We start from the raw sequence: 42,277 nt of genomic DNA, 5'->3' as shown, positions 1-42,277 counted from the left end.
GCTGGATGCTATCGCGCACCGGCTGAACACACGCCCACGTGCAGTGTTGAAATTCAAGATGCCGATCGAGGTGTTTGCCGAACATCTGGATGCCGTGATTGAATCGCGACAAGCAGAGAAACATTAACCCTGTTGCACTTGGTTATTGAGGCCGCCATGTGATAGCCCGGGAAGGTGGGGCACCAGTCCTTCAGTACACTCTGGAGGCGCCCTGCGGCAATGTGTTCCTGCGCCATGTCCTCCGGTAGCAGGGCAAGGCCGAACCCTGCCAGCGAGGCGCGCAGTCTAGGCGCGCTGCTGTTGAATACCAGTTGGCCATCAACGCGCACGTTCAGTGCATGGCCATTCTTCTCGAATTCCCATACCAGCAGCCCGCCATAGGTTGGCAGCCTCAGATTGATACAGTCGTGCAGGGTGAGGTCATGTGGTGTCATGGGCAGTGGCCGTCTGGCGAAGTAGGACGGCGAGCCGACCACGGCGATGCGTATGTCTGGCGCAATCCGGACCGCGATCATGTCCTTGGCTACTTGGTCGCCCAAGCGGATGCCGGCATCAAATCGCTGCGCGACGATGTCGGTCAGCCCGTAGTCGGTGAAAATCTCCACCTTGATGTCCGGGTATTCCGGCAGAAATTTCTCCAACTTGGGCCATAACACCGTATCGGCGGCGTGCTCCGCGGTGGTGATGCGGATGGTGCCGGAGGGCTTGTCCTTGGCCCAGGCATCGACCGCCAGGATGCGATCAAACTGATCCGTTCGGCCTTCGAGCATGGCGTCACTTTCTTCGACACTGCGGAGGCTTATGGTCCGTTCACCAACGAGGAGCTGGTGGGTGAGGCGTTGGCCCCATTTCGCGATCGGGTGGTGATTGCCACTAAGTTCGGTTTTCGGTCCGGTGATGCCAACGCGGGCCTGGAAAGCCGGCCGGAGCATATCAGGGAGGTCGCGGAGGCGTCATCAAACGGCTTAAGACCGACCGTATCGACCTTTTCTACCAGCACCGTGTCGACCCGAACGTGCCGATCGAGGAGGTGGCCGGCACGGTGAAGGACTTGATCCGCGAAGGCAAGGTCAAGCACTTTGGCTTGTCGGAGGCCGGCGCAGAGACGATCCGCCGCGCCCATGCAGTTCAGCCAGTCACTGCGCTGCAGAGCGAATATTCCCTATGGTGGCGCGAGCCCGAGAAGGATATCCTGCCCACGCTCGAGGAGCTCGGGATCGGCTTCGTGCCCTTTAGCCCCTTGGGTAAAGGCTTCCTTACTGGTGCGATCAACGAGCGCACTACATTCGACAGTACCGATTTTCGCAATACCGTTCCCCGCTTCACGCCCGAGGCGCGCAAGGCGAACCAAGCCTTGGTCGATCTGCTCGGCACCATTGCAGCCCGCAAGCAGGCGACCCCCGCTCAGATTGCGCTTGCCGGGTTGCTGGCCCGGAAGCCTTGGATTGTACCGATCCCCGGCACGACCAAATTGCATCGCCTGGGTGAGAATATTGGTGCGGCTGCCGTCGAACTGACGCCGGGCGATCTTAGCGATATTGAAAGCGCCGTCTCCAAGATTCAGGTACTGGGTGACCGGTACTCGGCAGAGCGGCAGAAGCTGGTCGGTCGTTGAGCCGCACGTCTTCTTGACGCATATGAGCGTGTGTCTTGACGGGCGCACGCTCATGCCAGAAGGCAAGTCAAAAGCAGAAACTCAGGTCGAGAACTCGCTTTCGGTTGGTCTGTTGTATAGCATTAGGGGGCAGCGCACCACAGTTTCACATGCAACTGCAGTTGTCCTTACGCCATATGGAGCTATCCGAATCAGCTTGAGCGGGGGCCGCATCGATTTCAGGCGCTGCCAGAAGAAGTCGCGGACCTCGGCTGGGTTGTGCCCGGGCGCAGATTGGCAATCTCGCATTTACCCAAGCAGGCCCAGATTGCCTCGGTAGGGTTCGTCACATAAGCAATGACAGCTCATGCATCATGACTGCTTCTCATCAGGACTAGTCATCCTCGGCGATGCCAAATTCGCTGAGGTAGTCATCGATGGCACTACCCACGGTAGGATGGAAGCTATCACTGCCAATGAGCTCCATCAGATCGAAACGTTTGAGCTTGTCACGGACTGGATCCTTCATCTCGGCAAAATGCAACGCGATGCCACGATCGCTTAGAGTCCGACTCAGCTCTCGCAGCATATCGGCAGAGGTGACGTCTACGCTGGTCACGGGTTCGGCGGCCACCACGACCCTACGCACAGGTGTTGGCGACTCCTCGATAACTTCCAGCAAACGTTCCTGAAACAGCTCGGCATTGGCAAAAAATAGGGGGGCATCCCAACGAAACAACAGTAGCCCGGGGATCCGTTTGGCATCCGGGTAGCGTTCTATGTCATGAAATCCACGCAAACCATCTACGCGACCGAGAACGGCGAAATGAGGTCGCCAGCCGTCCCACAGAAATTCGATGATGGCGATCACCACTGCCAGGCAGATGCCAGGAATCGCACCGAAAACCGCGACAGAGGCAAAGCATCCGAGCGAGAGCCAGAACTCCCACTGCTGGATGCGATATATACGCTTCAGGTCGGCAATCTCGAACAGACCAATGGCTGCGGCAATGACTACCGCAGCCAATGCGCTGTTGGGCAGGTATTGCATCAGATTAGGCGCCACCATTAGCAGCATCGCCACAGCCAACGCGCCTACGACGCCAGTCAATTGCGTCCGGGCGCCTGCTGCCTCGGCCACCGGCGTGCGCGACGCACTGCTGCTAATCGGGAAGCCCTGAAAGAAGCCCGCCGCCAGGTTGGCGACACCCAGCCCCACCATTTCCTGGTTAGGGTCGACACGACTACGGAAACGTGCCGCGAAGGTTCGGGATAGCACACTGGTGTCCGCGAAAGCTATCAGCGCTACGGCAGAGCCACCGAGCAATATCCTGACCAAGTCCGCATCGCTGGCCCATGGTATCGAGAACACTGGCAAACCTTGGGGAATTCTGCCCAGTACTTTCACGCCAATGCTATCCAGATTGAACACGCTAACGCACAGCGTCGCCAGGACAACCGCGATAAGAATGCCAGGTAACCTCTCGAAACGCTTGAGGAACAGTATCAGCGCAAGACTCCCCGCACCTACCGCGAAGCTGTACCAGTTGGTTTCCCCTGCAGCGATGGCTTTGGCAAGGCTCAGCAGGTTCCGCAGCGGTCCTTTCTCATCAATGGAGATAGCGAAGATCTTCGGAAGTTGGCTAATCAACACGGTAAGCGCAATGCCATTCATATAGCCATATCGAATGGGCTTCGACAGCAGTTCAGTAATAAACCCCAAGCGCAATAGTCCCATGATGATGCACAAGACGCCGGCGATGATAGCCATCATGCTGGCCACGCCAATGGCACGCGATGGATCGCCACCGGAGATTTGTACGACGGTGGCCAGAATCGGTGCTGCAAGGGCGGAGTCCGGCCCCAGGACAAGAATTCGGCTGGGACCGAAAAATGCATACGCCAACAGCGGAATCATCGTGGCATAGAGGCCATATACACCGGAGACGCCAGATGCTTCGGCATAGGCAATACCGACTGGCACCAGCATGGTGGTTAATACCAGCCCGGCGGCCAGATCATGTGCCAGCCAACCGGCCTGATACTCCTTGAGCATCGCCAAGCCTGGGAGCCACCGCAACCATCCTTGTTCCCTGTTCTTGGCATGCTCGCTTCGGGAAATGGGTTTATCCGATTGCATTGGTCGAATGTTCGTAGTCGAAAACGTCGCCACGAGGATAGTGGGACGAGGAAGGTATAAAAGTAGGATAGGTCAGATAAGCCAACCGCCATAGAGCATGATCAGATCATCCGGAACGCCGCATCGTTCTAAGAGCCTGTTTACGATCTCGCGAACGAAGGGTCAGCCAAGGCGAAATGGTGCGAAAAAGCGGAATGTACTTATCGAGTAGATCAGCATGTTGAGCGCCATTTCAACGCAGGATCACCCAAATCCTAGAAGATAGAACGCAGCAGATCGTGAACAGGTTCTAAAGCAATCAACAAACCCTGACCGGCGTTGTGGTGCAGTCTTGCCGTACTACATGACTGTGCGCCGGGTAGGACCTGTTTCGCTGAGTGTGGTTAGCCACTCTCAGGTAACCAGCGGCCATCTTCACAAACCACTGACAGGAGTCACAAGCATGGGCAACAACATCGAAGGCAAGGTCGTCGTCATTACCGGTGCGAGTAGCGGGCTGGACGAGGCGACCGCCCGCTTGCTGTCGTCGCAAGGTGCGATCTTGGTCTTGGGGGGGGCGGAGCATTGAGCGGCTACAGGCACTGGTTGACGAGTTGACCGCCTTGGGCGGCAAGGCTCTGGCCGTATCGACCGACGTCACCCAGTGTGACCAGGTTAAGCGGTTGGTCGATGCCGCCGTGCAAACCTATGGCCGCATCGCCGTGATGGTCAACAACGCCGGACTGATCATGCCGCGCCGTTTCCAAGCGGACTGTCGTGCTGGCGATCATCCTCGTCAGCTACCTGATGACGATACTCGATGTTTCGATCGTCATCACTGCGCTGCCGAAGATCGAGCGGAGCCCCAGCTTTTGGGCTACAAAGCTCACTTGGGTGCAGAGTGCCTATCCGCTCACTTTCGGTGGGGTTGTTGCACGGCGCTCGGGCCGGCGACATTGTTGGCCGACGCCGCATGTTCGTGACCGTGCTGATGATTTTCACCGTCTCTTCGCTGAAGCGTCTTGATAACTTCAAATTGTTCGCGGCTGATGTCGCTTGGGTAGCTTTTTCTTACCCCCAGAGTTTCTCACATTCAACAGAGCGCAGAGCCTTTGAACAGGCTCTTAGAGGCAGTCCAGTGAGTTATGCCGTACAGAGGATGGGAGGTCTCAGAGACGCCCCATCGTTACATTGGCTGTGCTCAGAGTTTGAGCAATGGTGTCTTTCAGCTCAATTGATCCAGCGCTGGCTGATGTTCTGGAGCTCGCCGCTGGCCTTCAGCAGGTGTAGCCACTGATCGACATAGGCCTTGGTCACAACGTCGCCACGGGGCAGTAGCAGCGCATTCTCGCTGTACTGTAGCGGCTTGTCCGGGTTCACTGCGCATAGTCCCGGGCGTAGATGTTGCTGCACCCGCGCTTCGGCCGACTCGGTGACGAATACATCGGCCCGGCCGGCGAGTAGCTCCTCGAAGATCGTCAGGTTTTCAGGATGTATCGTCAGCGTGGCATGGGTGAAATGGGCCCGGGCGTAGCGCTCGTTGCTGCCGCCTGGATTGGTGATGACTCGCACCCCTGGCTTATCGATGTCAGCCAGTGTCTGGTAGTGCTTTACATCGGCGCAGCGCACCAGCGGAACCTTGCCGTTGACCATGTACGGCGCGCTGAACCAGGCCTTGCGCTGCCGGTCGAGCGACACCGAGATGCCGCCAGCGGCGATGTCGCACTTGCTGGCGGTAAAGTCGTCCATCAGTTTCGGCCAACTAGTCGCCACGAACTGGACCTTCGCGCCGAGCGAGTCGGCCAGTGATCGCACGAGATCGACGTCCAGCCCTTCATAGGTGCCGGGGGAGTGGGTGTAGCTGAACGGTTTGTAGTCACCTGGGGTACAGACGCGCAGCACGCCACTGTGAATCACGTCATCAACGGTGGCTGCCTGGCTGGAGCAGGCAAGGGTGGCACAGAACAGAGCCTGTAGTAGTAAGAGGCGCTTGAGCATGGGATTCCTTTGGCATCAAGAGGTTTTTGTTAGCAGCAGCAAGAACGGAGTGAAATTACAAATCTTTGACCTAAATCAATGTGCCGTAGTGAATTTTACATTTTGATTGAACATCAAATAGGCCAATTAAATATGCTTTAAGCATTTATCCATGAGAGCTGATTTGAATGTGCTGGTACTCTTTGAATGCCCGAAACACCATGATGTCATTCAGCAGGCCTTGATATCCGCCGCTAATGTGGCTTGTGTCTCCCTGGCCTCTGCAGAGGCATTGGAGCGTTCGATGAAGGGGGGGCGCTGGGATGCTGTCGTTCTCTGTTATGAAACTGCCCCGACAACGCTGAAACAACATCTGTCGACCATTCGACGGTACCAACCGGAAGCAACCGTGACGGTTATCGTCGCCACCTTAGATGGCCCCCTGTCTGCCGAGTGGGCTCATTTGGGGATCAATGATCTTATTTCCTTTGGTGATCTCTCGGTATTGTGGCCAACGCTGCAGCGTCGGGTGAAGGAGGGACAAGAAAAACGGGCTTGGCGCGTGACCGAAAAATGTCTATGTGAAAGCGAAGCTCGTTTCCGCGAGTTGTTCGAGTCCTTGCCTGTAGCCTACCAAACCCTGGATGAGCAGGGACGGTATCTCGAGGCAAATGATGCGTTGTGCAAGTTACTAACCTTTCAGCTTGTAGCGTCATTTTGACCAGCTTTACAACGTGTACAAAATCAGCATGTTACAAAACACTGGAAGTGACATTACTAGTGAAAACCTTAGTACTTGGCTGCCAACGCCAGGCGTTGATTGGACGTGCATTCAATGAATTCTGGTCTGCAACCACCTTGGGGCAATTTCGCACGGTATCAGACTGCTTTCAACCAACGGAACAAACCTGTTGCTGCGAACTGGAGTTACAACCAGAAACGGGGAGCTTGATAACAGTTCTATTAGAGGGCTACATTCAGCAGGATACAAAGGGTCGCTTCGTCCGCGCACATTTCCTAATGCATGATATTAGTGCCCGTAAGCAAGCCGAAAAACGATTACGCTTGGGTGCTAGCGTATTCGCCAACTCCCGCGAGGGAATTTTGATTACGGATGCCCATCGACGCATTGTCGATGTCAACCCGGCCTTTACGAAGATAACCGGTTACAGCCGTGCCGAAGCACTAGGAAAAAATCCCAAATTTCTCAGCGCGGGCTATAAACATTCTGGGATGGCGGTAGGCATGTGGCGGGACCTGGATGAACATGGATTCTGGCAGGGGCAGTTGTTGAATCGCACCAAGGGGGGCAAGGTCTATTCCGAGTTACTGTCCATATCCGTTATAAAAGACGCAGCACAGAACACCAGTCATTACATGGGAGTGTTCAGCGCTAGTACTAATAGCTACGATGCGCTAACGGGGCTGCCGAATCGCAATGTGTTTCATGACCGGCTGTTGCAAGAAATCAAGCATGCCCAACGAACTCATGAAAAAGTTGCCGTGATTTGCCTCGGTCTTGATCGGTTCAAGGAAACCAATGAAGTCCTCGGCCACGGTACAGGGGATCAGTTGATCCAGGAGGTCGTGCACCGCTTACAAAGTAGTATACGGGAAGTGGATACACTGCTGCGATTAGGAGGAGATGAATTTGCGATTATTCTTGGTAGGCTGCATGACCACACGATAGTTGAGAGAGGTGTTCAGGCGATTCAGGCGCGCTTCAGCGAAACTTTCCATCTTGGCAATGATGTGGTGTCCCTTTCCTCCAGCATCGGCATTACCTTTTATCCCGATGATGCCTGTGCGACCGATGAACTCCTCAAACATGCTGCACAAGCCATGTACATAGCCAAGGAGATGGGGGGAAATCATGTTCGCTATTACACCGCTGCGATGCAGGACGCGGCCATGGTCCGTAAACGTCTCATCGATGATTTGCGTAATGCCGTTGTTCAGAAGCAGTTCGTTCTACATTATCAGCCCATCGTCTCCCTTAAGACTGGTGCCATCTATAAGGCAGAGTCATTGATTCGGTGGCTGCATCCCAGTCAAGGTTTTATTAGCCCAGCAGTCTTTGTTCCAATAGCGGAAAAGACCGGATTGATTATTCAGATTGGAGATTGGGTCTTTAAGGAGGCAGCCCGTCAGATCAAGCATTGGCGTGAAAAATATCATTCTTCCTTTCAGCTGAGCATCAATATTTCACCAATTCAGTTCCAGAACGACGACATGAATCATGTCGGCTGGCTAAACTATCTGAGAAACCTTGGGGTGCCTGCCCATAGTATCGTTCTGGAAATTACAGAGGGGCTATTGCTCGACAAGAGTGTCGTTGTCAGCGAAAAATTTATCGACTTCCATGGGGAAGGGATGCAGGTTGCCATTGATGATTTTGGTACGGGGTACTCTTCTCTGTCCTACCTCAAGACTTTCGAGATTGATTATCTCAAGATCGACCAATCTTTTGTTCGCAATTTGACCCACGATTCGCACGACATGATAGTTTGCGAAGCCATCGTCGGCATGGCCCATAAGCTGGGCATGAAGGTCATTGCTGAAGGAATAGAAACGCCAGAACAGCGTGACCTACTAGCGGCCGCCGGGTGTGATTATGGCCAAGGCTATCTCTTTGCCAGACCATTACCCGCGATGGAGTTTGAGCAGTTTCTTGTTGGATCGCTACAACCGGGCTGTTTTTCCAAGAATAATATCTAAAAATGCAGAGGGGCAGGGGGATGCGTAAGAATTTGCCAGTGATGGAACATGAAACGCTATTGCCTGAAGGAGAGTTCATTTACTCCAGGACAGACCTGCAAGGCACAATTATAGAAGCGAATGATGCCTTTGCCAGAATCAGCGGTTTTCAGCGCGAAGAAATGCTAGGGCAGCCGCATAACATTGTGCGCCACCCCGATATGCCAGAGGCAGCCTTTGTGGATATGTGGCGCGACCTGAAGGCAGGACGGCCATGGCGGGGAGTTGTGAAGAACCGTCGTAAGGATGGCGGTTTTTATTGGGTAATTGCCAATGCATCTCCGGTTCGTGTGCACGGACAGATAGTCGGATTCCAATCCATACGCACCCGACCGACGAGAGATGAAGTGGGGGCAGCTGACATTGCCTACAAGCGTATTCGCGAGGGAGATTGCACCTTACAAGTTGAACATGGACGCGTACGAAAAGTGCGTAGCGCTTGGCGCCAATGCCTGACTCCCGAGGCATTGGCATATTGTATGGGAATAGCAGGGCTGTTGCTGGTTGCTTCATTGCTGCTAGAAGAAACGACAGGTATTCATTACGCGCATACACTGAGCCTTGCCCTGGGGGGAACCGTGGGTATCCTGGCCGCAGGTTTTGTATTCCTATTCCTACCCCGCTTGCTCAAAGAGCAGAAAGTCTTATCGGACCATATTGAGTATGTGCTGGTATCCGGCGATCTCACTCATCGCATGGCATTGGATAGCCATACTCCGCGCGGTGTGATCTCTCGCAAGTTTGACATCTTTGTTTCATCGGTGCAGGCCACCATGCAAAGCATTGCCAATGCTGCTCAGCAGGTCAGTCAATCGACCCTGGAGGTGGCCACTAGCGTCGACCGGATTAACCAGTCGGCTTTGATACAGAGCCAAGCCACGGCAGCAGCAGCGGCGGCCGTGGAACAAATCACGGTAGCCATTGGCGAAGTGGCCAATCATGCTGGGGCAACGCGGGAAGTCTCGCAGCGTTCAGGTGAGACCGCCCATGCAGGAGCACAACAGTCTGCAGTGGCGAGTCATACAGTTCATGCGTTAGCGGTAACGGTGAAGGCCTCGGCTGAACGTGTGGAAGAATTGGGTGCGCGGTCATCCGAAATCAGTCGGATAACAGAGGTCATTCAGGATATTGCCGATCAGACGAATCTCTTGGCCCTCAATGCCGCCATTGAGGCGGCCCGGGCTGGTGAGTCTGGCCGGGGATTTGCTGTGGTGGCGGATGCAGTACGAAAGCTGGCAGAGCGTACGCGTGAAGCTACTCAGGAAATCCGCACCATGACCGTATCTATTCATGAGGAAACCGAGCGCGCCGTTCTCGGCATGCAATCCGGTGCCGAACATGTGGAATCCAGTGTCGCGTTAGTGGTGGCGGCCAAGGAAGCATTGGATTTGATCAACACCGAAATGGCACATACCACTCATATGGTGTCGGGCATTTCCGATGCTACGGTGGAACAGCAGAATGCCATGGGCGAACTGTCAAATAGTATCAACCAAGTGGCAGAAATGACCACGCAGAATCTGTCCGTGGTAACACAGACGGGGCAATTGACCCAACGGTTGGATGGCACTGTGGATCGCATGTTAAAGACGGTGGGGCAATATGCCGTCTAGCCAGAAACAATGTGAACACTGAAGTAAAGCACTTTTGATGGAAATGGCAAGTAGGGTCAGCGATTGAAATGAACTGACCAGCCATTCATGATGGCTCGTATTAGCGGCACTAGGGGGAATTAGGAAGGTAATTGGGATTGGCGCCGATGAATTCAGTAGGACTTGCAGATAAGGGACTTTTCGATCTGTGATTATTCTGAATGGGTAGATTATCTTGTTGCCTAATGAAGATTATCTAAGATTTGTGTCCTTTCTTCGTAAAATAACAGTTAGTGATAAAACTGCAAACCATGCTTACTACTAAAATTATCTGGCAACGACTGCTTGGTCTGCTCCCAGGAGAGGTCACTCTCAACGAAACCCGTTGGTTGATACGGCCATGCCTGCACATGCCGTTGATGGAACAGCGCCGCGTACGAATGATTGTTAACCGAGTACGTCTCTTCGCTACGCTGTTTGCCGCATTGACGCCACTTTGGATCATCGTGGACGTACTGACCCTACCTTTTCCGCTATGGTTGCAACTGGCAATATTGCGGCTCCTAGCCACAATTGCCTTTGGTACCTTGGTCATGTGGCATCCGCAGGATGGTCGACTGGCCACGGCATATCAAGGCATGGCCACCCTGTTTGCCATTCCTACCCTGTTTTATTTAATCTCACATCTGCTGTTGTCCCATCATCAGCTGCAGGGCATCTCTGCCGCGATTGGCACCGGCTACGCCTTTTTGCCGTTTGTCCTCTTGGCGGGCTTTGCCATTTTCCCACTGACGTTGTTTGAAACTCTCACTTTTTCCGCTCCAGTGCTCTGTGCATACGCACTAGCCTTGATGTTCAATTGGGAGGAGGTCTCTTGGCCGTCATTTGGTGGCCAGTTCTGGCTGCTATTCTTACTGACTGGCGTAGCCAGCCTAGCCAGCATGAGCCAGTTGGCATTTATTATTGCACTGGTCAATCAAGCTATTCACGATCCCCTGACTGGCACGTTTTCCCGACGAAGCGGCGAGGAGATGCTTAACCTGCACCTCAGCTTTGCCCGCCGCAACAACTCCCCCTTCACAGTGGCCTTTCTTGATATCGATCACTTCAAAAGCATCAATGACCGGTTTGGACATGAATTCGGCGACCGTGTTCTGCAACAGCTCACTCAGACAGTCACGCACTGTCTGCGTCGCGGTGATATCGTGGTCCGCTGGGGAGGTGAAGAGTTTCTGCTGCTACTGAACAATACTGATCTCCACCAAGCCGCCCATGCACTGGAACGATTGCGTCAACACGGTTTGGGTATGCACCCTGATGGCAGGCAGATCACGGCCAGCATTGGGATTGCAGAAAGAATCGCCGATGGGACAGACGATTGGAAAGTATTGGTGGAAAAAGCGGATACTCGGATGTATCTGGCCAAACAGGGAGGGCGTGATCGTTTGGTTTTCGAAGGATAAAAGCAATACCATTTTGAATTTTACAAATGGTATTGTTATCCAATGTGAATGAATGGTGAGCTCACTCCCTTTCTTGGGTTTGTGCCGTGTGCATCTTCTTCAGTGTGCCGAGAGCGGTGAATCGGTTCAGGATGCTCTCCCTCAACTGCGGTTGGTTACCTGACGACCGAAGTCCTTGGCCATCACTCGCTCCCCGGCCAGCGCGAAGCACACTGTTCTGGCTTCAAGCAAGCTGTGCCGGTGGTCTCCGCTCCAAGGCTTCCAGATGGTTCTTGCCGAGACGGTGGGTTGTCCTCATGACCTCATCGCGAGTCTGCATCCTTGGCTGGGGAGCATTCATTAGTGCGGAATCCGCCATCAGGGCCCTGTTCAAGGAGTTATCAATCCGACCTTTCGGAGATACTCACGGAACTCACTGTAATTTGTGGCCAGATTGACAGCGACAGTATCCAAATCTGCCACGGTGTAGCAGGCCTCCTCTTGTATATGTTCCATAAAGTGCCTGTTCGGCTCACCAAGCCCCTCGTAAACGGGCAATATTGAAGGAGGGTAGTTGAAGATCCAATCTGGCTGGATGGAGTTGGAAGGCGGTCGCGCCACCCATATCGAATGTGCAATATCGTTACGAAGCGGCAGTAAGGCATATGGCACCTGAAGAAAGGCACTAATGCGATCATATTGATCAAATGGCAGGCGGCCATGACGCAGCAGGTTGAACAGCGTCGCGTGTTTTTGACCGAAGTTCAAGCTGAGCGTCAGCAATTTGACCGATATATAATCTGAACCAGCCACAGTCGCCATTATCTGCTGCATCAGCATTTCATACTTGGCAAACCAGTGAGTAATGGTGCCGAATAGCAAAAAATGTCGTTCGGTCAGGCAATCTATTGAATAGTCTTTCATGTGATGGCCTCCTGTTTGCTAGCTGACAATGTATTGTCGGTAGCCTATTTTTACAACTTGCCACCCCTTGCAGGTTTCATTTTTCCTCTTAGCGACGCTAACAATCCCCCCGTGCGTTGTTATGCGGCCTTGCCGTACTACTTGTACTGTTTGCAGCCTCAAGCCTGGCTAGGGCCGCTTCGCAGCGTTTTGTTAGCGGGGCTCTTATTTTGCGGATAGTTCGCTACTTCAGGAGCGGAATAAGGGCCACTAACAAAATTACTCGATAAATCGTAAACAGAGCATGGAGCAGGCAAGCTTCAACAAAGCGTAATGCGTATCCAGCCGTTGTCAGCAACTCATGGCGCTACTGAACCTCGGTTCCTTAGGGTAAGGCCTCAGGGACGCCGGTAGTGAGAGGGGACAGGATGCCGTTGAGGGACGCCCGGTCATCCGGGCTGGGCGACCTTTGCCACAACGAGAGGGCTCAAGGGGGAGCAACGGTTGTAGCGATTACCAGGGTTTCTGGGTAACAAGTTGACGTTTCATGCCCATTTGACAAGGCTCACCGTCAACTTGTCCTGCTGATTCTTGTTGGTGGCTCTCATCAAAATCCATATCAAGCATAGACGGTGTCTGCACTTGTGCCGCCCCGATATTGGCATTCATTGATCTAGCGTTTTTGCCGGCAACGGCAGTCATTCTGTGTCACGACGCAGCGACGGTTGGCCCAGCAGCGCAGTGGAGGGCCGGATGTCTGACCCAGCTTGGTCAGCCAGTAGCTTAACCGTATCAGCCGGCGGCGCAGTGCCCGCACACAATGGTAAAGACGGTAGCGCGATTGGCTGTGCGGGGATGGCTGGTGGTCGCTTAGGAAGGGACGGGGCATGAGTAGTGGCATGGCGTATTCCCGTAAGGGGATGGACTAAACGGATAGCCCCGATGCTAGGGAGCTCGCCGTAAAGAAACTGCAGAGATTGTGGCCATCCGCGTAAAGAAACCATAAAGATCTGAGCGGCAGGAGGAGAGAGGGGGCTGGAGTTTGTATCCGGAAGCCTGAGCCGATATCCCGGAGGCAATGCTAGAATTGTTGCTCCATCCTTATTGGTCGCGCTTGGAGCATTTCATGGCGGAACTGTTGTCGCATTTCACCAGCAAGTATTTGTTCATCGTGGCCGGCCTCCTGCCGATCATGAATCCGCCCGGCATGGTACCGATCTTCTTTTCGTTTACCCGCCGCAACAGTACCCCCGATCGCGCCTATCTCGCGCGCCGCATTGCTATCTATTGCTTCGTACTGTTGCTTGCCAGCATGTATGTCGGCAGTTTTGTGCTGGAGATCTTTGGCGTGTCGCTGCCGGTGGTGCAGTTGGGAGGCGGTCTGTTGTTGACCTTCGCCGCCTGGCGGATGCTCAACGACAGCCCGGCAGAGAGCAGCCCGCCGTCGGCCGAAGAGGCGGTAGAGGAGGTCGGGGTCGGACGAGACCTGTTGAAGCAGCGGGCATTTTTCCCGCTGACCTTTCCTCTGACAGTAGGGCCAGGCTCGATCTCGGTGGCAATCACCATTGGTGCGGCGCTGAGTAGTACCGAGAAGGGACTGAAGAAACTGGCGGTGGCGCCGGTGGCCAGTTTAGCTGCGGTGGCAACGCTCAGCTATGTCGTCTATTTGTGCTATCGCCATTCGGACAAGGTGCTGCGTTACCTTGGCTCCACCGGGACGGTGGTTTTCCTCCGTTTGACTGCGTTCATCCTGCTGTGCATGGGTATCCAGATCATGTGGAACGGAGCGAGCGCGCTGGTGGGCGAGCTGTTACGCGACAACGCTGCGCTGCTTGGCAAGCTGCACTGATCTCAGTCAGCCCTGAATCGGATCGGCCCGCCGGGTCTGGTGAATAGATCGTTGCGGTGGCAGGGGCAGGGGCAGGGGCAGGGCGACCGACGATCTGTCTTTTTATGTTCATAGAATTGTAGCCTGGGCTCAATACAATTCGATGAATCACGAATTGGCGGGGTGATCGACAGCACAAGCTAGCCCACCCCCGTCAGGTCGGCCGCCTCGTTGTCGCTCGTAAAATCACTGGAGAAATACATGAAGTCGTTCACTACCCGCGCTGTATTCCTGATGGCACTGCTTTCGCCGGCTCTGCTGACCAGTCCGCTCGTTCACGCCGCTGATCAGGTCGCCGCCGCGCAAGTTAGCGATGCCGAGTTGGCCGGAAAAGTCAAAGCAGCCCTCGACAGCGATGCTGACCTGAAGAAGCTGAACCTGAAAGTGACCAGCAAGCAGGGCGAAGTGACGATTACCGGTACCATGACCGACGACCAACAGATGTACAACGCCGGCGTCATCGCCGAAAAGGTATCAGGCGTCAAGTACGTCATCAACAATATGACGATGGCCCAGTAAGGCTCTCGATTTGGCCTGCCGCTCCTGTCAAATGGAGTGGCGGCTTCGGAAACAACAAGGGGCACTTGCATCGGCAGGTGCCCCTTGTGCGCTTCAGCGCTCGAAGCTGAACCCTTGGGCGCGCATTGCTGGGGCTACTTCAGGGAAATACACCGACTGGTAGTATTGAGCGATGTTCTGGCTCCAGGGCAGGCCGTCGGTGCGGCCGATGCTCTGCCAGTAGTCGAGCAGTTCGCGGTCGTAGTCGGTAATCGCCTCAGCGATGCCTTCTGCCTGGTAACGCTCGTCGTGTCGGAAAGTGGACAGCGGCAGACGCGGCTTGCGGGGGGCGGCCGTGGCCGGGTAGCCCAGTGCCAGACCAACCAGCGGGAAGGTTAGGGGTGGCAGGTTGAGCAGTTTGATCATCGCCTGTGGGTCGCGGCGAATGCCGCCAATCGGCACCACTCCCAAGCCCTCTGCTTGGGCCGCGGCCATCAGTCGTCCCAGTGTGATGCCGGCGTCTACTGCGCCGACCATCGTTCCTTCGATGCTATCGTGAATCACTTGCTGTTTACCGGCCACCTCGACACCCAGCGCCGTTTTACTGAAGTCCATTACCACCGTGATGAACACAGGGGCCTGGGCGATCCACGGCTGGCCGCCGGCAATCTTGGCGATCTCGGCGCGGCGTGTCGGATCTTGGACCACCACCAGTGATACCTGTTGTCCGTTGATCGAAGTGGGGCCGCGCCAGCCGGCCTCGATGATGCGGTCGAGCACGGGGGTAGGGACCGCTGCATCGCGATAGGCGCGGGTGCTGGCGTGCTGGCTCAGGGTGTCATGCAATGTTGTGGAGAGTGGGGCGTTCATTTTGTTTCGATAATTACAGTAACGTGGGAAATCATATGGTGGAGGCAATGCTACTGTTTGCAAGAGGAGACGATCTTGTAGCGCGCATGTTTCACTGCTGTGCGTTCCTCGCCGCTGTCCATAAAAATTCCAGGCAAGTTTATCAAGACAGCCTATGCTGTATGGATATCATGAGGCGCAGCAGCGTCGCCTGTCCTGGGTAATCAAATAGGAGACGATCGATGGCAGAGCAGCAGAAGAATGGTGCGGGACACAAGGGCAAGCGAGAAGTAGTGTTGGTATTACAGGGGGGAGGAGCGCTGGGCGCCTACCATATCGGCGCTTATCAGGCGCTGCATGAGGCCGGTCTGGAGCCTGACTGGGTGGCGGGTATTTCCATTGGCGCGATCAATGCCGCAGTGATCGCCGGCAATAAGACGGGCGAACGTCTGGCGGCACTCGACAGCCTTTGGGACTCGATCTCCCGGCCGGATGAAACTGGCCGGGCGCTGCATGGCTCGTGGCTTCGTTGGTACAACCAATACAACGTCGCTGAGGCGATGACGCTTGGCCAGCCTAATTTCTGGTTCCCTCGTATTCCCAGCCCGCTGGTGTTGCCGCCCAATTCGGCCGATCAGGCCAGCTTTTACGATACGTCACCAATGCTCGCTACCTTGCGTAGCCACGTTAATTTCGAGGGGCTCGGCAAGGCCGGCTACGGCCGGCTGTCCGTTGGGGCAACCCGAGTCGATACTGGCGAGCTCGTTTTCTTCGATTCGGACGACAAGCAACCGCTTGGTCCTGAGCATGTGCTGGCCAGCGGCTCGCTGCCGCCGGGCTTTCCGGCGACCCGGGTCGGCGAGCATCACTACTGGGACGGTGGCTGTGTCTCGAATACTCCACTCAACGCGATTCTCGACGACAAGGGCAGCAGCGATTTGCTGGTGTTCATGATCGACTTATGGAACGCCGAAGGTCGGCTGCCGACATCGATGGATGAAGTCGCCTGGCGCCAGAAACAGATCCAGTACGCCAGTCGCAGCGCCCAGATCGAAACGCTGTGCCAGGTGCACAATCTGCGCCATAGTGTGGCGCAGCATGGGCTCAAGAGCGAGGCCGGGGGCGATTCCGCTACTGCGGCTGCGGAAGGGGCGGTGCTGGATGTTCCGACGCGTCGGATCGACATCGTACATATCATCTACCATCCTTCCGCCGAGGAAAGCTCGTTCAGCGATGCCGAATTCTCGCGCTCGTCGATTGCTCGCCGTCGCGAGGCCGGTCTGCACGATATGAAGGCCGCGCTCGATCACGCGCCATGGAGTCGGCCGCAGCTGCGCGCAGCGCCTCAGTCTGCACCGGCAGCACTGCATCGCTTGCAAGCCGGAGCCTTCACCAGCCTGGTGCCGCGTTGATGTGAGCTGTGGTGGGTAACAAAGGTGGCCTCGTGCCGCCTTTGTTCATTGTGAGGGAGTCAGGGTGAGGTTGGGGCGCTGACCTGTTCAGCAAGAAAACTCACGACAGCTGCCTGCAGCTGCGGATAGAACGCGAGGAATTCGGCATCGAGCTCGCGGTAGGCAGCGATGAGATCGTCGATACCGTCTGCTACTGCGTTGGGGCGCGTCAAGCGATTGCGTGAGAAGCCCTGCAGAGTTGAGGCGATGCCGTCGAGTTCACGGTAATGGAGCAACCAGTTATCCGCCGTCATCTTCGGCAGGATGTCTTGTAGCCGAAGCGGCAGCATGGCGTGGCGATCAGCGAGTTCAGCATAGACTTGATGGGTGAATTCAGCCAGTGGCTGGTCAGCAAACGCCTCCCAATGCCGGGCGAGGAAGTGATCGTAGAAGATGTCGACGAGAATCCCGGCATAACGGCGCCGCTCGGTGGCGATATGGGTCTTGCTCGATCGAAACAGCGGGTGTGCGTCAGTGTAGCGGTCGATCTGGCGATGCAGTGCCATTCCGGCGACGATGCCCGGCGGCAGGTGGTTGGCGTTGGCCGGCTTCATGAAGTCGCCCAGCAGATTGCCGACGCGGGCCTCGGCATCGTCAGGGGCCAAATGCAGATGGGCGAGGTAATTCATGGCAAGCCTTCCTGTGCGCGATGAGAGGGCTGTCGTCCGGTTTTTCTTCCGTTCATGGAGTCATGATAACGGCGGGTTTGAGAGCCTGGGGGGCGTTCATTCGACCTCTTTCAATCCCGCCAGCCGCTCGCTGGCCGGCGCATAGCCCTGTGTCGCTGCCATACCATACCAGTGGCGGGCCTTGGGCACGTCGTTCCACACCTCGGCGAATGCGCCCAGATTGTAGGCCGCCAGGTAGCTGCCGCGCCCCTCTACCTCGGCGTGACTATCGCCGAGCTCCAGGCAGCGCTGCCAGCACTGTTCGACCATGGCCACCTCGGCCGGGTTCTCCGGTGGCTGACGGATGAACAGGTCGAGCAGCGTGTCGGCCAGGACAAAGAAGAAATCTGCGTTGTGCTGCTGGCGCTCCTGCTCGGCGCTGGCGACGGCCACCGCTTCATCGAATGCATCGCAGGCCTTTAGTGTCTGCAGGAAACGGACTACCAGGTCAGATGCCCAGGTATAGCGGCCAAGGCACAGGCGATAGCTTTCCGTAAAGTGCTGGCGGGCCTCGTCATGTCGACGAATAGCCTGCCACTCGCGACCCAGTAGGTAATGCAGGGCGGCATCCTGAGGGCTGCCCACCAACTCGGCCTGCAGGAGTGGGATATTGCGCCCGCTCTTGTCGGTGTCGAGGTAGCCGGAGTGTTCGACCACGACGCCCGTGTCGATATGGGGAAGCGTGGCAGCAATTTGCTCGTGGATGCGCCCTCGATAACGGACTCCGCGCGGCAATAGACGGCTGATGCGGCTGACGCTGGTCTGTATCTCGCCGTTTTCCTGCCGGAAGGTGCTACGTATCGCGATTCGGCCGAGGCAAGGTTCGAGGTCGGCGATGAAGCGACGTAGTATTTCTCCGCCGGCTACTATCGTTTCATCGGCATCGAGCACTAATACCCAGTCGTAATCGGCCACTGCGTCGAGCGCCGCGTTGCGTGCTGCGGCAAAGTCATCGCACCAGGCGAAGTGACGCACCTCGGCGCCGGCATGCTCGGCGATGGCTATGGTGTCGTCACTGGAGCCAGTATCGAGCACCAGCATGTGGTCGACCCATGGACGGATGCGGTCAAGGCAGCGTGCCAGATGGGCGGCTTCGTTCTTGACGATCATCGCGAGGGCGAGGCGGGGCTTGAGCATGGACAAAGGCCGGGTGTCTGTAGAGCAAGCATTCTGACACGATAGGTTCACGCCGCGCGAGGTGGCCGATGGCAACGTAGACCGACTACCGTGCATTCCTGTCCGCCGGACGGCAGGGAATACTGGCAACAGTGTTGCAAGACGGGCGTATAGTGGATATTCCACCCGGTACTTAGAGTGTGCGCCATGTTCCCGCTTGAAGTCTGGTTGACCTATACCGCTGCCTGTATTCTGTTGGTCCTGGCCCCCGGTCCGGACAATTTGCTCGCGGTCGGTCGGGGCCTGAGTCAGGGCAAGCTGGCAGCGGGCGTGTCGGGGTTGGCCTCCGGTGCCGGTATCCTGTTTCACGTCGCGGCGGCTACTTTCGGGCTGACTTTATTGATCCAAGCCTCGGTGCTGGCTTTCTGGTTGGTGAAGATCGTCGGTGCTCTCTACTTGTTATGGCTAGGCACCTGCGTGCTGCGTTGGCGCAGCCTGATCAGCTTTACCCCCGCGGCTAGGCAGTCTACCTCGAGCATCTTCGCTACCGGTTTTCTGTCCGCAGTGCTTAACCCCAAGCCCGGCCTGTTCGTGCTCGCTTTCATCCCACAATTTGTCAGTCCGCTGCGCGGTACCGTCAGTACGCAGATGCTGGTTTACGGTACATGGTTCGCGCTGCTGACGGCGCTCGGATTTGCCTTGATGGGGATGTTCGCATCGCACTTGGCCAACTGGCTGCGTGCCCGGCCGCGGGTGATTGCTGGCTTGAACATTGGCGCGGGCTTGACCTTTGTGGTGTCGGGGTTGTCGGTGGCAACGTTGAGGCAGAAGTAGTAGCGGCGCAGAGCCGCAAAGAGGTCGAAAGAGGACGTGAAAGGGCTCTTATGACGGTGCGGCCGGGGGCTGTGCCGGCGTGGCGAGATTGAGCATGATGAATCGGAATAGATGGCGTTACGGGACGGAGCTGGTCTTGGCGCTGAGCGGTTGGTTTGCGCTTAGTCTGCAACTTGCTCTGGGGGTGCGTGCCGGGCTAGCTCACGGCGTGCCGTGGCCTGATACGGTGCTGAACTATTTCAGCTATTTCACCATTATGACCAACCTGTTGTTGGCGCTCGGCCTGAGCGTGCCGCTGTTGGCGCCGGCTTCGCGTTGGGGGCTGTTTTTCCAGCAGCCTGAGATACGTTCGGCATCGCTGGTCTATATCGCCATCGTTGCGGTGGTGTACGCTCTGTTACTGCAGCAGTTATGGCATCCGACCGGGCTGCGCCTCTTCGCCGATATGCTGCTGCATCGGGCGATTCCGGCGGGCTATCTGTTCTATTGGCTGTGGTTTGTGCCATCGGGGAGGCTACGCTGGTGGGGGGCGCTGCAGTGGCTGATGTTCCCCGGCTTCTACCTGCTCTATACGCTGCTGCGAGGCGCGCTGATCGATATCTATCCCTATCCTTTCCTCAATGTGCTGCGTCTTGGCTATTCGGGTGTGCTGTTCAATGCCCTATTGTTGGCATGCGCCTTCTTGGTGATGAGCGCCCTGATCATTGCCTACGACCGACACTTGAAGACGTTGCAGGGGCGTTCGCTGCGGCGCGATCGCTGAGGTTTTCGTCTCCGAGCGCTTCGGGTTGGCTGTGCAAGATGGCTTTGCGGAAACTCAGGCGGTATGTAACGTCGACCACCGTTGCACCACCGCCTGCAACTGCGGCAAGCCTTCCAGTATCGCCGATGGGCCTGGCGACAGGATGTCGGCTGATTTCATTCCGATGACCAGCCCATCGCGTACCGCCGGGATGGCCTCCCAACCGGGCCGTGCAGCCAACTCTTCCGGATGGAATTTGCGGCCGCACCATGAGCCGATGATCACATCGGGCGCCCGGCGGATCACCTCGCTTGGGTCGGCGATGATCCGGCCACGAGCGGCCGGCTTGCCCGCGACGTCGGCGAATATGTCAATGCCGCCGGCAAGGTCGATCAGCTCGGAAACCCAGCCTATGCCGCAGATCAGGGGTTCGTTCCACTCCTCGAAGTAGACCCGAGCTCGCTCCGGCAGGCTGGCGGCGTGTGCGGCAGCAGCAGCCAAGCGGGCGGCCAGTTCGCCGACCAGCATCTCGGCGGCGGGTTGCCGGTCGACCAGTCGTCCGAGCGTGATGATCATGTCGAGGATGCCTTCCACCGTGCGCTGGTTGAACACGTGCACTTCCACGCCCGCGCGGATTGCATCTGCGACCAAGTCGGCCTGCATGTCGCTGAATGCGATGATCAGGTCCGGCTCCACCGCCATGATGCGCTGAATCTGGCCGCTGGAAAAACCGCAGATCGCCGGCTTGTCCCTACGTGCTCGGGCCGGGCGAGTGGCAAAGCCAGACACGCCGGCTATACGGTCTTCGGCCCCCAAGAGGTAAAGGGTCTCGACCGCCTCACTACTCAGGCAGGCTATACGGTGATAGAAGCTCACAAGTTACTCCGGTTGTGATCGGCGCACATCGCGGCGGCGCAGTCCAAGACTGACTGAACGCGACGGAGCACGATAGGGCAAAACGCGCGATAATCGGCGCCCGTCACTCTAATGAAAGACCATCACCATGTCCGACGACACCATTCGCTTGTCAAAACGCATGACCGAACTGGGGTTATGTTCGCGCCGCGAGGCGGACGAGTTCATCGAGATGGGGTTGGTGAAGGTCGATGGTGTAGTGGTCAATGTGCTGGGCAGCCGCGTTCGCCCTGACCAGACCATCGAGCTGACCCGCCAGGCGCTGGCGCAGCAGGCCGAGCGGGTGACCGTGCTGCTCAACAAGCCGGTCGGCTACGTGTGCGGCCCGGCTGGGCCTGGCGAGCGGCCGGCCTGGCAGCTGATCAAGCCGGAAACCCGCTCACGCGTCGACCGTTCCGGTTACACCTTCCTGAAGAAGCACACGCACAACCTGGCGCCGGCTGGTCAGTTGGAGGTCGATTCGGACGGACTTCTCGTGTTGACCCAGGACGGTCGCATCGCCCGCAAGCTGATTGCCGATGTCGCCGATTACGAGCAGGAATGGCTGGTATGGGTCGACGGCGGCCTAAGTGAGGTGGTGCTGGCGCAGTTGGCCGCTGGCGTCGAGATCAACGGCGTCCTGGCGAAGCCGGCCAAGGTCAGCCGGCAGAGCGATACCCAGTTGCGTTTTACGCTGCGCGACAATACGCCACGGCTGCTGCGCCGGCTATGCGATGCGGCCGGCTTGCGCGTCGTCCAGGTGAAACGCATCCGCATCGGGCGGATCGCGCTGGGCAATCTCGACGTCGGTCAATGGCGTTACCTCGAGCCGCACGAGCGCTTCTGAGGCCGCAGCTGCGGCAGCCACGCGCGTGCTGTTATGCTGTCGTTTTGCCTATGCGTGAGACCGCCGCATGCCCAAACTCGCCTTCGTGCCGGCCCAGGCCGAGCACGCCGCCATCATCGCCGCCCTGCACACTACCAGCTGGCAGTCGGCCTATCGTGGCCTGTTGCCTGATCGCTACCTCGACAAGGAGGCCGCTGCCGAGCGGCTGCAGCACTGGCAGTCCCGCCTGGTCGACGGTAAGGACGGCCCGTTCGAGGTACTGATCGCGGTGCTCGATGACAAGCCGGTCGGCTTTGTCTGTCTGCAACCTGAAGCCGACCCGGCATTTGGCGTTTATCTCGACAACCTGCATGTGATGCCGTCGGTACAGGGTGTCGGCCTGGGCAAGCAATTACTTGCCTGGGCGGCGCAGCGGGCTCGCGAAGGTTGGCCGAATAAGCCGCTGTTTCTCTATGTGCTGGAGGACAACGCCGAAGCGCGTGCGTTTTACCGTCGTGTGGGAGGCATCGAGTCTGCGCCATTTCCCGACGCCATGCCCGGTGGCGTGACGCTGGCGACGCGTCGGGTGAGCTGGCCAGACGTGCCGGCGCTGGTGGCCCGCTTGAAACGCTGACGCAGAGCGTCGTGTGAACCGAAGGCAGTGGCGAGGCTCCACCTTCGGTCCATTTTCACTGTGTCAGCAACGCCTGAAACTGGGCCAGCCAGTCTGGATGGGCTGGCCAAGCTGGGGCGGTGACGAACAACCCATCGGTGATCGCCCGGGTCACCTCCAGGTCGACATACTCGGCGCCGGCCTGGCGCACTTCTGGCGCGCAGGCCGGGTAGGCCGAAATGCGCTTGCCCCGGATCACGTCGGCGGCCGACAAGATCTGCACGCCGTGGCAGATCGCTGCGATCGGCTTATTGGCATGGGCAAAGTGTTGGACCGTAGCCAGGATTTTCTCATTCAGTCGTAGATATTCTGGTGCCCGGCCTCCAGGAATCAGCAAGGCGTGGTAGCTCGCCAGCTCGATGCTGTCGAAGCTCGCATTGAGGGTGAAGTTGTGGCCTCGCTTCTCGCTGTAGGTTTGGTCGCCTTCGAAGTCGTGGATCGCAGTGCGAATCTGCTCGCCCGCCTTCTTGCCAGGACAGACCGCATCGACGGTGTGCCCCATCGCCTGCAGGGCCTGGAACGGCACCATCAGCTCATAATCCTCGACATAGTCACCGCACAGAATCAGGACGCGTTTGCTCACCTGGTGTTCTCCTCGTTTTCACCTTCACCGCCGTCGGCGGTGCCAGCTTCACTCTAGCCGTTGACCGGCTGCCGCGCTGCGGCCGGCTTTGCTATGCTGGCGGTCATTCATCAAAGAGATAACGAGAATGACGCTGGAGCAATTCGAAGCCACACTGTCAGATGTCTCAGTGCCTGCTGGGCTGTCCGAGCCACTGGCCAGCCTGTGGTTGGTTGCCAATGACCACTGGGAAGAAGCGCATGAATTGGTGCGCCACGAGATGGGAGCCTACGCTTGGGTGCATGCCTATCTGCACCGTGTCGAGGGCGTGCTGTGGAACGCTGACTACTGGTACGGTCAGGCCGGCAAACGCCGTCCCGACTGCAGCCTGCACAAAGAATGGCGCACCATAGCCAGTGCGCTCTTGCAAGCCTGAACGGTGCCTGCGAACGGCTCCGGATTCGACTAAGCTCGGGTCAAGCGGGCATGCGGCGGTGCCGACCCCGACCCATCATTAAGGATTCTCCCACTATGACTCCTCATGCCATCTGCGTTCACCAACCAGGCGATGCTACGGTACTCAGCTATGAACCGGTTGATGTAGCGGCGCCCGGTGCCGGCGAAGTACTGTTGCGTCAGACTGCCATTGGCGTCAATTTCATCGACATCTATTTCCGTACCGGCCTGTATCCGACGAATTTGCCTTGTATTCTCGGCCAAGAGGCGGCCGGGGTCGTCGAGGCGGTCGGGCCGGGCGTGACCGAGTTCCAGCCGGGGGACCGGGTCGCCTACGCCGGAGTGATGGGGGCATATGCGACTCACCGCCTTATCAATGCGGCACGGCTGGTGCCCGTGCCGGACGGGGTCAGCGACGAATTAGCCGCCGGCACCTTACTGCGCGGCATGACGGCGCAGTATCTGATCAAGCGCACCTTCCCTGTGGCACCGGGCATGACCGTGTTGATCCATGCGGCGGCCGGCGGAGTCGGCCAGATTGCCAGCCAGTGGGCGAGGGCATTGGGAGCGAAGGTGATCGGTACAGTCGGTTCGACGAGCAAGGCGGAGCTGGCGCGCCACTGGTGCGATTACGTAATCAACTATAGCGAGGAAGACTTCGCCCAGCGGGTGCGCGAGATTACTGGGGGGCAGGGGGTGCCGGTGGTCTACGACGGTGTGGGGGCAGCCACTTTCGAAGGTTCGCTTGATAGCCTGTCGCTGCGCGGCATGCTAGTCAGCTTCGGCAATGCCTCCGGTGCGGTGCCACCATTCGCCCCGGTGCTGCTGTCGCAGAAGGGGTCGCTGTTCCTGACCCGGCCAACCCTTGCCCATTACACTGCGACCCGCGAAGAACTGCTGGCGACGGCCGCCGACTATTTCGCTGCGCTTGCGAATGGCATGGTCAAAGCTGGGGTGGGGCAGCGTTATGCACTGACCGATGCCGCCCAGGCGCACCGCGACCTTGCCGCGCGCAAGACCACCGGCGGCATCGTGTTGTTGCCGTAAGCCCTAAGAACCAGGTCACGATCTCGCGAACGAAGGGTTAGCCAAGGCGAAATGACGTGAAAAAGCGGAGTGTACTTATCGAGTAGATAAGCATGTTGAGCGTCATTTCAACGCAGGATCACCCTAGTGCAGCAGATCGTGAACAGGTTCTAACGGCACCTTGCTTGGCCGGGCAGTGCTTCGGTCAAGTAGACCATGTAAAGCAGGAGGCGATCATGCACCCTTCTCGTTGTCCTTCACCTGGCGACGCCCACCAATTGCTCGATTTACCCAACGTCGGCCCGCACAGCGCCGACGACCTGATCCAGCTAGGCATCACCGAGCCGCAGCAGTTGGCCGGTCGAGACCCTTTTCAGCTTTATCAGGAGCTCTGTCGCATCACTGGTCAGCGTCAGGACCCGTGCGTGCTCGACGTGCTGATCTCGGCAGTACGCTATATCGATGGCGAAGGTGCCAAATCGTGGTGGACGTATACCGCCGAACGAAAGGCGCTGTTAACTGGTGCCGAGTTGTTCGGTCAACCTCCGGCCAAGGCGTCCTGATTTGAGAGGAGACTTCGTCGCGCTGGGTGTTGCGTCCAAGGCAGTCTCATCATGAAATGCCTGTTCTGTCTGCCTCTATGGCAGATCATTGGCATGGTCGGAATTCCGCTACGTAATTGCGCAGTGTGGGACTAGCCGGCACCAGAATGCTGCAGTTGTCGCATCGAAAAAAGACGCCGCAGGTCAAGATTCCTTAGCGGCTGCCATCGTTGCAGTCTGGTGGGGCCAGAACGCGTTGCTCAAGTTGCAGGAGGAAGCGGGTGGTGGCAAAGGGCTTAGAGCGTCAGGTGGCGTAGTTACAGGTCTTTGCCGTTATCTTGAACCGCTTCAGCTAGCTGGGCCGCCGCCGGATGGTGGCGAACTCTGTATCTGGGGAAAGGGGAAGTTCGACCTATCCAAGCTTATGTAACAGAGCCGCCCGGCAACGTGCCAGAGGGCTTTCCCGACGGTGGTGAGGTACTTGTTTTCTCCGCACCCGTGAACTCGTCGATCACATCGGCCACCGTAATGCGGCGCCCCAGGTGGCCAATCAGCTCTTCGAACCCCTCTGCCCGCAGGATGTCCCGCACGGCCGCATGGGCGTCGACGACTCGCAAGCTGATGGCTATTGCCTTTAGCTCCGCATGCAGCGTCGCGAGCATGCGGGTTCCGGCCAGATCGACGATGGGCGAGGTCGACAGATCGCAGATCACGAGCTTGAGCGTTTCCGGGTTCGCACGGATCTTCTCCCATACCGTGGCGTGCACGTGTTCGGTGTTGAAGTAGAGCAGCGACGCCTCCACGCGGAACATCAGAACGCCTGGAGTGACTTCGTTGTCGGGGTTGCGTTCGATGTCCGAGAACCGACGCGTGCCGGGAATACGTCCAAGAATGGCGACGTGCGGGCGGGCCGCACGCGTGATCAGCAGCAACATTGAGACGATCATCGCGAGGATCACGCCTTTCAGGATGCCAAGTAGCAGCACACCAGCAAACGCCACCATGGAGACGAAGAACTCATAGCGGCTGACTTGCCATACGTGGTGCAATTCACGAACGTCGATCAGCCCCTTCACGGCGACCAGCACGATCGCAGCGAGTACCACGCTCGGCAGATTGCTCAGCAGATCAGTCAGGAACATCAGGCACAGACCGATCGTGATCGACGCGAACACCAGGGAAAGCGGCGTCTTCGCCCCCGCCTTGTCGTTAACGGAGGACTGCGAGAGACCACCCGCTACGGGGTAGGCCTGGAATAGGCTGGCTGCAAGATTGGCGGCGCCCAGCCCGAGCAGCTCCTGACGTGAATCGATTTCATAGCCGTTCGCCCGTGCAATCGCGCGCGCGGCTGACACGCTTTCGACATAGGACAGCAGCAGACAGGCAAATGCGAGCGGGATGACGCCGTCGACGTCTCGCGGACGCAGACCCGGCAAATGAAACTCGGGCAGCCCGCGTGGCAAATTGCCGACGACCTTGAAACCCATGTCGCGCAACGGTGTGAAGGACAGCAGGATGATCGACACCACCACTACCAGTAGCGCGACCGGCCTTCCTGGCAGGAGCTTTTCCCCTAGCAGCAGGAGCACCAGTGCGGTAAGTCCAAAAGCGAGCACCGCGTAATGGGTATCAGGAAGCTGGCCGGCGAGGACGACGACGCGCTCGAAGAACTGTTCGCCACCTCCCTTGGTGCCGAACAGCTTGGGTAGTTGTGTGAGGGCAATCGTGAGCGCGGCACCCGCCTTGAAGCCGAGCAGGATAGTTTCGCTGATGAAGTTGACAAGCGAACTCAGGCGCAGAATCCAGGCCACCACGCACATGCCCGCGATGAGCATCGCGGTCAGGGCCGCGATCGCGGCAAAATGTGCCAGGTCGCCGCCGGCCATGTCGGCGACTGTCACGCCGACAAGCATCGAGATGGCCGACGTGGGGCCGATTGCGAGCTGGCGCGAAGAACCAAACAAAGCGTAAGCCAAACCGCCGGCCAAATAGCAATAGATGCCATATTGCGGCGGCAGCCCTGCGAGCGTTGCGTAGGCCAGCGACACCGGTATGCCATAGGCTGCGAGGGTCACGCCGGCGATCACATCGTGTCTAAGCCAGCGGAGCTGGTACGTAGCTAGCCATTGCACGGGAGGAAAGATGGCGCGCCAACCGGTGACCGGCGCGGTCTTCGCGACTTCACTGGCTGGGCGGGGTTCTTCAGTCACGGTAAGGCCTCGATTCGGGGAGTCAGCTCAACGTCGGATCACGCCGATACCAATATTCCTTTTTCAGGGTAGCCAGCAGATGGTTCAACAGACATTAGATTTTGGTCCGTGAAGGGAGGGATTTCCAGAACACGAAGCGTTAGTGCGCTGCGCAATTGCTCGAATCGTTTCTGACTTCTGCTTACATTAGGCGCCGTCCAGAGCGGCTCATCATGGTCATGACGATGGTCCAGCTAATCGGCAAACCAGGTTCGAGCCGTGAGGCTTCGACAAGCGCATAGGATGATACGCTCTTGAAGCACCTTGATTCGCTGAACTGTTTTTGCTTGAAAATATTTAGTTTTATCTGGAAATTCGTATTTGACCCGCAAATGGTCGGTTTTGCGGGGTGCCCGACAAAATATGACAATTTATAAGTGTTAGTACGTATATAACGCCAATGGCACTTGGGCTAGGATTAGTGCGCGCCCTCTAACAGGGGTGGTCCACCTTAGGGAGTGGGCCCTGATATGTTGAGATTTCGTCGTTTTCCTGTTTATCGCACTTCGGTGCGATCTCGACTGTTTGGCATCCTCTCGATCTAATTCGCGGCTAGCTCCTCCGGCTAGCCGTCTTTTTTTGTCTGCTCCCGGCGCGACGCAACGACGTGGCTTGCGTTAAAATGGCGAGAAGAGGCGCTGCTAGTCGGTTGCTGCCTCGCCTGATTCAAGAAACATTGCAGCCTGGGGCGGCTTGTGCCGCCCCTTGCCATTTGGGAGCACCGCAGTATGGAACCAGTCCGCCTGTCTAAACGCCTTGCCGAGCTCGGCCTGTGTTCGCGCCGTGAAGCGGACGCGTACATCGAGAAGGGCTGGGTTACTGTAGACGGCCAAGTGGCGGTGCTCGGGCAGAAGGTGGTGCCGGGGCAGCGCATCGAACTGGACAGCCGTGCAAAACGCAGTCAGTCCGAACGGGTTACCATCCTGATCAACAAGCCGGTCGGCTATGTCTCTGGCCAGGCGGAAAAGGGCTATCAGCCTGCAGCGGTGTTGGTTACACCGCAGAATCAATGGCGAGGCGATGATAGCCGAACCCGCTTTTCGCCCGAGCACCTGAAGGGGTTGGCGCCGGCCGGGCGGCTCGATATCGACTCGGTGGGCCTGTTGGTGCTGACTCAGGATGGCCGCGTCGCCAAGACCATCATCGGCGAGAACTCAGAGGTGGAAAAGGAGTATCTGGTGCGGGTGAGTGGCAGCCTGAGCGACGCTGGATTGAAGCTGCTCAATCACGGTCTGGAGCTTGATGGTCAACCGCTGTTGCCGGCAAAGGTATGGTGGCAGAACGAAGATCAGCTGCGCTTTATCCTGCGCGAGGGCAAGAAGCGCCAGATCCGCCGCATGTGCGAATTGGTCGGCCTGAAAGTGGTGGGTCTCAAGCGCGTCCGTATCGGCAAGGTGATGCTGGGCGACTTGCCGCAAGGCAAGTGGCGCTACCTGAAGCCGAACGAACGCTTCTAAACAACATTACATTCCCTCTAGAGCGACGGCCCCATTGCGGGCCGTTATGCTTTTCACGCTGCTGTCGGCCCCGATGAAACCCCGCTAAGATTGAGTTAGCCTGATTGCAATGCGGAGGGGGCGGTCAATGAAAACCACGGTCAAATATGTCAGCGCCCTGGTCGCGACCGCTCTGGTGGCCGGTGGGGGGGCGGCGGCTTTTGCCCCGGTTACAGCGTACACCTGGTGGACCGAGCTGCTGGTGCGGGCTGCCGGTTTTGCGTCGAAGACGTTGGAATTGCCGGATGGCCAGCTCAGTTACCGTCAGGCTGGGCGCGGCCCTGCGGTGCTGTTGATCCATGGCTTCGGTGCCAACGGCGTGGTCAGCTGGCGCGCGCAAATGACCAGGCTGGCCAAGACACACAGGGTGATCGTGCCCGATCTGCTCTGGTTCGGCGAGAGCCAGTCGCAGCGTGCGCCGACACTGTCGGCGCAGACCGATGCGATGGAGAGTTTGATCGACCATCTCGATATCGGCAGCGTAGCGCTGGTGGGTGTGTCGTACGGTGGTTTCGTTGCCATGGAGCTGGCGCATCGCCTGGCGCAACGGGTCAGTTCGATGGTGATCATCAATTCGCCAGGCACCGTCTATCGACAGTCCGACCTCGACAGTCTGCTGGCCCGCGCCAGCGTTAGCTCCGCCGAAGCGCTGTTCATCCCCGAGCAGCCGACCGATATCGCCCGCTTGCTACGCATGACGTTAGCCGAACAGCCACCAATTCCCATACCGACGTCGGTGCTAGAGGAGATGCGCAATCAGTATTACGTTGGGCGCGAAGATGCGTTGCGCCTCTTGATGCGTGATCTGATCGACGGACGTGAGTATTACCAGGCGCGGATGAGCGGTGCCAGTTGGCCGCGTACCGAGCTGATCTGGGGCGATCACGACCAGATTTTCCCATTGCCGATTGGCCTGCGGTTGGGAGAGGCGATCGGAGCGCCCGTACGAGTGGTGCCGGGGGCCGGCCATAACCTGCCGGTGGAAAAACCGAAGGAAACCACCGCCTTACTCTCCAGCATCCTGAAGCCCTTGACCAACGGACTCCACTCACGGTGATGACTGCACACGGTTGTTGCGCCGTGGCTCCTTTTTGACGATTTCACTCCGCCGCTGTCGTCCGCATGGACAGGCTCTTACGTCGGTTACTTGCGCTGTGTCATAAAGGTGGGCAGGACTATGTCATGCGGCGTGGGTGCTGTGTTAGGCTTGGCTTGATCATTCCAGTGTGGAGGCACGAAGCGAACAGTCGTTTTTGACAAACTGCTTCCGTAACTGCACATTGCGCTCCCATCCGTCATTTTGATTCGAGCCTAGATTAAGCCAGATGCAGTCATTAGCAGAGCGGGTCATCGACCGTTTCACTTTGCCAGCAAGGCAAGCGTTCGGCGCCAGTTCGGTGTGGCCGATGTGGTTGGTCACATTAGTGCTCATTGTCGCTTATGCCGGAACGGGCAAGTTGTGCCTGTTGCTGGCGATCTCTCCCGGCTATGCCTCGGCGATCTTTCCGCCTGCTGGCGTTGCAGTCGGTGCGGCATTCATCATAGGATGGCGGGCCTACCCGGGGGTGTTCCTCGGTTCGACGCTGCTCAATCTTTGGGTCAGCTACGCCGAAGGGGGGCATCACGATGTCACTGGTCTGCTGGCCGCCCTGTTGATCGCACTGTCGTCCACTGTCCAGGCCGCCGCGGGGGGATGGGCCCTGCGCAAAGCCATTACCTATCCGGCGGCGTTCGACAATATTCGCGATGTTGCGCGCTTCCAGCTGTTGTCGCCGTTTATCTGCTTGATCAGCGCCACGCTGTCGGTCGCCAGCCTAACCGCTCTTGGCATCATTGCGCCGCCCCGGTTTGGCATGCACTGGCTCATATGGTGGGTCGGCGACACGCTCGGAGTGCTCGTTATCCTTCCCCTGACGCTGGTGGTGGCTGGCGAGCCGCGGGCCCTGTGGCGCCGGCGCGCCATCACCCTGGCTATGCCGATGGCCCTGGCGTTCTCGCTACTGGTGGTGCTGTACGTCAATATCAGCCGATGGGAGCATAACGACTCCCTGGTCGAATTCAGGCTGCAGTCCCAACGGCTCGCGGACAATGTCCAGTCTCGACTGGACGAACAGGAGGCGCTGCTAGAACAGATTGAGCGTCTGTTCGCGAATGAAGACGATGTTTCTCCCGACACTTTCTACCATTTCACCCGGAAAGCCCTGCAGCGTTTTCCAATGGTCCAGGCGATCGAGTGGGCGCCACGTATCACTGCGGCGGAGCGTAACGCTTTCGAGACCGCGCAGCGTCGGCGCATTCCCGGCTACCAGATCCGTGAGCGCGATGCACAGGGTGGCCTGCAGCGAGCTGGAGAGCGTGACTATTACTATCCAGTCAGCTACCTGGAGCCTTTGACGGGTAACCGACAGGCTGCTGGGTTCGACCTGGCTTCTTCACTGTCGCGCCGCACCGCCATTGTCGAAACGGAGCGAAAGGGCAGCATCTTGGCGTCAGCGCCGGTGCGGTTGGTCCAGGGGGGAGTAGGCGAGCAGTCCGGCTTTCTGCTCCTACAGAGCGTCACGACCCGTAGCGGTCAGCAGGGGTTGGTGCTCAGCGTCATCAAGGTAAACAGTTTCATGGCGAAACTGCTGACGGCCAATATGGATCAATTGTTCGTGCGGATGGTGGACATCGGCGCTCGGCAGACGGTGTATGACAGTTTTCCGGCGACCAAGCCACCTGTGTTGCTCAGTCAGATGCTCGAACTGGGAGGGCGCCACTACCGGCTCGAAACCGCGCCGAGTCCTGCCTATCGGGCTCGTCACTCAGGCTGGCAAAGCTGGGTGGTGCTGGCTGCGGGCACCCTTGGCACCGGCTTGCTCGGTGCGTTGCTGATGCTGGGGACCGGCCACACGGCGCGCGTGGAATTGAAGGTTGAACAGCGTACGGCCGAATTGCGCGAGAGCGAGGCCCGCGTGCGCGAAATCACTGCGGCGTTGGGTGAAGGGGTGTATGTCATCGATCGGCATGGTCGAATCGTGTTTTCTAATCCGGAGGCGCATCGCTTACTGGGTTGGAGTGAGCGGGAGCTGCAGAACAGTGATGCACACGCCTTGTTCCACCACCGGCGGGCGGACAGCGCGCAGCTGTCCGCCGATGCCTGCGCGATGATGTCTGTGTTGTGGACCCAGCAGGTTTATCGGGGCGAGGAGGTGTTCTGGCGGCAGGACGGCCGTTCGCTGCCGGTAGAGGTCTGTGCCAGCCCGATTGTCCGGGGTGGGCAGAGTGAGGGGGCCGTCATTGTCTTCCGGGACATTTCCGAAAGAAAGGCTTTGGAAGGCAAGCTTCGGCGCCAAGCCTTCTACGACGCCCTGACTGAGCTACCCAACCGTCGCTATTTCATGGATTGCCTGCAGCAGGCCATTTTGCGAGCACAACGTAGCCAGCAGTCTGGGGCGGTGTTGTACATGGATATGGATGGTTTCAAGCAGATCAATGATGCATTCGGCCACGAAGCCGGTGACCAGGTGTTGCGGCAGTTTGCTCTGCGGCTGCAGGAATCCGTGCGCAAGATCGACAGTGTTGCGCGCCTTGGGGGGGATGAATTCACCATCATCCTTGAAGGGCTCGCCGATCCTTCCACGGATGCACGGGAGGTGGCCCGCAAAGTCATCGACAACCTTTCCCGGCCGGTGCTGATCGCCCAGCAGAATGTGCGCATGTCCACCAGCATTGGCATTGCCGTCTTCGGTTCATCGCCGGACGAGAGTCCCGACTCGGTCCTGTCGCGAGCGGACATGGCGATGTATCGGGCCAAGCAGTCGGGCAAGGATGGGGTGGCCTATAGCTGACGGGGGCGGCCGAAGCATCCTGAGTGTATTGGGTCAACTCGGGAGACCGAATGGGGAGCTTGAAGAGCGGGATGGGCGAGGGCGGTGAATCAGTAAGTGGACTGTCTCTAGAGCCAGGGACATTCCCGATTCTCGTGCCGAGGTGCAATTATTAGGCATTGCGGCTCAAACCCTTTTGGTCTCTTCTACGTCGGGACTTGTCGCTTCATGCTCTGGCGCACTGTTGTCCAATGGCGAGATGGCTTTGGCGTAACGGTTGATCCCAGGGAGCGCGGTAAGCCCGTGAGCGAAAATGCTGAGTAGCACTGTCGCCATGGTGGCGAGTTTGATGGTTGATTCTTGGGACAAGTGTGCCTCCTCTTCGAGATAGACAAGGCCAAGAACGATGGAAGCCAGCCCCCTCGGACCGAACCAGCCCATGAACAGTACAGTTGGTCGGCTGAGTCGAGTGCCTCGTAATGCAATTGCCACCGGGATGATCCGAACCAACGTCAGACTCAATACGCCATAGGCCACGATGACAAAACTGAATTGCGTCCAAGCCCGGGCGACAAGCATGCCAAAGAGAAAGAAGACGAAGAAGTTAAATAGTTGTCCCCACTCCTCGGTAAACTCGATGCTGTGTTTGGCAACATCCCTGAACCCCACTTGTATTGAAAGCCCTGCGACAAATGCGGCGATGAACATGCTTGCGCCGCTTACTTTTGAAGCCAGCTCACAAGCGAGTGCCAGCGCTACCACGCCGAGTTGTCCAAGGGGTTCTGCCATCCACTCCTTGCTGGCTGCAAGGCCGAGCAGCCAGCCTCCCGCAATCCCGATGCCGAGCCCAATCAGCACTCCATAACCAAGCTGCTCGATGAGAAAGCCTGAGAGCACTGCGCCGCCCGATCTTTCTTCGCTGGCAACTGCCAATGCGATGAAGAACATGAGAAAAGGCACCGAGAGCCCGTCGTTTAGTCCAGCCTCAACATTCAACGCCTGACGGATTCGCTGTGGCACATGCGGACTGCTCACGATCACCTGGCCGAGCCCCGCGTCGGTTGGGGCCAGAATCGAGGACAGGATGCCCGCTTCCTGCCAAGTGAGCTCTCCGAAAACCAGCATGGCACACAGGGTGCCAAGTAGGATGGTGAGAAGCATGCCCGTGCTCAACAGGCGAATGGGTAGATTGGCGTGGCCTTTCAACAAATTAGGACTAACGCGGGATGCGTCGGTAAAAAGTGTCATGACGAGCCCCAGTTCGGCAATCAGCAGCAAGCTTTTTAGGTCGAGCGCCAGTTCGTTCAGGGCTTCCGTTGAAATTGCCATGAGCGCAGCGCCAGCCGAGGTGAAGAGGATGGGGGCGGTCACCACTGTTCGCTCCAGCCGTCGTGAGACTAGGCTGTAGAGAAAGACAAGAGAAATGAATGCCGCGATGATGGCCATACGTCATATCTCCATCTTTGTAGATTGAGCTTGCGACGCACAAAGACTCACGGGTTAATTATCGTGTCAGGAGATGAATTTGGCTGAGGCTTATTAGTAGTAGGGCAGGTCGCCGCGATAGGCTGTTTTCATATTGCCCATGTAACTTATGAGCGGCCCACTGGATTTTGCGAAGCGCTTGCACAGCCTAGCCGGCCAACCTCGGTATTGACCGACTGGCAGTGATTCGGATCGACAGGCTAGGCTGAGGTCCCTGTATTCTTGATGGGTCGCTTTGGGGGGCAGACTTTCTCTTTCCTGCTCCGATCCCCGCCCAGGCTTGCCCCAGGCAGGGGTTTTCGTTTTACTCGGCTGATAGATGACGAGCCGGCGGTGGTTCGGTTAGGCCAAGCGCTTGCCGGACCTGCCACGCCACGCCGGCGTCGCCGTGATACCCGGCTTCTGCCGTATCCGGCAACAAGGCGGTAAGGCGCGGGCTGGCGTTGGCCATCCGGTACGGATGACCAACGGCCTGCAGCATTTCATAGTCGTTGAGTCCGTCCCCGAATGCCGCGCAGTCTTCGAGCGCAATGCCGAGCGCCTCCGCGAGCCGGCGCAGCGCCTGCCCCTTGCTCACACCAAGCGCCATCACTTCCAGATAGTCGGGTTGCGAATAGGTCAATGACACTTGTCCGGCAAAGCGCTCGGCGATGGCGTGCTCGATTTCGGTCAATCGGGCCGGCGGTGCGGTATACATGATCTTAGCCACTCCTTCGCCGTGGTGCCGCGACAGGTGCTCGTCCACTTCCCCTAATTCCGCCACCCGACGCGGATGATCGTAGCCCTGGTTTATGCAGCGCAGTGCCCCGCTGTCCAGATAGAGGCTGAGCAGCGTGCCCTGCGCAAATTCGGGTTGGATCAGTGAGCGTACCAGCGGTGCCGGTACGTCGGCCGCATAAAGCAGCGTGCCGTCGTGCGCATGCACGCGCGCGCCATTCGATGTGATCAGGTGGAATGGCAGGTCGAGCCCGGCAGTCAGTCGGTACACGTCGAGCTGGTGGCGGCCGGTGGCGATGATCAGGTGGATGTTACGCTCCGCAGCCGCGCGTAGCGTATCGGCGGTGAACGGGTTGATGGAGTGCCTGGTATCGAGCAGGGTACCGTCCAGGTCGGAGGCGATCGCAGCGTACATGGGAGTCCTCAGAAAGAACCACGGCGCCTGTGGGCGCCGTGGGGAAAAAGGGATATCAGTTCTGCGCAGGCTTCTTCAGCACCCGCAGCAGCAGCGCCGTCAGAACCGTGCCGGCCACCAGCGCGCCGACGTAGCCGGTGAGATGTGTGACCGCATTCGGGATCGGCAGTACGAACACGCCGCCGTGCGGCACCTTCAACTCGGCGCCAATCACCATCGAGATCGCGCCGGTCAGCGCGGCACCGGCTACCAATGCCGGGATCACCCGGAACGGGTCACGTGCGGCGAATGGGATCGCGCCTTCACTGATGAAAGACAGGCCCAGTACCGCGGCGGCGTTGCCAGCCTCGCGTTCGTCGAAGGTGAATCGGTCGGCGAACAGTTTGGTCGCGAGCGCGATGCCCAGCGGCGGAACCATCCCGGCGGCCATTGTTGCGGCCATCGGGGTATAGACCTGGCTCGCGATCAGGCCGGTACTGAATGCATACGCCGCCTTGTTGACCGGGCCACCCATGTCGAACGCCATCATCGCACCGAGCAAGGCGCCGAGCACCAGCGCGCTGCTGCCCTGCATGCTCTTGAGCCACTCGGTCAATGCGGCCAGCACCGCCGCCACCGGTGAGCCGACCACATAGATCATCAGCAAGCCAACCAGCAAGGAACCCAATACCGGCAGGATCAGCACCGGCTTGAGACCGTCGAGGTTGCGGCCGAGCTTGATGTGGCGGTTCAGCCAGTCGGTGCCATAACCGGCGATGAAGCCCGCGGCGATGCCGCCAAGGAAGCCCGAACCCAGGCTCGCCGCCAGCATGCCGCCGACCATGCCCGGCGCGATGCCGGGGCGGTTGGCGACCGAGTACGAGATGTAGCCGGCCAGGATCGGCACCATCAGTGCGAACGCCGACTTGGCGCCGATCTGGAACAGCGACCAGGCGAGCGTGCCCTTGTGTGCGTCGTCGAACGCGTAGATGCCGCCCAGCGCAAATGCCAGTGCGATCAGGATGCCGCCGGCAGTGACGAAGGGCAGCATGAACGACACGCCGGTCATCAGGTGCTGGTATGGCCCAGTACGCTTGCTGCTCGATTCGGCGGGTTCGGAAGCGGCCTTGACATCGGTCGAAGCGGTCGCATGTGGCTGAGCCTCGGCGGCTGCGCGGTGCAGCAGGCCCTCACCATCGTTGATCGCCGCCTTGGTGCCGCTCTTGTAGAGCCGTTTGCCGACGAAGCGCGTCAGATCCACCTGGGTGTCGGCAGCGATCACCACCAGGTCGGCGCTGGCGATCTCGTCGGCGGTCAGTGTGTCCTGCGCGCCGACCGAGCCCTGGGTCTCGACGCGGATGCTGTGCCCGAGCGCATTGGCTGCCTGGGTCAGTCCTTCGGCCGCCATGAAGGTGTGGGCGATGCCGGTCGGGCATGAGGTGATCGCGACGATGCTGAGCGCTTTGTCGTCTGCCTTGCCAACCGGTGCCGCGCTCCCTGCCAGTGCGTCGAGCGCGTGGCGGATCACTGCTTCCGCATCGCGCAGCACCGCGTCGAGCGTGACCTCCAAATGGGTGCGACCGGTGAAGCGTTCGTCGGCCTTAGCGCTGCCGACCAGGAGCACTGCGTCGGCATCGGCGATGCTCGTGGGGGGTAGTGGTTTCTGCACGCCTTCGGCAGTGTGAATTTCCAGCTCCAGGCGGTGGCTGAGCCGCGCCGCACTCTGGCGCAGCGCTTCGCCGGCCAGCATCGATTGGGTGTTGCGATCGCCCGCGGCGATCACGGCCAATAGGTTTGCCATGAGTCTCCTCCTTGCTATGTCGGTGCCGTTCGTATGGAAGGCGGCCTTGTTATTTAGAGTTTCTGGATCGTTACCGTTTCGCCCAGATTGATCACCTCGGTTGCGTCCGGCAGGTGCGGGCCGATGCGACCGAGTTTGGCCGCGGCAAACGCCACCGCGCGTCGGGCGATGCCCTCGGCGTCGGCACCGGAACGCCAGGCGCTGATCAGGCCGGCGACCAGTGCGTCGCCGGCACCGACCGTGCTGACCGCGTTGATCACCGGCAAGCTGGCGAGCAGCGCACTCTTGCCGTCGACGAACAGCGCTCCATCCTCGCCGAGCGAGACCGCCACCTTTTCGATGCCACGCTGTTGCAATTCGAACGCTGCCGACACGACGTCGTCGAGCGTCGGTAGTGGCCGGCCGGCCCACTGTTCCAGCTCGTGACGGTTCGGCTTGATGCACGCCGGCAGCGCCTCGCGCGGAGCGGCAAGCGCGGCGACCAGCGGTGCGCCGCTAGTATCGAGCAGTACCCTTGCGCCGAACTGGTTCAGCCGCGCGATCACGCGGGCGTGGCTGTCGGCCGGCAGGCCGGCCGGCAGGCTGCCGGCCAGCACCACGTCGCGGCCGAGTTCGGTCAAGTCGCCTAGCCGCTCCATCAGCCGGTCCAGATCCTCCTCGTCGACATCGAGTCCAGGCAGGTTGATGTCGGTTGTCTCGTTGCGGCAGGTATCGGCGATCTTGATGTTGACGCGGGTACTACCAGGCACGCGCAGGAAGCGGTCGAGAATGCCCTTGGCTTCAAACAGCGTCTCGAACGGCTCGCTGTTGCTCTTTCCTAGCAAGCCTGTCGCGAGCACCGGCGTGCCCCAGTCGGCGAGGCAACTGGCAACGTTCACGCCCTTGCCGCCAGCGTTGCTGGTGACCGACTTCGCCAGGTTGACGCTGCCCGGATACAGGCCGTCCAGCGTGACGGTCTGGTCGATCGCGGGGTTCAGCGTGACGGTGATGACCGGGCCGCTCATGCCAGCTCTCCTTCCAGCGCACGCACTGCTTCGGCGCTATCGCAGTCGAGTGCGCGGGCGGCCAGATCGACGAGCGAGCTCTGGCTGCTCGAGCGTAACCGCGCCTTCACCGCCGCGACATCGCGCGGGCTCATCGACAGCTCGGACACGCCCAGGCCCACCAGCAAGGCAGCGCCGAACGGGTCACCGGCCAAGCCGCCGCACACGCCGACCCAGCGCTGGTGCAGCGCCGCGCCGTTGACAGTCTGCTGGATCAGCCGCAGCACTGCTGGGTGCAAGCTGTCCGCTTCGGCGGCCAGTTCCGGGTGCTGGCGGTCGATTGCCAGCACGTATTGGGTCAGGTCGTTGGTGCCGATCGAGAAGAAGTCAACATGTTCGGCCAGCCTGTCGGCCAGCGCTGCGACCGCCGGCACCTCGACCATGATGCCCAGCGCCACCGACGGCGCATCGAGCTCGGCACGGATCCGTTCACAGATCGCGCGCAGTGTGATCACCTCCTTCAGAGAGGTGATCATCGGGAACATGATCGACAGCGGGTGGCCCGATTTGGCCGCGCGGTACAGCGCGCGCAACTGCGGCTCCAACAGGTCTGGACGGCGCAAGAGCAGCCGCGCGCCACGCACACCGAGGAAGGGGTTCTCCTCATGCGGCAGGTTCAGGTGCGGCACCTGTTTGTCGCCGCCGATGTCGAGCGTGCGCACGATTAGCGGTCGGCCGCCCAACGCCTCTAGCATGCCTTGGTAAACCTCGAACTGCTCCTCCTCATCCGGCGCGTGGTCGCGCTCGAGGAACAAGAACTCGGTGCGCATCAGCCCGACGCCCTCGGCGCCGTCGGCAAGCGCGGCTGCTACCTGGTCCGGGCGGTTGACGTTGGCGGCGATCTCGATCACGTGGCCGTCGCGGGTCTGCGCCGGCAGCGCGCGCTCAGCCGCCTCACGCTCCTTGCGGTGGTTCTGCGTCGCTACCCAGTCGCGCGCCGCGCCGATGTCGGCCTCGGACGGGTTGAGGTACAGCCGTCCGGTCTGGCCATCCAGGATGGCCGGAGTACCGTCGGCGATGTCGAGCAATGCGGCCCCGCCGGCTACCATCGCCGGCAGGCCCAGCGTGCGGGCCAGAATGGCGGTGTGCGAGGTCGGCCCGCCCTGTGCGGTGGCCAGGCCGATGACTTTCGAGGTGTCGAGCGCGGCGGTGTCGGACGGGGACAGGTCGGTCGCGATCAGAATGCAGTTGTCACTTGGCAGTTCGTTCAGCGAAGTGAAGCGCAATGTTGGCTCTATCTGGCCGAGTACGCGCCGGCCAACATCGCGCAGGTCGGCGGCACGGGCCGCCAGGAGCGGGTTGCCCAGCGCCGCCAGCCGGTCGGCGAGACGACCCACCGCTTGGTGCCACGACCAGGCTACACCGTGCCCCTCGACCATCAACTGGCAGGTCAAAGTCAGTAGGTCGGTGTCGTTGAGCAGTTCCGCATGAGCCTTAAAGATCGCCGCCTCGGTTTTGCTGAGCCGTCGTGCGGTGTCGTCAGCCAACGTCCTCAGTTCGGCGCGGGTCGCAGCCAGTGCCGCGTCGAGGCGGTCGCCGCCCTCACTGAGTGTCTGTGGATGGTCGGATACGTTGACCTCGCCCTGACTCAGCACATGCACGCGGCCGATCGTCAGGCCCGGGCTCGCCGCGATGCCGGCGAGCGCCAGTGGCTGACCGGGCGGCACCCAGCCCTGTTGGGCGGCGTGCGCCTGCGCCTTCTGCGCGGCCAGCGCCGCCTCGGTCTGTTCCTGCGCCGACAGCCGGCGCATCACATCCTGCAGCTTGGCGAGCGCCGCTGTTGCGTCACCACCTTCGGCCGACACGGTCAGCATGTCGCCATGTACGAGGCCCAGCTGCAGGAGAGAAATCAGGTTCTTCGCGTCGGCCGTTTCGCTGCCGTGGCGTAGCTGGATATGCGCAGCGAACTGTCGGGCGGTCTCGACCCATTGCGTAGCCGGGCGGGCGTGCAGACCGTTCGGGTAGTCGAGCATCCACTCGAAACGCTCCGCGTAGTCGTCACGGGACATGCCGTCGACCACTGCAGAGGCCGCGCCGTCGGTTAGCGCGGCGATCAGTTCGCCAGCGTGGTCGGTCGCGAACAGGCTGGTGAGCCTCACCTCGTCCTGCAGTAGTCGAGTCAGACGGCGCAGCAGCACGATGTGCTCGTCCGACTGCGCGGCGATCGCGAACACCAGCCGGGTCTCCTGCCCCGGGTTCCACTCCAAACCGGCGGGAATCTGTACCACGGCAATGCCGGTCTGGTGGATCAGGTGGCGGTCGGCCGCCATGCCGTGCGGGATCGCCACGCCGTGTCCGAGGAAGGTATTCGCGAGCGACTCGCGCCGCAGCAGGCTGTCGACATAGCCGGGCTCGATACAGCCGGCGGCGACGAGCAATTCGCCGGCTTCACGGATCGCGCTGTCCTTGTCTGCTGCACGGCTTTGCAGGCGGATCAGTTCGGGGCGGATCAGGTCTTGGGTCATGGTGCGGCGGTCTCCTCGATTGGTATCGATTTCTTCTTTGTCAGCTTGGCCTTTGCTTGTGTTTTGCACGGCATACTGATGCTTGCTTGCAATTCCATTGAAATCGATACCACAACGAATGTCAACAAACCATCGGATCAATGGTGATTGAAGGGTAGTAGAAGGGATGGGAAAAATGCTTGTAACCTTGCTGTGTGTAGTACACGATTGTGATGTGGAAGTATGGGAACGATTGCAGGATGACGATTCAAATTAAGGATGTGGCCAGAGTTGCAGGGGTATCCCCGTCAACTGTATCGAGAGTGCTCGGGAATGGGCCGGTCAGTGCGGAGGTAAGGAAGAAGGTTGAGGCTGCGATTAAAGCAACGGGTTATCGCCCCAACCTGGCGGCCCGACGGCTACGCTCGCAGCACTCGCAAACCATTGGCCTGGTCGTGTCAGATATCCGCAACCCCTTCTTCACTGCGGTCAGTCGCGCAGTGGAGGATGCGGCTTATAAAGCAGGGATGCGGGTGATTCTGTGCAATACGGATGAGGACGCTGGCAAGGAGGCTATGTATCTGAGCCTGATGCAGGAGGAGAGGGTCACGGGTTTGATCTTTGCTCCTACAAGGGAGACGGCTGAGACACTGGACTCGAACAAGCTAGGCTTTCCCGTTGTCCTTATTGACCGAGCCGGCCCTCCCGGTCGCAATGATGCTGTAGTCCTGGACAACGCCCAAGCATCGGAAATTTTGGTTGAGCATTTGCTATCTCAGGGGTGTCGGCATATCGGTGGTGTATTCGGCAACACGAGTACCACAGGGGTAGAGCGTCATGCCGGTTTTGTTGCGGCTCTTGAAAGGCGGGGATTGCCGGCTCCAGCCCGCTTCATCGCTCCAAGTCTCGATGCCGCTGAAAGTGCAATACGACAATGGCTTGTTGAGCCTGACAGGCCGGAGGCGCTTATTGCAAGCAATGGGTTGTTGCTGATGGGGGCGCTGAAGGCTGCTCGGCAGGCCAAAATTGAAGTCCCTCGAGACCTATTGCTCGCTGGTTTTGACAACGATGACTGGACTGACATCATTGGGTCGGGGATGACGGTGCTGGAGCAGCCGGTCTATGAGATTGGAAGAACAGCCATGGCAATGCTGATGGCGCGCTTAGAGAGCCCGGAGCTGCTTCCTCGCAAGATAGTTTTGTCTGGTCGATTGGTGGTGCGAGGCTCTACGATTGCCGGTGTTGCTACGTGATGCTGGGTTCCTTGGCGGTGAAAGGAATTGACCTGTGTGCCCAGCGCCCGCCGGACAGTGCAGCCAGCAGATCGTTCGCCGCTGGCAGTTGTCATTTCCTAAGCCCATGAAGTTGTCCATCAACTGCAGATCGTCTGTCATGTCCCAGCTCCAGAGACGCCCAGTCCCGCCAGTAGA

35 protein-coding genes and 5 pseudogenes are annotated in these 42,277 nt (G+C 58.9%); 23 read left to right on the top strand and 17 right to left on the bottom strand.

Going from position 1 to position 42,277, the window contains the following annotated elements:
• Positions 1-127, top strand: a pseudogene (locus tag QU481_RS23965) (IS30 family transposase); the annotation flags it as partial.
• Between the two features lie 37 nt (positions 128-164).
• Here the strand turns inward: QU481_RS23965 and QU481_RS02015 are convergent.
• Positions 165-770 (bottom strand): annotated as a pseudogene (locus QU481_RS02015) (LysR substrate-binding domain-containing protein); the annotation flags it as partial.
• Between QU481_RS02015 and QU481_RS23810 the strand changes: the two are divergent.
• Positions 669-1,615: pseudogene (locus QU481_RS23810) on the top strand (aldo/keto reductase). The pseudogenes QU481_RS02015 and QU481_RS23810 sit on opposite strands and share 102 nt — an antisense overlap.
• A gap of 373 nt (positions 1,616-1,988) precedes the next feature.
• Here QU481_RS23810 and QU481_RS02005 read toward each other — a convergent pair.
• On the bottom strand, positions 1,989-3,650 hold the full coding sequence (locus tag QU481_RS02005; protein ID WP_289828195.1) for a SulP family inorganic anion transporter: 1,662 nt from the start codon (positions 3,648-3,650) through the stop codon (positions 1,989-1,991).
• Between the two features lie 526 nt (positions 3,651-4,176).
• On the opposite strand from QU481_RS02005, the gene QU481_RS02000 reads away from it, so the two are divergent.
• The 3 genes and pseudogenes from QU481_RS02000 (at position 4,177) to QU481_RS01990 (ending at position 4,739) form a co-directional block, all read left to right on the top strand.
• Positions 4,177-4,302, top strand: coding sequence for a hypothetical protein (locus QU481_RS02000; protein ID WP_289828194.1), 126 nt, complete (start codon positions 4,177-4,179; stop codon positions 4,300-4,302).
• A pseudogene (locus QU481_RS01995) lies at positions 4,268-4,420 on the top strand (hypothetical protein); the annotation flags it as partial. The gene QU481_RS02000 and the pseudogene QU481_RS01995, both read left to right, overlap by 35 nt.
• 70 nt (positions 4,421-4,490) lie before the next feature.
• Positions 4,491-4,739, top strand: a complete 249-nt coding sequence (locus QU481_RS01990; RefSeq protein WP_289828200.1) for a hypothetical protein — start codon at positions 4,491-4,493, stop codon at positions 4,737-4,739.
• Between the two features lie 204 nt (positions 4,740-4,943).
• Here QU481_RS01990 and QU481_RS01985 read toward each other — a convergent pair whose 3' ends face one another.
• Complete coding sequence (locus QU481_RS01985; protein WP_289828193.1) at positions 4,944-5,711, bottom strand: transporter substrate-binding domain-containing protein; 768 nt, start codon at positions 5,709-5,711, stop codon at positions 4,944-4,946.
• A gap of 151 nt (positions 5,712-5,862) precedes the next feature.
• On the opposite strand from QU481_RS01985, the gene QU481_RS01980 reads away from it, so the two are divergent.
• The 4 genes from QU481_RS01980 (at position 5,863) to QU481_RS01965 (ending at position 11,502) form a co-directional block, all read left to right on the top strand.
• Positions 5,863-6,411, top strand: a complete 549-nt coding sequence (locus QU481_RS01980; protein WP_289828192.1) for a PAS domain S-box protein — start codon at positions 5,863-5,865, stop codon at positions 6,409-6,411.
• Between the two features lie 59 nt (positions 6,412-6,470).
• On the top strand, positions 6,471-8,408 hold the full coding sequence (locus QU481_RS01975; RefSeq protein ID WP_289828191.1) for a putative bifunctional diguanylate cyclase/phosphodiesterase: 1,938 nt from the start codon (positions 6,471-6,473) through the stop codon (positions 8,406-8,408).
• A gap of 20 nt (positions 8,409-8,428) precedes the next feature.
• The gene (locus QU481_RS01970) at positions 8,429-10,060 is read left to right on the top strand and encodes a methyl-accepting chemotaxis protein (RefSeq protein ID WP_289828190.1); all 1,632 of its coding nucleotides are present in this window, start codon (positions 8,429-8,431) and stop codon (positions 10,058-10,060) included.
• Between the two features lie 290 nt (positions 10,061-10,350).
• Positions 10,351-11,502, top strand: a complete 1,152-nt coding sequence (locus QU481_RS01965; protein WP_289828189.1) for a GGDEF domain-containing protein — start codon at positions 10,351-10,353, stop codon at positions 11,500-11,502.
• A 61-nt stretch (positions 11,503-11,563) separates the two neighbouring features.
• Here the strand turns inward: QU481_RS01965 and QU481_RS01960 are convergent.
• From QU481_RS01960 to QU481_RS01950, 3 genes and pseudogenes are all read right to left on the bottom strand, one after another.
• Positions 11,564-11,812: pseudogene (locus tag QU481_RS01960) on the bottom strand (hypothetical protein); the annotation flags it as partial.
• Positions 11,813-11,871: 59 nt separating this feature from the next.
• A complete protein-coding gene (locus QU481_RS01955) occupies positions 11,872-12,405 on the bottom strand; it encodes a hypothetical protein (RefSeq protein WP_289828188.1) in 534 nt (177 codons plus the stop codon).
• Positions 12,406-12,897: 492 nt separating this feature from the next.
• The gene (locus QU481_RS01950) at positions 12,898-13,053 is read right to left on the bottom strand and encodes a hypothetical protein (protein WP_289828187.1); all 156 of its coding nucleotides are present in this window, start codon (positions 13,051-13,053) and stop codon (positions 12,898-12,900) included.
• 457 nt (positions 13,054-13,510) lie between these two features.
• On the opposite strand from QU481_RS01950, the gene QU481_RS01945 reads away from it, so the two are divergent.
• Both QU481_RS01945 and QU481_RS01940 read left to right on the top strand, forming a co-directional pair.
• Positions 13,511-14,233 carry a MarC family protein gene (locus QU481_RS01945; protein ID WP_289828186.1) on the top strand — a complete coding sequence of 241 codons (723 nt, stop codon included), beginning with the start codon at positions 13,511-13,513 and terminating at the stop codon, positions 14,231-14,233.
• Positions 14,234-14,473: 240 nt separating this feature from the next.
• The gene (locus QU481_RS01940) at positions 14,474-14,791 is read left to right on the top strand and encodes a BON domain-containing protein (RefSeq protein ID WP_289828185.1); all 318 of its coding nucleotides are present in this window, start codon (positions 14,474-14,476) and stop codon (positions 14,789-14,791) included.
• Between the two features lie 93 nt (positions 14,792-14,884).
• On the opposite strand, the gene QU481_RS01935 is transcribed toward QU481_RS01940, so the two are convergent.
• A complete protein-coding gene (locus tag QU481_RS01935; RefSeq protein WP_289828184.1) occupies positions 14,885-15,640 on the bottom strand; it encodes an NADPH-dependent oxidoreductase in 756 nt (251 codons plus the stop codon).
• A gap of 221 nt (positions 15,641-15,861) precedes the next feature.
• Between QU481_RS01935 and QU481_RS01930 the strand changes: the two genes are divergently transcribed.
• On the top strand, positions 15,862-17,031 hold the full coding sequence (locus QU481_RS01930) for a patatin-like phospholipase family protein (protein ID WP_289828183.1): 1,170 nt from the start codon (positions 15,862-15,864) through the stop codon (positions 17,029-17,031).
• A gap of 59 nt (positions 17,032-17,090) precedes the next feature.
• Here the strand turns inward: QU481_RS01930 and QU481_RS01925 are convergent, their stop codons facing one another.
• Together QU481_RS01925 and QU481_RS01920 are read right to left on the bottom strand one after the other, a co-directional pair.
• Complete coding sequence (locus tag QU481_RS01925) at positions 17,091-17,699, bottom strand: acyl carrier protein phosphodiesterase (protein ID WP_289828182.1); 609 nt, start codon at positions 17,697-17,699, stop codon at positions 17,091-17,093.
• 96 nt (positions 17,700-17,795) lie between these two features.
• Positions 17,796-18,875, bottom strand: a complete 1,080-nt coding sequence (locus QU481_RS01920) for a glycosyltransferase (protein WP_289828181.1) — start codon at positions 18,873-18,875, stop codon at positions 17,796-17,798.
• 186 nt (positions 18,876-19,061) lie between these two features.
• Here QU481_RS01920 and QU481_RS01915 point away from each other — a divergent pair, with 186 nt between their 5' ends.
• Both QU481_RS01915 and QU481_RS01910 read left to right on the top strand, forming a co-directional pair.
• Positions 19,062-19,688: a LysE family translocator gene (locus QU481_RS01915; protein ID WP_289828180.1), complete on the top strand. Its 627-nt coding sequence runs from the start codon at positions 19,062-19,064 to the stop codon at positions 19,686-19,688.
• Positions 19,689-19,824: 136 nt separating this feature from the next.
• Positions 19,825-20,451, top strand: a complete 627-nt coding sequence (locus tag QU481_RS01910; RefSeq protein WP_289828179.1) for a Pr6Pr family membrane protein — start codon at positions 19,825-19,827, stop codon at positions 20,449-20,451.
• Between the two features lie 54 nt (positions 20,452-20,505).
• On the opposite strand, the gene QU481_RS01905 is transcribed toward QU481_RS01910, so the two are convergent.
• Positions 20,506-21,306 (bottom strand): ABC transporter substrate-binding protein, encoded by an 801-nt coding sequence (locus QU481_RS01905; RefSeq protein WP_289828178.1) that lies wholly within the window; start codon positions 21,304-21,306, stop codon positions 20,506-20,508.
• Positions 21,307-21,433: 127 nt separating this feature from the next.
• Between QU481_RS01905 and QU481_RS01900 the strand changes: the two genes are divergently transcribed.
• Together QU481_RS01900 and QU481_RS01895 are read left to right on the top strand one after the other, a co-directional pair.
• Entirely contained in the window at positions 21,434-22,171 is a 738-nt protein-coding gene (locus QU481_RS01900) for a pseudouridine synthase (RefSeq protein ID WP_289828176.1), read from the top strand.
• A gap of 67 nt (positions 22,172-22,238) precedes the next feature.
• Positions 22,239-22,784 carry a GNAT family N-acetyltransferase gene (locus QU481_RS01895; protein WP_289828175.1) on the top strand — a complete coding sequence of 182 codons (546 nt, stop codon included), beginning with the start codon at positions 22,239-22,241 and terminating at the stop codon, positions 22,782-22,784.
• 55 nt (positions 22,785-22,839) lie between these two features.
• Here the strand turns inward: QU481_RS01895 and QU481_RS01890 are convergent, their stop codons facing one another.
• Positions 22,840-23,406, bottom strand: coding sequence for a DJ-1/PfpI family protein (locus QU481_RS01890; protein ID WP_289828174.1), 567 nt, complete (start codon positions 23,404-23,406; stop codon positions 22,840-22,842).
• A 127-nt stretch (positions 23,407-23,533) separates the two neighbouring features.
• Between QU481_RS01890 and QU481_RS01885 the strand changes: the two genes are divergently transcribed.
• From QU481_RS01885 to QU481_RS01875, 3 genes are all read left to right on the top strand, one after another.
• Entirely contained in the window at positions 23,534-23,821 is a 288-nt protein-coding gene (locus tag QU481_RS01885) for a hypothetical protein (protein WP_289828173.1), read from the top strand.
• A 95-nt stretch (positions 23,822-23,916) separates the two neighbouring features.
• On the top strand, positions 23,917-24,888 hold the full coding sequence (locus QU481_RS01880) for a quinone oxidoreductase family protein (protein ID WP_289828172.1): 972 nt from the start codon (positions 23,917-23,919) through the stop codon (positions 24,886-24,888).
• Positions 24,889-25,103: 215 nt separating this feature from the next.
• A complete protein-coding gene (locus tag QU481_RS01875; protein ID WP_289828171.1) occupies positions 25,104-25,430 on the top strand; it encodes a helix-hairpin-helix domain-containing protein in 327 nt (108 codons plus the stop codon).
• 401 nt (positions 25,431-25,831) lie between these two features.
• Here the strand turns inward: QU481_RS01875 and QU481_RS01870 are convergent, their stop codons facing one another.
• On the bottom strand, positions 25,832-27,619 hold the full coding sequence (locus tag QU481_RS01870; RefSeq protein WP_289828170.1) for a SulP family inorganic anion transporter: 1,788 nt from the start codon (positions 27,617-27,619) through the stop codon (positions 25,832-25,834).
• A gap of 767 nt (positions 27,620-28,386) precedes the next feature.
• Between QU481_RS01870 and QU481_RS01865 the strand changes: the two genes are divergently transcribed.
• From QU481_RS01865 to QU481_RS01855, 3 genes are all read left to right on the top strand, one after another.
• Positions 28,387-29,115, top strand: coding sequence for a pseudouridine synthase (locus tag QU481_RS01865; protein WP_289828169.1), 729 nt, complete (start codon positions 28,387-28,389; stop codon positions 29,113-29,115).
• Positions 29,116-29,242: 127 nt separating this feature from the next.
• On the top strand, positions 29,243-30,211 hold the full coding sequence (locus QU481_RS01860; RefSeq protein WP_289828168.1) for an alpha/beta fold hydrolase: 969 nt from the start codon (positions 29,243-29,245) through the stop codon (positions 30,209-30,211).
• Between the two features lie 268 nt (positions 30,212-30,479).
• Positions 30,480-32,984, top strand: coding sequence for a diguanylate cyclase domain-containing protein (locus QU481_RS01855; protein WP_289828167.1), 2,505 nt, complete (start codon positions 30,480-30,482; stop codon positions 32,982-32,984).
• A 165-nt stretch (positions 32,985-33,149) separates the two neighbouring features.
• Here the strand turns inward: QU481_RS01855 and QU481_RS01850 are convergent, their stop codons facing one another.
• The 5 genes from QU481_RS01850 to ptsP form a co-directional block, all read right to left on the bottom strand.
• Positions 33,150-34,409 (bottom strand): cation:proton antiporter domain-containing protein, encoded by a 1,260-nt coding sequence (locus QU481_RS01850; RefSeq protein ID WP_289828166.1) that lies wholly within the window; start codon positions 34,407-34,409, stop codon positions 33,150-33,152.
• Between the two features lie 343 nt (positions 34,410-34,752).
• Entirely contained in the window at positions 34,753-35,580 is an 828-nt protein-coding gene (locus QU481_RS01845; protein WP_289828165.1) for an HAD family hydrolase, read from the bottom strand.
• A gap of 55 nt (positions 35,581-35,635) precedes the next feature.
• On the bottom strand, positions 35,636-37,360 hold the full coding sequence (locus tag QU481_RS01840; RefSeq protein WP_289828164.1) for a PTS fructose transporter subunit IIBC: 1,725 nt from the start codon (positions 37,358-37,360) through the stop codon (positions 35,636-35,638).
• Between the two features lie 53 nt (positions 37,361-37,413).
• The gene (pfkB, locus tag QU481_RS01835) at positions 37,414-38,364 is read right to left on the bottom strand and encodes a 1-phosphofructokinase (RefSeq protein WP_289828163.1); all 951 of its coding nucleotides are present in this window, start codon (positions 38,362-38,364) and stop codon (positions 37,414-37,416) included.
• Entirely contained in the window at positions 38,361-40,868 is a 2,508-nt protein-coding gene (ptsP, locus tag QU481_RS01830; protein ID WP_289828162.1) for a phosphoenolpyruvate--protein phosphotransferase, read from the bottom strand. The genes pfkB and ptsP overlap by 4 nt, the downstream gene beginning before the upstream one ends.
• A 239-nt stretch (positions 40,869-41,107) precedes the next feature.
• On the opposite strand from ptsP, the gene QU481_RS01825 reads away from it, so the two are divergent.
• Positions 41,108-42,100 (top strand): LacI family DNA-binding transcriptional regulator, encoded by a 993-nt coding sequence (locus QU481_RS01825; protein WP_289828161.1) that lies wholly within the window; start codon positions 41,108-41,110, stop codon positions 42,098-42,100.
• Positions 42,101-42,277: the final 177 nt, after the last annotated feature.

The organism is Crenobacter oryzisoli, assembly GCF_030385785.1.
In the GTDB taxonomy this organism is placed as follows: Bacteria; Pseudomonadota; Gammaproteobacteria; order Burkholderiales; family Chromobacteriaceae; genus Crenobacter_A; species Crenobacter_A oryzisoli.
Note: the sequence above shows the minus strand (reverse complement) of the source record. Positions and strands in the feature narration are given on the sequence as shown.

Coding starts and splice junctions, on each gene's coding strand:
- QU481_RS02005 (WP_289828195.1), bottom strand. CDS start 3,650: ATGCTCAAGGAGTATCAGGCCGGTTGGCTGGCACATGATCTGGCCGCC.
- QU481_RS02000 (WP_289828194.1), top strand. CDS start 4,177: ATGGGCAACAACATCGAAGGCAAGGTCGTCGTCATTACCGGTGCGAGT.
- QU481_RS01985 (WP_289828193.1), bottom strand. CDS start 5,711: ATGCTCAAGCGCCTCTTACTACTACAGGCTCTGTTCTGTGCCACCCTT.
- QU481_RS01980 (WP_289828192.1), top strand. CDS start 5,863: ATGAGAGCTGATTTGAATGTGCTGGTACTCTTTGAATGCCCGAAACAC.
- QU481_RS01970 (WP_289828190.1), top strand. CDS start 8,429: ATGCGTAAGAATTTGCCAGTGATGGAACATGAAACGCTATTGCCTGAA.
- QU481_RS01965 (WP_289828189.1), top strand. CDS start 10,351: ATGCTTACTACTAAAATTATCTGGCAACGACTGCTTGGTCTGCTCCCA.
- QU481_RS01955 (WP_289828188.1), bottom strand. CDS start 12,405: ATGAAAGACTATTCAATAGATTGCCTGACCGAACGACATTTTTTGCTA.
- QU481_RS01950 (WP_289828187.1), bottom strand. CDS start 13,053: ATGAATGCCAATATCGGGGCGGCACAAGTGCAGACACCGTCTATGCTT.
- QU481_RS01945 (WP_289828186.1), top strand. CDS start 13,511: ATGGCGGAACTGTTGTCGCATTTCACCAGCAAGTATTTGTTCATCGTG.
- QU481_RS01940 (WP_289828185.1), top strand. CDS start 14,474: ATGAAGTCGTTCACTACCCGCGCTGTATTCCTGATGGCACTGCTTTCG.
- QU481_RS01935 (WP_289828184.1), bottom strand. CDS start 15,640: ATGAACGCCCCACTCTCCACAACATTGCATGACACCCTGAGCCAGCAC.
- QU481_RS01930 (WP_289828183.1), top strand. CDS start 15,862: ATGGCAGAGCAGCAGAAGAATGGTGCGGGACACAAGGGCAAGCGAGAA.
- QU481_RS01925 (WP_289828182.1), bottom strand. CDS start 17,699: ATGAATTACCTCGCCCATCTGCATTTGGCCCCTGACGATGCCGAGGCC.
- QU481_RS01920 (WP_289828181.1), bottom strand. CDS start 18,875: ATGCTCAAGCCCCGCCTCGCCCTCGCGATGATCGTCAAGAACGAAGCC.
- QU481_RS01915 (WP_289828180.1), top strand. CDS start 19,062: ATGTTCCCGCTTGAAGTCTGGTTGACCTATACCGCTGCCTGTATTCTG.
- QU481_RS01900 (WP_289828176.1), top strand. CDS start 21,434: ATGTCCGACGACACCATTCGCTTGTCAAAACGCATGACCGAACTGGGG.
- QU481_RS01895 (WP_289828175.1), top strand. CDS start 22,239: ATGCCCAAACTCGCCTTCGTGCCGGCCCAGGCCGAGCACGCCGCCATC.
- QU481_RS01885 (WP_289828173.1), top strand. CDS start 23,534: ATGACGCTGGAGCAATTCGAAGCCACACTGTCAGATGTCTCAGTGCCT.
- QU481_RS01880 (WP_289828172.1), top strand. CDS start 23,917: ATGACTCCTCATGCCATCTGCGTTCACCAACCAGGCGATGCTACGGTA.
- QU481_RS01875 (WP_289828171.1), top strand. CDS start 25,104: ATGCACCCTTCTCGTTGTCCTTCACCTGGCGACGCCCACCAATTGCTC.
- QU481_RS01865 (WP_289828169.1), top strand. CDS start 28,387: ATGGAACCAGTCCGCCTGTCTAAACGCCTTGCCGAGCTCGGCCTGTGT.
- QU481_RS01860 (WP_289828168.1), top strand. CDS start 29,243: ATGAAAACCACGGTCAAATATGTCAGCGCCCTGGTCGCGACCGCTCTG.
- QU481_RS01855 (WP_289828167.1), top strand. CDS start 30,480: ATGCAGTCATTAGCAGAGCGGGTCATCGACCGTTTCACTTTGCCAGCA.
- QU481_RS01850 (WP_289828166.1), bottom strand. CDS start 34,409: ATGGCCATCATCGCGGCATTCATTTCTCTTGTCTTTCTCTACAGCCTA.
- QU481_RS01845 (WP_289828165.1), bottom strand. CDS start 35,580: ATGTACGCTGCGATCGCCTCCGACCTGGACGGTACCCTGCTCGATACC.
- QU481_RS01840 (WP_289828164.1), bottom strand. CDS start 37,360: ATGGCAAACCTATTGGCCGTGATCGCCGCGGGCGATCGCAACACCCAA.
- pfkB (WP_289828163.1), bottom strand. CDS start 38,364: ATGAGCGGCCCGGTCATCACCGTCACGCTGAACCCCGCGATCGACCAG.
- ptsP (WP_289828162.1), bottom strand. CDS start 40,868: ATGACCCAAGACCTGATCCGCCCCGAACTGATCCGCCTGCAAAGCCGT.
- QU481_RS01825 (WP_289828161.1), top strand. CDS start 41,108: ATGACGATTCAAATTAAGGATGTGGCCAGAGTTGCAGGGGTATCCCCG.